Source organism: Xaviernesmea oryzae (genome assembly GCF_900109605.1).
GTDB classification, from domain to species: Bacteria; Pseudomonadota; Alphaproteobacteria; order Rhizobiales; family Rhizobiaceae; genus Xaviernesmea; species Xaviernesmea oryzae.
The window spans coordinates 57,672-108,870 of record NZ_FOAM01000020.1 but is presented as its reverse complement, the minus strand read 5'-3'; the positions used below and the strand labels follow the sequence as shown (position 1 = coordinate 108,870).

The 51,199-nt window shown below is 64.1% G+C and carries 51 protein-coding genes (1 of these 51 running past the window's edge); 12 read left to right on the top strand and 39 right to left on the bottom strand.

Going from position 1 to position 51,199, the window contains the following annotated elements; genetic code table 11:
• Positions 1–314, top strand: a 314-nt coding sequence (locus tag BMX61_RS20875) for a transposase (protein ID WP_139198976.1), incomplete at its 5' end; no start/stop codon positions are given.
• Positions 315–474: 160 nt separating this feature from the next.
• On the opposite strand, the gene BMX61_RS20870 is transcribed toward BMX61_RS20875, so the two are convergent.
• Positions 475–930: an Lrp/AsnC family transcriptional regulator gene (locus BMX61_RS20870; RefSeq protein WP_407703808.1), complete on the bottom strand. Its 456-nt coding sequence runs from the start codon at positions 928–930 to the stop codon at positions 475–477.
• Positions 931–1,064: 134 nt separating this feature from the next.
• Between BMX61_RS20870 and BMX61_RS20865 the strand changes: the two genes are divergently transcribed.
• The gene (locus BMX61_RS20865) at positions 1,065–2,168 is read left to right on the top strand and encodes a saccharopine dehydrogenase family protein (RefSeq protein WP_075628078.1); all 1,104 of its coding nucleotides are present in this window, start codon (positions 1,065–1,067) and stop codon (positions 2,166–2,168) included.
• 41 nt (positions 2,169–2,209) lie between these two features.
• Here BMX61_RS20865 and BMX61_RS20860 read toward each other — a convergent pair whose 3' ends face one another.
• From BMX61_RS20860 to BMX61_RS20815, 10 genes are all read right to left on the bottom strand, one after another.
• A complete protein-coding gene (locus tag BMX61_RS20860; RefSeq protein ID WP_092742973.1) occupies positions 2,210–3,640 on the bottom strand; it encodes a mannose-1-phosphate guanylyltransferase/mannose-6-phosphate isomerase in 1,431 nt (476 codons plus the stop codon).
• Positions 3,641–3,899: 259 nt separating this feature from the next.
• A complete protein-coding gene (locus BMX61_RS20855) occupies positions 3,900–4,304 on the bottom strand; it encodes a F0F1 ATP synthase subunit epsilon (protein WP_075628079.1) in 405 nt (134 codons plus the stop codon).
• Positions 4,305–4,438: 134 nt separating this feature from the next.
• Positions 4,439–5,911: a F0F1 ATP synthase subunit beta gene (gene atpD, locus BMX61_RS20850; protein ID WP_075628080.1), complete on the bottom strand. Its 1,473-nt coding sequence runs from the start codon at positions 5,909–5,911 to the stop codon at positions 4,439–4,441.
• Positions 5,912–5,975: 64 nt separating this feature from the next.
• Positions 5,976–6,857 carry a F0F1 ATP synthase subunit gamma gene (locus BMX61_RS20845; protein WP_075628081.1) on the bottom strand — a complete coding sequence of 294 codons (882 nt, stop codon included), beginning with the start codon at positions 6,855–6,857 and terminating at the stop codon, positions 5,976–5,978.
• Positions 6,858–6,988: 131 nt separating this feature from the next.
• A complete protein-coding gene (gene atpA, locus BMX61_RS20840; protein WP_075628082.1) occupies positions 6,989–8,521 on the bottom strand; it encodes a F0F1 ATP synthase subunit alpha in 1,533 nt (510 codons plus the stop codon).
• Entirely contained in the window at positions 8,521–9,081 is a 561-nt protein-coding gene (locus tag BMX61_RS20835) for a F0F1 ATP synthase subunit delta (RefSeq protein ID WP_075628083.1), read from the bottom strand. The genes atpA and BMX61_RS20835 overlap by 1 nt, the downstream gene beginning before the upstream one ends.
• Before the next feature lie 268 nt (positions 9,082–9,349).
• Positions 9,350–9,736, bottom strand: a complete 387-nt coding sequence (locus BMX61_RS20830) for an AGROH133_08824 family phage infection protein (protein ID WP_075628084.1) — start codon at positions 9,734–9,736, stop codon at positions 9,350–9,352.
• Between the two features lie 278 nt (positions 9,737–10,014).
• Positions 10,015–12,228, bottom strand: coding sequence for a primosomal protein N' (locus tag BMX61_RS20825; RefSeq protein WP_075628085.1), 2,214 nt, complete (start codon positions 12,226–12,228; stop codon positions 10,015–10,017).
• A gap of 168 nt (positions 12,229–12,396) precedes the next feature.
• Positions 12,397–13,527, bottom strand: a complete 1,131-nt coding sequence (locus BMX61_RS20820) for an AAA family ATPase (protein WP_075628086.1) — start codon at positions 13,525–13,527, stop codon at positions 12,397–12,399.
• A gap of 77 nt (positions 13,528–13,604) precedes the next feature.
• Complete coding sequence (locus BMX61_RS20815; RefSeq protein ID WP_075628087.1) at positions 13,605–14,510, bottom strand: GNAT family N-acetyltransferase; 906 nt, start codon at positions 14,508–14,510, stop codon at positions 13,605–13,607.
• Positions 14,511–14,742: 232 nt separating this feature from the next.
• On the opposite strand from BMX61_RS20815, the gene BMX61_RS20810 reads away from it, so the two are divergent.
• Together BMX61_RS20810 and BMX61_RS20805 are read left to right on the top strand one after the other, a co-directional pair.
• Positions 14,743–15,678, top strand: coding sequence for a tyrosine recombinase XerC (locus BMX61_RS20810; protein ID WP_075628088.1), 936 nt, complete (start codon positions 14,743–14,745; stop codon positions 15,676–15,678).
• Between the two features lie 175 nt (positions 15,679–15,853).
• Positions 15,854–16,903, top strand: coding sequence for a TraB/GumN family protein (locus tag BMX61_RS20805; RefSeq protein ID WP_075628164.1), 1,050 nt, complete (start codon positions 15,854–15,856; stop codon positions 16,901–16,903).
• Between the two features lie 20 nt (positions 16,904–16,923).
• Here the strand turns inward: BMX61_RS20805 and BMX61_RS20800 are convergent, their stop codons facing one another.
• The 19 genes from BMX61_RS20800 to sdhC all read right to left on the bottom strand — a co-directional run bounded on the left by BMX61_RS20800 (position 16,924) and on the right by sdhC (position 36,499).
• The gene (locus BMX61_RS20800; protein WP_234794774.1) at positions 16,924–17,337 is read right to left on the bottom strand and encodes a DUF2867 domain-containing protein; all 414 of its coding nucleotides are present in this window, start codon (positions 17,335–17,337) and stop codon (positions 16,924–16,926) included.
• A 169-nt stretch (positions 17,338–17,506) separates the two neighbouring features.
• The gene (locus BMX61_RS20795; protein ID WP_075628090.1) at positions 17,507–17,998 is read right to left on the bottom strand and encodes a cytochrome b; all 492 of its coding nucleotides are present in this window, start codon (positions 17,996–17,998) and stop codon (positions 17,507–17,509) included.
• 138 nt (positions 17,999–18,136) lie between these two features.
• Positions 18,137–19,540 (bottom strand): dihydrolipoyl dehydrogenase, encoded by a 1,404-nt coding sequence (lpdA, locus tag BMX61_RS20790; RefSeq protein ID WP_075628091.1) that lies wholly within the window; start codon positions 19,538–19,540, stop codon positions 18,137–18,139.
• Positions 19,541–19,566: 26 nt separating this feature from the next.
• Positions 19,567–20,322 carry an SDR family oxidoreductase gene (locus tag BMX61_RS20785; RefSeq protein ID WP_075628092.1) on the bottom strand — a complete coding sequence of 252 codons (756 nt, stop codon included), beginning with the start codon at positions 20,320–20,322 and terminating at the stop codon, positions 19,567–19,569.
• A gap of 39 nt (positions 20,323–20,361) precedes the next feature.
• Entirely contained in the window at positions 20,362–21,015 is a 654-nt protein-coding gene (locus BMX61_RS20780) for a LysE family transporter (protein WP_075628093.1), read from the bottom strand.
• 26 nt (positions 21,016–21,041) lie between these two features.
• Positions 21,042–21,455 (bottom strand): MAPEG family protein, encoded by a 414-nt coding sequence (locus BMX61_RS20775; RefSeq protein WP_075628094.1) that lies wholly within the window; start codon positions 21,453–21,455, stop codon positions 21,042–21,044.
• A gap of 222 nt (positions 21,456–21,677) precedes the next feature.
• Positions 21,678–22,928, bottom strand: a complete 1,251-nt coding sequence (gene odhB / locus BMX61_RS20770; protein WP_075628095.1) for a 2-oxoglutarate dehydrogenase complex dihydrolipoyllysine-residue succinyltransferase — start codon at positions 22,926–22,928, stop codon at positions 21,678–21,680.
• A gap of 201 nt (positions 22,929–23,129) precedes the next feature.
• Complete coding sequence (locus tag BMX61_RS20765) at positions 23,130–26,126, bottom strand: 2-oxoglutarate dehydrogenase E1 component (protein WP_075628096.1); 2,997 nt, start codon at positions 26,124–26,126, stop codon at positions 23,130–23,132.
• Between the two features lie 197 nt (positions 26,127–26,323).
• Positions 26,324–27,226, bottom strand: coding sequence for a succinate--CoA ligase subunit alpha (sucD, locus tag BMX61_RS20760; protein ID WP_075628097.1), 903 nt, complete (start codon positions 27,224–27,226; stop codon positions 26,324–26,326).
• Between the two features lie 14 nt (positions 27,227–27,240).
• Positions 27,241–27,735 (bottom strand): DUF1579 family protein, encoded by a 495-nt coding sequence (locus tag BMX61_RS20755; RefSeq protein WP_075628098.1) that lies wholly within the window; start codon positions 27,733–27,735, stop codon positions 27,241–27,243.
• 6 nt (positions 27,736–27,741) lie between these two features.
• A complete protein-coding gene (gene sucC / locus BMX61_RS20750) occupies positions 27,742–28,935 on the bottom strand; it encodes an ADP-forming succinate--CoA ligase subunit beta (RefSeq protein WP_075628099.1) in 1,194 nt (397 codons plus the stop codon).
• Positions 28,936–29,052: 117 nt separating this feature from the next.
• Positions 29,053–30,015: a malate dehydrogenase gene (mdh, locus tag BMX61_RS20745; RefSeq protein WP_075628100.1), complete on the bottom strand. Its 963-nt coding sequence runs from the start codon at positions 30,013–30,015 to the stop codon at positions 29,053–29,055.
• Positions 30,016–30,204: 189 nt separating this feature from the next.
• The gene (gene zapE / locus BMX61_RS20740) at positions 30,205–31,365 is read right to left on the bottom strand and encodes a cell division protein ZapE (protein WP_075628101.1); all 1,161 of its coding nucleotides are present in this window, start codon (positions 31,363–31,365) and stop codon (positions 30,205–30,207) included.
• Positions 31,366–31,717: 352 nt separating this feature from the next.
• A complete protein-coding gene (locus BMX61_RS20735; protein WP_075628165.1) occupies positions 31,718–32,257 on the bottom strand; it encodes a protease inhibitor Inh/omp19 family protein in 540 nt (179 codons plus the stop codon).
• Between the two features lie 426 nt (positions 32,258–32,683).
• Positions 32,684–33,463, bottom strand: coding sequence for a succinate dehydrogenase iron-sulfur subunit (locus BMX61_RS20730; protein WP_075628102.1), 780 nt, complete (start codon positions 33,461–33,463; stop codon positions 32,684–32,686).
• Entirely contained in the window at positions 33,463–33,777 is a 315-nt protein-coding gene (locus BMX61_RS20725) for a virulence factor (protein WP_075628166.1), read from the bottom strand. The genes BMX61_RS20730 and BMX61_RS20725 overlap by 1 nt, the downstream gene beginning before the upstream one ends.
• Before the next feature lie 77 nt (positions 33,778–33,854).
• The gene (gene sdhA / locus BMX61_RS20720; protein ID WP_075628103.1) at positions 33,855–35,696 is read right to left on the bottom strand and encodes a succinate dehydrogenase flavoprotein subunit; all 1,842 of its coding nucleotides are present in this window, start codon (positions 35,694–35,696) and stop codon (positions 33,855–33,857) included.
• A gap of 7 nt (positions 35,697–35,703) precedes the next feature.
• Complete coding sequence (sdhD, locus tag BMX61_RS20715; RefSeq protein WP_075628104.1) at positions 35,704–36,084, bottom strand: succinate dehydrogenase, hydrophobic membrane anchor protein; 381 nt, start codon at positions 36,082–36,084, stop codon at positions 35,704–35,706.
• A 22-nt stretch (positions 36,085–36,106) separates the two neighbouring features.
• A complete protein-coding gene (gene sdhC, locus BMX61_RS20710; protein WP_075628105.1) occupies positions 36,107–36,499 on the bottom strand; it encodes a succinate dehydrogenase, cytochrome b556 subunit in 393 nt (130 codons plus the stop codon).
• 321 nt (positions 36,500–36,820) lie between these two features.
• Between sdhC and BMX61_RS20705 the strand changes: the two genes are divergently transcribed.
• Positions 36,821–37,279, top strand: coding sequence for a hypothetical protein (locus BMX61_RS20705; RefSeq protein WP_139198975.1), 459 nt, complete (start codon positions 36,821–36,823; stop codon positions 37,277–37,279).
• Positions 37,280–37,318: 39 nt separating this feature from the next.
• Here BMX61_RS20705 and BMX61_RS20700 read toward each other — a convergent pair whose 3' ends face one another.
• From BMX61_RS20700 to tsaD, 5 genes are all read right to left on the bottom strand, one after another.
• The gene (locus BMX61_RS20700; RefSeq protein ID WP_075628107.1) at positions 37,319–37,969 is read right to left on the bottom strand and encodes a class I SAM-dependent methyltransferase; all 651 of its coding nucleotides are present in this window, start codon (positions 37,967–37,969) and stop codon (positions 37,319–37,321) included.
• 25 nt (positions 37,970–37,994) lie between these two features.
• Positions 37,995–38,432 carry an EVE domain-containing protein gene (locus tag BMX61_RS20695; RefSeq protein WP_075628108.1) on the bottom strand — a complete coding sequence of 146 codons (438 nt, stop codon included), beginning with the start codon at positions 38,430–38,432 and terminating at the stop codon, positions 37,995–37,997.
• A 1-nt stretch (position 38,433) separates the two neighbouring features.
• Positions 38,434–38,727 (bottom strand): YciI-like protein, encoded by a 294-nt coding sequence (locus BMX61_RS20690; RefSeq protein ID WP_075628109.1) that lies wholly within the window; start codon positions 38,725–38,727, stop codon positions 38,434–38,436.
• A 45-nt stretch (positions 38,728–38,772) separates the two neighbouring features.
• Complete coding sequence (locus BMX61_RS20685; protein ID WP_234794771.1) at positions 38,773–39,795, bottom strand: NAD(P)H-dependent glycerol-3-phosphate dehydrogenase; 1,023 nt, start codon at positions 39,793–39,795, stop codon at positions 38,773–38,775.
• A 67-nt stretch (positions 39,796–39,862) separates the two neighbouring features.
• The gene (gene tsaD / locus BMX61_RS20680) at positions 39,863–40,996 is read right to left on the bottom strand and encodes a tRNA (adenosine(37)-N6)-threonylcarbamoyltransferase complex transferase subunit TsaD (RefSeq protein WP_075628111.1); all 1,134 of its coding nucleotides are present in this window, start codon (positions 40,994–40,996) and stop codon (positions 39,863–39,865) included.
• Positions 40,997–41,116: 120 nt separating this feature from the next.
• On the opposite strand from tsaD, the gene hemC reads away from it, so the two are divergent.
• The 6 genes from hemC (at position 41,117) to BMX61_RS20650 (ending at position 47,831) form a co-directional block, all read left to right on the top strand.
• Positions 41,117–42,046, top strand: coding sequence for a hydroxymethylbilane synthase (gene hemC, locus BMX61_RS20675; RefSeq protein ID WP_075628112.1), 930 nt, complete (start codon positions 41,117–41,119; stop codon positions 42,044–42,046).
• Positions 42,047–42,050: 4 nt separating this feature from the next.
• The gene (locus BMX61_RS20670) at positions 42,051–42,848 is read left to right on the top strand and encodes a uroporphyrinogen-III synthase (RefSeq protein WP_075628113.1); all 798 of its coding nucleotides are present in this window, start codon (positions 42,051–42,053) and stop codon (positions 42,846–42,848) included.
• A 262-nt stretch (positions 42,849–43,110) separates the two neighbouring features.
• A complete protein-coding gene (locus BMX61_RS20665; protein ID WP_075628114.1) occupies positions 43,111–44,547 on the top strand; it encodes a COG4223 family protein in 1,437 nt (478 codons plus the stop codon).
• A gap of 12 nt (positions 44,548–44,559) precedes the next feature.
• A complete protein-coding gene (locus tag BMX61_RS20660; RefSeq protein WP_075628115.1) occupies positions 44,560–46,383 on the top strand; it encodes a heme biosynthesis protein HemY in 1,824 nt (607 codons plus the stop codon).
• Positions 46,384–46,450: 67 nt separating this feature from the next.
• Positions 46,451–46,936 carry a tellurite resistance TerB family protein gene (locus tag BMX61_RS20655; RefSeq protein WP_075628116.1) on the top strand — a complete coding sequence of 162 codons (486 nt, stop codon included), beginning with the start codon at positions 46,451–46,453 and terminating at the stop codon, positions 46,934–46,936.
• A gap of 160 nt (positions 46,937–47,096) precedes the next feature.
• Positions 47,097–47,831, top strand: coding sequence for a glutamine amidotransferase (locus BMX61_RS20650; RefSeq protein ID WP_407703807.1), 735 nt, complete (start codon positions 47,097–47,099; stop codon positions 47,829–47,831).
• Between the two features lie 55 nt (positions 47,832–47,886).
• Here BMX61_RS20650 and BMX61_RS20645 read toward each other — a convergent pair whose 3' ends face one another.
• The gene (locus tag BMX61_RS20645) at positions 47,887–49,140 is read right to left on the bottom strand and encodes an MFS transporter (protein WP_075628118.1); all 1,254 of its coding nucleotides are present in this window, start codon (positions 49,138–49,140) and stop codon (positions 47,887–47,889) included.
• A gap of 295 nt (positions 49,141–49,435) precedes the next feature.
• Here BMX61_RS20645 and BMX61_RS20640 point away from each other — a divergent pair, with 295 nt between their 5' ends.
• Positions 49,436–49,741, top strand: coding sequence for a YggT family protein (locus tag BMX61_RS20640; RefSeq protein WP_075628119.1), 306 nt, complete (start codon positions 49,436–49,438; stop codon positions 49,739–49,741).
• 199 nt (positions 49,742–49,940) lie between these two features.
• Here the strand turns inward: BMX61_RS20640 and BMX61_RS20635 are convergent, their stop codons facing one another.
• The 3 genes in view from BMX61_RS20635 to fdhF are tightly spaced (at most 36 nt apart) and all read right to left on the bottom strand, a layout consistent with a single transcriptional unit that may run on beyond the window.
• Positions 49,941–50,279 carry a formate dehydrogenase subunit delta gene (locus BMX61_RS20635; RefSeq protein ID WP_075628120.1) on the bottom strand — a complete coding sequence of 113 codons (339 nt, stop codon included), beginning with the start codon at positions 50,277–50,279 and terminating at the stop codon, positions 49,941–49,943.
• Positions 50,269–51,099 carry a formate dehydrogenase accessory sulfurtransferase FdhD gene (fdhD, locus tag BMX61_RS20630; protein ID WP_092742967.1) on the bottom strand — a complete coding sequence of 277 codons (831 nt, stop codon included), beginning with the start codon at positions 51,097–51,099 and terminating at the stop codon, positions 50,269–50,271. The genes BMX61_RS20635 and fdhD overlap by 11 nt, the downstream gene beginning before the upstream one ends.
• 36 nt (positions 51,100–51,135) lie before the next feature.
• Positions 51,136–51,199: the final stretch of a formate dehydrogenase subunit alpha gene (gene fdhF / locus BMX61_RS20625; RefSeq protein ID WP_075628122.1), read on the bottom strand. The gene runs 2,819 nt beyond the window's last position; 64 of the gene's 2,883 nt are visible here — the last part of the coding sequence; its start codon lies beyond the right edge, outside the window; the stop codon is at positions 51,136–51,138.

Sequence of the window (51,199 nt, the reverse complement as noted above, 5' to 3'; positions counted from 1 at the left end):
CCTGGATCGAGACACAGCTTGTGCCGACACTGTCGCCCGGCGATGTCGTCATTCTCGACAATGTCGGTTTCCACAAAAGTGAACGAGCAGAACAGTTGGTCAAGGCCAAGGGAGCGTGGCTGCTCTTCCTGCCGCCCTATTCGCCGGACCTGAACCCCATCGAAATGGCGTTCTCAAAGCTCAAGGCGCTCTTACGAAAGCGAGCCGCCAGAAGCTTCGACGCGCTTGCCCAAGCCCTCGGTGACATCATCAGCCTCTTCTCCGTCACCGAATGCCGAAACTTCTTCAAAGCCGCAGGATATGAGGCTGAATAAATGCGACATGCTTTAAGGGTCGGACAATGACGATTTCGGTCTGACGCGCTAAGCGAAGGCCAGACGATCCCTTTCAAACCGCCGCGCGCTCTCCATGGCGCGCGGCGGTTTGCGTTTGTCTCCGCGCGTTCGCGGGCATGGCGCGCGATAGCGACCTGGTTCAGCGCGCGATGCGCGTCGATAGAATGATAGACGACAGGGTCTTCTCCACGCCGTCCAAGGCGCCGATCGCATCGATCACCAGATCAAGCGCGCCGATGGACGGTGCGGCGAGCAAGGCGATCAGGTCGAAGCTGCCGCTCACCGAGTGCAGCATACGTACCTCCTCCATCCCCGCCAACGCCTGCGTCACCTTGGGCAGCGCCTTGGCCGCCAGCGTAATCAACACATGGGCACGCACCAGACCCCGCTCATACTCCTCGGACAGCCTGACACCATAGCCCGCAATGATCCCCGACCGCTCAAGGCGTTCGATACGGGCCTGCACGGTCGTACGCGACAGGCCGAGGCGCTTGGCAATGGTCGCCGTCGGCAAACGAGCATTTTCGCTCAGGACGGCGATGAGTTCCCGATCCTTCGTCGATATATCTGTCATTCCGTCATTTTGATCCTGCATAGTGCCGAGAATGATCCTGCAGAATGTGCAAAATCACGCTTCAGACCGACAGGATCTCGCCGCATTGTCAAGCCTGACAGCGGCTGCGGGGCCGCATTCCGCAGGATGGCTCGGGCATTGAGGGAGAGACGCTTATGAAGCAGATCGTGGTTATTGGGGCAGGCAAGATCGGCGCGACCATTGCGCATCTTCTGGCTGAAACGCGGGATTATCAGGTGACCGTGGCAGATCGTTCCGCCGATCAGCTTGCGCGCCTGGAGCGCCATCCGGCGGTGGAAACGGCGGAGGTGGATGTCGCCGATGCGGGCGCGCTGGAGCGGCTGCTTGCAGGGCGCTTCGCCGTCTTGAGCGCTGCGCCCTTTCATCTGACGGTAGCGATTGCCGAAGCGGCGGCCCGCGCCGGCGTCCATTATCTCGATCTGACGGAAGATGTGCGCTCGACCCGGCGGGTCACCGAGATCGCTGAAACGGCTCATAGCACCTTCATTCCGCAATGTGGCCTGGCCCCAGGCTTTATTTCGATCGTCGCCCAGGATCTCGCCCGCCGATTCGAGCGGCTCGATACCGTGCGCATGCGCGTCGGCGCTCTGCCGCAATATCCGTCCAATGCCCTCAACTACAATCTCACCTGGAGCACGGACGGGGTCATCAACGAATATATCGAACCCTGCGAGGCGATCGTCGAGGGCCGGCCGACGCTGGTGCCGGCGCTGGAAGAGCGCGAGGAATTCTCCCTCGACGGCGTGACCTATGAGGCCTTCAACACTTCGGGCGGGCTTGGTACTCTGTGCGACACCCTGGCGGATAAGGTGCGCACACTCAACTACCGCACGATCCGCTATCCCGGCCACGCCGCCATCATGAAGGCGCTGCTAAACGATCTCGGGCTCAAGCACCGGCGTGAGGTGCTGAAAGATATTCTCGAACATGCGCTGCCAACGACGGTGCAGGATGTCGTGATCGTCTTCGTCACCGTTTCCGGCTGGCAGGATGGGCGACTGGTGCAGGAAACCTATGCCAACAAGATCTATGCTGGACTTGTGGCCGGCCGACGGATGAGCGCCATTCAGATCACCACCGCTGGCAGCATTTGCGCCGTGCTCGACATGCTGGCCACTGGTGCGCTGCCGTCGCGCGGCTTCATCCGCCAGGAAGAGATCGCGCTTGCCGATTTCCTGGAAAACCGTTTCGGCGCCCTCTATGCAACGCCCGCGGAGGCCGCGCGGCTCGCCTCCTGACCAAGCGCACGAGCGCTATTGCATCTTTCGTCCGGCCGCGCTTAGGCGCGGCCAAATTCGTCGTGCAGGCGGACGGTATCGTCGTCCTTCAGATAGGAACCGGTCTGCACCTCGATCAGCTCCAGGGGGATCTTGCCCGGATTGGAGAGGCGATGCACCACGCCTTGGGGGACATAGACCGACTCATTCTCGTGCAGCAGCCGCGTGTCTTCGCCGATCGTCACCTCCGCCGTGCCGCGCACCACGACCCAATGTTCCGAACGGTGATGATGTTTCTGCAGAGAGATCTTGCGTCCAGGCTGAATCATCAGCCTCTTGACCTCGAAGCGATCACCGGAGATGACCGAGGCCACCGAGCCCCAGGGCTTGTAGGAGGTCGGATGGGTCTCCGTTAGCCCGCGCGTGGCAGCCGAGGCGGCAAGCGTCTTGACGATCTGGCCGACGTTCTGGCTATCGGCCATCCGGCCGATATAAACGGCATCCTCGCTGGCAATCACCGCCACATCTTCCATGCCATGGACGGCAAGGTGAATATCGCGCGACAGCACGAGGGAATTGCGCGTGGCGCTGACGGTGGCTTTCTGCCCCAGGACATTGCCGTTCTCGTCCTTCTCGCCAATCGCCCAAACCGAGTCCCAACTGCCGAGATCTGACCAGGCAAAGGCCGATGGGACGACGGCAGCATGGTCCGTCCGCTCGAAGACGGCATAATCGACCGAAATATCGGGAGCGGCCGCGAAGGCCGATTCGTCCAGCCTTTCAAAATCGAGATCGCGTCGGGCAGCGGCAAGCGCCTTCTCGCTGGCCTCCAGCACGGCGGGCTCATAGCGCCTGATCTCGTCCAGGAACAGGCCGACCGGGAGCATGAACATGCCGGAATTCCAGAGGTAGCGGCCGCTGGCCAAAAGTTCCACGGCGCGGGCCTGGTTGGGCTTTTCGACAAAGCGTGCCACCGTATGGGCGCCATCAGGCAGGGCGCTGCCGGTCTCGATATAGCCATAGCCGGTCGCCGGCTCTGTCGGCTGGATGCCGAAGGTCACCAGTTTGCCGGCCGCCGCCGTATCTCTGGCGAGCCGAATACAATCGAAATAGACAGTGCCGGCTTCGATCTCGTGGTCGGATGCCAGCACCTGCATGATGGCGTCAGCACCAAAATCCCGCGCGACCGTCAAGGCAGCGACCGCCAGCGCCGGCGCGGTGTTGCGCGCCACAGGTTCGAGCAGGATCCCCGCAAGCGGAGCACCCACGGTTTGCGCCTGCTCGGCGACAAGGAAGCGGAATTGCGAATTGGTGACGATCAGCGCCGGCGCATACCAGTCGCGATCGCTGACGCGCTGCAACGTCTTTTGAAACAGCGAATGCTCGCCCAGAAACTGCAGGAATTGCTTGGGCGCGGCCGCGCGGGACAGCGGCCAGAGGCGCGTGCCCTTGCCACCTGCCATGATGACGGGGACGATCTTCTTCGCAGACATGGTCTCTCCTGTCAGGCCGTTCTGGCGACGCCAGGAAACGTTTGCCGATCGCTTGATCTGTGTAAACGCGGTGGACGCCTACTAAGCCGATTGCAATTTAGCAAGTCCACGAATGCCGTTGCGACTCGGGCGGCGTTTTGCTGCTTCCAACAGACCAATGCCGCACCATCGAAGCTCGCCGTTGTCCGCAGATCAAGCCGTAGGCCAAAGAAAAAGGCGCCACGAAGGCGCCTTTGGCCGATGCCGGATCGGATGCGTCTCAAGCAGGATTGAGAACGCCGTTCAGATGGGTCAGCTCGCTGAGGAACTGCTCCAGACGGGTCTTGTGCTCGTCGGCATGATCGCCATTGTCGAGATGGCTACGCGCCTCCTCAATGCGGCGCTCGATCAGCGTGCGGTCGAATTCATCGACCGGAACGGCCGATTCCGCCAGAAGGGTGCAGCCAGAGGGCAGGATGTCGGCGAATCCACCGAAGACGACGTAGCGAGACACCTTGCCGGCGGACTTCACGGTGACGACGCCCGGGCGGATGGTGGTCATCGTCGGCGCGTGATTGGCCATCACGGTCATTTCGCCCTCGGTTGCGGGCAACACGACTTCGCTCGCCGTTTCGGAAACGAGGAGACGTTCAGGGGATACGAGCTCGAAGGTGAAGTCAGCCATGATCGTCCGCTTGGGTTTTGAAGCGCGCTGCGAATGAAAGCCTTCCGCGGCAGCGTGTATCGGTCTCAGGAATGCGGGAAGCCACGCACAGGATCGGGGGACGGCGCGTCATCCGCGTCGTCCCCCAGATGTCATCAGGCTTCGGCGGCCAGCTTCTTGGCCTTGGCGATCGCCTCGTCCATCGAGCCGACCATGTAGAAGGCGGCTTCCGGCAGGTGGTCGTATTCGCCATTCACGAGGCCCTTGAAGCCCTTGATGGTGTCTTCGAGCGAGACGAGCTTGCCCGGCGAACCCGTGAAGACTTCGGCGACGTGGAAGGGCTGCGACAGGAAGCGCTCGATCTTGCGGGCGCGCGCCACCGACAGCTTGTCCTCTTCCGACAGTTCGTCCATGCCGAGGATGGCGATGATGTCCTGAAGCGCCTTGTAGCGCTGCAGGGTCGATTGCACCTTACGGGCAACCTCGTAATGCTCTTCGCCGACGATCATCGGGTCGAGCATGCGCGAGGTCGAGTCGAGCGGATCGACGGCCGGGTAGATGCCCTTTTCGGCGATCGAACGCGACAGAACGGTCGTGGCATCCAGATGCGCGAAGGAGGTGGCCGGGGCCGGGTCGGTCAAGTCGTCGGCGGGAACGTAGATGGCCTGGACCGAGGTGATCGAACCCTTGGTCGTGGTGGTGATGCGTTCCTGAAGCGCGCCCATGTCGGTGGCGAGTGTCGGCTGATAGCCCACGGCCGACGGGATACGGCCGAGCAGAGCAGACACTTCCGAACCTGCCTGGGTGAAGCGGAAGATGTTGTCGACGAAGAACAGAACGTCCTGGCCCTTGTCGCGGAAGTCTTCGGCAATGGTCAGACCGGTCAGGGCCACGCGGGCGCGGGCGCCCGGGGGCTCGTTCATCTGCCCATAGACCAGCGCGCACTTGGAGCCGGCAGCCGAACCGCCATGTTCATGCGGATCGACATTGACCTTGGACTCGATCATTTCGTGATAGAGGTCGTTGCCTTCGCGGGTGCGTTCGCCCACGCCGGCGAAGACCGAGTAACCGCCATGCGCCTTGGCGACGTTGTTGATCAGTTCCATGATCAGAACGGTCTTGCCAACGCCGGCGCCGCCGAACAGGCCGATCTTGCCGCCCTTGGCATAAGGCGCCAGGAGGTCGACGACCTTAATGCCGGTGACGAGAATCTGCGATTCCGTCGACTGCTCGACATAATCAGGAGCCGGCTGGTGGATTGCGCGGCGGGCCTGCGTCGGAACAGGGCCGAGCTCATCGACGGGCTCGCCGATGACGTTGAGGATGCGGCCGAGCGTTTCATCGCCAACCGGAACCAGGATCGGGGAGCCGGTGTCAATAACCTGCTGGCCGCGAACCAGACCTTCAGTCGAGTCCATGGCAATGGTGCGCACGGCATTTTCGCCGAGGTGCTGGGCCACTTCCAGAACGAGGCGGTTGCCGTTGTTGTCGGTTTCCAGCGCGTTCAAGATCGCCGGAAGCTGGCCTTCCTCGAAGGTCACGTCGACAACGGCGCCGATGACCTGCGTCACGCGGCCGGCAGCCTTGACGGAGCCGGAGACGGAAACCGAGCCTGCAGACTCGGCCATCGCCCGCGTCTTCTTATTGTGATGGGGGGTCGCTTCGTGAGCCATGTCCTTGCCCTCTTGTTCCTTAAAGCGCTTCCGCGCCCGAAATGATTTCGATCAGTTCCTTGGTGATCTGCGCCTGACGCTGGCGGTTGTAGGACAGCGTCAGCTTATTGATCATCTCACCGGCATTGCGCGTGGCATTGTCCATCGCGCTCATTTTGGCGCCCATTTCGCCCGCGACGTTTTCGAGCAAGGCCCGGAAAATCTGCACGGAAATGTTGCGCGGAATAAGGTCGTTCAGGATTTCGCCGGCATCCGGCTCGTAATCATAGATAGCCGCTGCGGATTCGGGCGCGGCTTCGGCCGCAGGCACGGCGGCGGGGATGAGCTGGAGCGCCGTCGGCACCTGGCTGATGACCGACTTGAACTCGGAATAGAACAGCGTGCAGACGTCGAATTCGTCCTTGTTGAACAGTGCGATGATCCGCTTGCCGATCTCGTCGGCATTGGCAAAGCCGATCTTCTTGACTTCACGCAGATCAATACGGTCGACGATCAATGCGTTGAAGTCGCGACGAAGGATATCATAGCCCTTCTTGCCGACGCAGATGATCTTGACTGTCTTGCCTTCGGACTGGAGGCGACGGATATGGTCGCGGGCAAAACGGGCGATCTGGGAATTGAAACCGCCGCACAGGCCACGTTCGGCCGTGCAGACGACCAGAAGGTGTGTCTGGCTCTGGCCGGTGCCGGTCATCAGGCGCGGTACGCTGTCATCCGTGCCGACGGCCTGGGCGATGTTGGCGAGAACGACGCTCATCCGCTGCGAATAGGGACGCGCGGCTTCCGCAGCCTCCTGGGCGCGCCGAAGCTTCGCCGCGGCGACCATCTTCATCGCCTTGGTGATCTTCTGCGTCGCCTTGACGGAGGCGATCCGGTTTTTCAGATCCTTAAGTGACGGCATCCGGTGTTCGTCCTAGGCTGGCGCTTGTCTCACGATCGGGCGGCTTGCGCTTCGCCCGTTCTCGCTGGTCGTTCGAAGACGCCGCGCACCGTCTGGAAGGATTGGCGCGCGGCGAGAAGGAGTCCTGCCGATTAGGCGGCGAAAGACTTTGTGAAGGTGTCGAGTGCGCCCTTCAGCTTGCCCTTGGTGTCGTCGGAAATCTGCTTTTCCGTGCGGATGGCGTCGAGAACGCCCTTGCCCTCGGAGCGCAGGTAAGACAGCAGGCCCTGTTCGAATGCGCCGATCTTGGCGACCGGCAGCTTGTCCAGGTAGCCGTTGACACCGGCGAAGATCACCGCGACCTGCTCTTCCGTCTTCAGCGGCGAGAACTGCGGCTGCTTCAGGAGTTCGGTCAGGCGGGCGCCACGGTTGAGGAGGCGCTGCGTCGAGGCATCGAGGTCGGAGCCGAACTGCGCGAAGGCCGCCATTTCACGATACTGGGCAAGCTCACCCTTGATCGAGCCGGCAACCTGCTTCATCGCCTTGATCTGGGCCGAAGACCCGACGCGCGAGACCGAGAGACCGACGTTCACGGCCGGGCGGATGCCCTGGTAGAACAGGTCGGTTTCCAGGAAGATCTGGCCATCGGTGATCGAGATCACGTTGGTCGGAATGAAGGCCGAGACGTCGTTGCCCTGGGTTTCGATGACGGGCAGAGCCGTCAGCGAGCCGGCGCCACGGGCGTCGGAGAGCTTGGCAGCGCGCTCGAGCAAACGCGAATGCAGATAGAAGACGTCGCCCGGATAGGCTTCGCGGCCCGGCGGACGGCGCAGCAGCAGCGACATCTGACGGTAAGCGACGGCCTGCTTGGACAGGTCGTCATATGCGATTAGCGCGTGCTGGCCGTTGTCGCGGAAATATTCGCCCATCGTGCAGCCGGCAAAGGGCGCCAGATACTGCATCGGCGCCGGGTCGGACGCCGTGGCGGCGATCACGATCGAATAGGGCAGGGCTCCGCGCTCTTCGAGCACCTTGACGAACTGGGCGACGGTCGAGCGCTTCTGGCCGATGGCGACGTAAACGCAGAACAGCTTGTCGTTCTCGGGGCCGTTGTCGTGGATCGGCTTCTGGTTGAGGAAGGCGTCCAGGATGATGGCGGTCTTGCCGGTCTGACGGTCACCGATCACCAGCTCGCGCTGGCCGCGGCCGACCGGGATCAGTGCGTCGATGGCCTTGATGCCCGTGGACATCGGCTCATGAACCGACTTGCGCGGAATGATGCCGGGTGCCTTGACGTCGACGCGGGCGCGCCGTGTCGCGTTGATCGGGCCCTTGCCGTCGATCGGGTTGCCGAGCGCGTCGACCACGCGGCCGAGCAGTTCCGGACCGACCGGAACGTCGACGATCGCGCCGGTGCGCTTGACGGTATCGCCTTCCTTGATGGCGCGGTCCGAACCGAAGATGACGACGCCGACATTGTCGGCTTCGAGGTTCAGCGCCATGCCGCGGATGCCGCCCGGGAATTCGACCATCTCACCGGCCTGGACATTGTCGAGACCGTAGACGCGGGCAATGCCGTCGCCGACGGACAGGACCTGGCCAACCTCGGAAACTTCCGCTTCCTGGCCGAAATTTTTGATCTGATCTTTGAGAATTGCGGAAATTTCCGCGGCGCGGATATCCATCAGCCGACCTCTTTCAGTGCAAGCTTAAGGCTCGAGAGCTTTGTGCGAAGGGAAGTGTCAATCTGGCGGGACCCGACCTTGACGATCAAACCACCGAGAATGGACGGATCGACGGTGAGATTCACCGCCACGTCTTTGCCGGTGACGCTCTTCAGCGCCGCCTTCAATTCTTCGATCTGCGCATCGTTGAGCGCATGGGCGGAGGTGACCTGCGCGGCAACTTCGCCGCGATGGCGCGCCGCGATCTCGCGATACGACCGGACGATGCCCGGGATCGCGAAGAGCCGGCGGTTCTTGGCCACCACCTTGAGAAAATTGGCGACCAGGCCGGTTATGCCGGCCTTCTCGACGATCGCCGAGACGGCCTTGAACTGGTCGTCTGAGGTGAAGACCGGGCTGACGATCAGGCGCTTGAGATCAGCGCTTTCATCGATCAGGGCCTGGAAACGGTCGAGGTCGGAGCCAACAGCCTCCACCGAGCCGGCTTCCAGAGCCAGATCGAAAAGAGACGAGGCGTACCGTTCTGCAACACCGGAAATGAGCTCGGATGGTTCTGCCACGGGCGCGTGTTTCTCGCTGCTGAATTCAAGCTGTCTGGCTGCGGCCGGAGCCGTAAGCTGAAAACCTTGAATTTGTTGCTGTATTCCTCAGGACGTCCAAGCCTTGCCGGGCCTGCTTCCCCCATAAGTCGGGGTCCGTCTAGCATAGGATATCTGGACTCGCAACATGAAGCCGCCCGGCTTTTCCCGGTTCTAGGGCGTCTGGCCGCATTTTCGACATGGTTTGGCGCTTGCGCGGCGCTTTCGGCTGTCTGTTGCCGGTTATTGGTCAGAGGAAGCCGAAGACGTAAGCGAGCGGTGCCACAGCAAGAGCGATCTGCAGGATCAGGAGAGCCCAGTTGGCCAGTGTTCCGGCATCATCGGAGAGAATCGCCAGCAGCCGGCCAAAGGCAGCCAGTGCGTAAGCCGCACCGAGCGCGAGATAGACCATGGGCTGGGCAAGCAGCACGGCGGCAAGGCCGAGGCCGAGCGGAAATCCGCCGAGCGTCGAACGCGCCTCCGCATAGACCCCACGGCGACCTTCGCGCGGCATCAGGCCGAGAAGCCTGAGGCTGGCGGCGGGGGCGAAAAGAAAGGGCAGAGAAAGCACCATGGTCAGCAGCGCGGCGCAAAAGGCGACGAATTCGCCGGTCTCATGCGGAATGTAAACGTCCATGGGCCTGCCATTGTCATCTTGCACGGGCGCGAGCGAGCAGGTTGGTCCGCCTGGCCGCTCGGTTACGCGCTGGTTTGGCTGCGAAAGGACGCTGCCCGGCAGCGCAAGTCAAGCTGGAACAGGCGCCGATATCTGCTTTCTAGGCCTGAGCATGCAAGCCTGCAACGCTGGCGCGGGGCCGGTCTTTCGAGTCGCGTGAAAAACCGGGTGTGCGCATGCGCCGCTTTGGTAAGCTTTGTGTCCGCGATCAGACCAGGGGCGCCTGCGTCGGTCAGAGCCTACAGAAAGCTCTGCGGATCGATATCGACCTGCACCGACAGCGTGCCGCGCGGCTTAGGCCCTGCCGCGATCATGGCTCGCATGAAGGCCTGCATGTCGCTGGAGCGCTTGCCGTGAACCAGCAGACGAAAGCGATGGCGGCCGCGAATCATGGCGAGCGGCGCCTCGGCCGGTCCGAGAATGCGGATATCGCCGGGCACTGGAGCGGCTTGGCGCAACGCACGCGCATGCGTTTCGGCCTCCCCTCGGGTATCTGCCGAAACGATGATGGCAGCCAGCCGGCCGAAGGGCGGCAGCAGCGCGCGCTCCCGTTCAGTCGTCTCCCGCTCGTAGAACTGCTCGCGATCGCCCGAAACGATGGCTTGCATGACGGGGTGAGCCGGCTGGTAGGTCTGGATCAGGCCGTGGCTCTTGCGCCCGGTGCGCCCGGCGCGGCCGGTCACCTGGCTCAAGAGCTGGAAAGTGCGCTCGGCCGCACGCGGATCGCCATTGGCAAGGCCGAGATCGGCATCGACGACACCGACCAGCGTCATCAGCGGAAAATTATGGCCCTTGGCCACCAGCTGCGTGCCGACCACGATATCGGCCTCGCCCTTGGCGATCGCTTCCAGCTCGAGGCGTAAGCGTTTGACGCCCATTAGGTCGGAGGAGAGCACGATGGTCCGGGCCTCGGGAAAATGTCCGTCGATCTCTTCGGCGATGCGCTCCACGCCGGGTCCGCAAGCCGCCAGATGATCGAACGTGCCGCATTCCGGGCAGACGTCCGGCGTGCGTTCGGCATAGCCGCAGTGATGGCATTGGATCTGGCTGCGAAACCGATGCTCGACCAGCCAGCTGGAACATTGCGGGCATTGGAAGCGGTGGCCGCAGACGCGGCAGAGCGTCAAGGGCGCGTAACCACGGCGGTTCAGGAAGAGCAGCGCCTGTTCGCCGCGCCTCACGGTCTTGCCGATCGCCTCGATCAGCACCGGCGAGAGAAAGCCGCCGCGCGCCGGCGGATGACGACGCATGTCGATCAGGCCGAGATCAGGAAGCGCCGCCTCGGCAAAGCGCGTCGGTAGATGCACGGGCCGATAGCGGCCGATCTCGCCATTCACCCGGCTTTCCAGCGAGGGCGTGGCGGACACCAGCACCAGCGGAAAATCGCCAAGTCGGGCACGCACCACCGCCATGTCGCGGGCATTGTAGAAGACCCGGTCTTCCTGCTTGTAAGCGGGGTCATGCTCTTCGTCGACAATGATCAGGCCGAGATCGCTGAAGGGCAGGAAGAGCGCCGAGCGCGCGCCGGCAACCACGCGCACACCCCCTTCCGTCACCTGGCGCCAGACCTTCTCGCGCGTGCGCGGCGCAAGCTCGGAATGCCACTCCGCGGGCTTGGCACCGAAGCGTGCCTCGAACCGGTCGAGAAAAGCGGCGGTGAGCGCGATTTCCGGCAGCAGGATCAGCACCTGACGGCCCCGGCGCAGGGTTTCGGCGATCGCTTCGAAATAGACCTCGGTCTTGCCCGATCCGGTGACGCCATCGATCAGCGCCACGTCGAACCCGCCCCGTCGGGCTGCGGCGCAGACCACGTCCGCCGCGCGGGCCTGGCCGGGATCGAGACTGACAGGTGCATGGTCCGGCTCTGGCGCCGCCACGACGGGCGGCGGCGGCATGAAGGCGGTTTCGAACACACCCTGCGCCAGAAGCCCGTCGATCACGCTGGAGGAGGCGTTGGCGGCATGCGCAAGGCCCGAGCGGGTCCAGAACAGGCCGTTGCTCGCCGTTTCGATCACGCGTGCGCGCGCTGGCGTCATCCGGTCCGGCCGGGCAGCCGTAAGCCTCAAACCTTCCACCATGGGTTCGGGGTCGAGCGCGGCCGGCGCGCGCAGTGCCATGCGAGCCACCAGACCGGGCGGCGAAAGCGTGTAAGCGGCAACCCAGTCCAGGAAGGCGCGCATGTCGCGCTTCAAGGGTGGGCAGTCGAAGACATGGGTGATGCTCTTCAGCTTCTTCGGATCGACATCCGGCTTGTCCTCGCCATCCCAGACCAGGCCCATGACCTGCCGCGGCCCAAGCGGCACCTGCACGATCGAGCCGGGCTCGACATGCATGTGCTCGGGCACGAGATAGGAATAGGGCTTGGGTGCCGGCATGGGCACAAGCACGGGAACGGTGCGTGCGGCCGGCGCGGCAAACAGGCTGTCGAGGAGAGTGGGCGAATCTTTTCCCATTGCGGCCGGACCATGCATGGATGGGGAACAAATGGGAACCGGAAAACGCATGGCCAAGGCCTTCTCGCCGGAATTCGAATAGGCCCGGCTTCCGCGTGGTACTCAGCCGCCGGCATCGCAGGCGTTACCGGCATGGCTGTACGCCGGGTTTCCCTCGACCGCCTCGTCTTAAGAATGGCGGGTGTTGCGTGACGCGATCCCTGCAACGAGCCGGGTTTCGCCCTCTTCCCGCGTGACCGTCCAGCGCTGCGCGCTCGCCCGGGCGGCGATCTCCGTCGCCAGCTTTTCGGAATGGGTCACAACCCAGATCTGGCTGTCGCGCGATGCCTCTGCCACCAGCCGGGCGAGCGGGGCGAGCATGTCGGGATGCAGGCTTGCCTCCGGCTCGTTGAGCGCGATCAGGGGTGGCCGGCGGTAGGAGAGCAGCGCGCCGGCCAGCGCCAGGAAGCGGATCTGCCCATCCGACAGCTCGCGCGGCTGGAACACCCTGCGGGGAAATTCCGGCAGCACCAAGCCGAAGGAGGCCGTCTCTCCCGGCTCGGGGATCATCAGCCGGGCACCTCCGAGCGCATCGGACACGGCCGCATCGAGCTCTGCCGTATCCTCACGCGTAACCGACAGCGTCGCGAAGACGGCAGCGAGATTGGCGCCATCCTCGGCCAGAAGCGGGGCGGTAATGGCCAGGCATGGCCTGCGCAGCGGCGAATCGCGATCCGTGCGAAAGCCATGGAAGAAGCGCCAGCGCTCCAGAAGGCTCCGGACGGTGCCGATCTCCGGATAATGGCCGGCATCGCCCAGCATGGCCAGCGCGGTTTCCGATGTCATCGCCCGCTCGGGATAATCCACCATCCGACCACTCTCGTCGCGCACGAAGACGGCTGGACCCTTGCGTCGCATCATCGCGACGGGCGTGTGGCCCGTCTCCACGCTCAGCTCCTCCTCCTTGATCTGCGGCTCCAGCGCAAAGCCGACCGCAGCCTGGGGCGGACGCAGGCCAGCCTCGGCGCGATAGCGAAAGGTGACGGCACGCTCGTCGTCCAGCAGTTCGGCCGAAAGGATGATGCGCGCCGGCTCGGTCTTGCGGCGCTGGCCGGACCAGAGCGCCGAGCCCATGCCGCCCTCCGCCGCGATCTCTTCGGCCAGCCGGCCTGTGGCGGCGGCTTGCAGGAGCTGCAGCGCGCGATAGAGATTGGACTTGCCGACCCCGTTTTCGCCAACGAAGAGATTGACCTGCGAAAGATCGAGATCGATGGCGCGCAGCGAGCGATAGCCCTGAGCTTGGAGAGAGCGCAGCTTCATGAGGTCGCGATTATAGATAGCCTGACCCGAAAGGCAAAGAGGTTGGAGCGCATCCTATGCCGCCGGGATCGTTCTCTCTAAACCCTCGCAGAGAACACCGCATCGGCATCGCGAGCGAGGTCATGAACCGTATGCCTCTCCAGCGCGCGCGTCACGTCGGCCGGGTCACCATCGAGCGCGTCCGGGCTGATCATCTCGCCGATGGTGAAATGGAAGCTGTTGTTTTTCTTGTTCAACAGCTCGTGAAATACGGTCATGTCGCGCAGCTCGGTCGACCATTTGGCGAACCAGTAGAACAGGCCGGAATTGCGCGCGGAAATATGAACGGGGAGGATCGGCAGGTCGTATTTGCGCGCGAAGCTGACGGCAGACGTCTTCCAGGGCCGTTCGTTCAGCCGGCCATCGGCCCAATAGGCGATGCGCCCGGAGGGGAACAGGATGGTCGCCTTGCGTTCGGCAATGGCGTGATTGGTGATCTTCAGCGTTTCGCGCGATTTCAGCTTGCTCTTGTGCTCGTCGCGCCATTCAACGGGGATGATCATCTCGACAAAGCGCGGATTGACCCGGATGGCATCGCGATTGGCGAAGAACATCATATCGGGTCTGCGGTGCTTCAGCAGGTCGAAGACGGCGATGCCGTCGGCGATGCCGGTCGGGTGGTTGCTGACCAGCAGGAATCCGCCTTGCTCGGGAATGCGCTCGGCACGATCGACCAGAATGTCGAGCGCCAGCAACTGGCTGATGAACTCGAAGGCCTGAAAACCCGGCAAGTTGGCAACGCCTTCGGCAAAGCCGATCGCTTGGCGGTAATGCAGCAGGCTGTAGAGAAAAGGTCGCATCAGCGGCCAGAAGGGGCTGGCAATGATCCGGCCGCCGCGCTCGGCGATCAGCGTATCGACGATGTGGCCGGGCTGCCCCTGGGAGACCAGCGCAATGCGCTCGGCCAGTTGCGACAGCGTGGTCGTCCCGGGTCTGGTCAACATCCTGCCTTCCCCCTGCTTTCCGGCCGAAGGAGCCGGTGCGCCCTGACGCCGGCGTCGCCTCCGCTTTGCCCGATCCTCCCGCCAGTGCGCGGGCCCGGTTCCAGTCTTTGCAAGGGAATATGATCGACGGATGACGAATTCCAAGAGGACGTTAGGAAATCGGCAAGGAAATGCCAGACAGGCTGAGGCGAGAGCTTGCACGGCTCGACACAGGCTTTGGAAAGAGGGCGCAATGAACGAAATCCTGGTGATCGGCACGCCGGAGCTGATGGCCGCCCGCCAGTCCTGGCTGATCGCGCTGATGAGCGAGCGGCGTCTTTCCGGCGAAACCGTTGACGCCTATGAGCGCGACACGCGGCAATTCCTGACTTTCCTGACCGGCCATGTCGGCGGCCCTGCCGGGCTCGACGACCTGCGCGAGCTGCAGCCGGCCGATTTTCGCGGCTTTTTGGCCACGCGCCGGCGCGAGGGGGTCGGCGCGCGCACGCTTGGGCGTGGGCTGGCCGGCATCCGCTCCTTCCTGCGCCATCTGGAGCGGCAGGGCCTGGTGAATGCGGCCGGTGCGCGGGCCGTGCGCGCGCCGCGCCAGCCGCGCTCCCTGCCCAAGCCGCTTTCGGCCGGCGAAGCGCTGGCCGTCGTCTCGCAGGAGGGCCAGCTTGCCGAGGAGCCCTGGATCGCCGCGCGCAATGCCGCGCTGCTCACGCTTCTTTACGGATGCGGCCTGCGCATTTCCGAAGCGCTGGGACTGACCGCCGATGATTTCGCCGGCGAGCCGACCGTGCTGCGCATCACAGGCAAGGGCGGCAAGACGAGGCTGGTGCCGCTTCTTCTGGCCGCACGCGAGGCCGTGGCTGCCTATCGGCGCCTCTGCCCCTATCAGCCGTCGGCGCCCGCCCCGATTTTTCGTGGCGCCAAGGGCGGCGCGCTCAATCCGGGTATCATCCAGCGAGAAATGCAGAAGCTTCGTGGCGCGCTCGGCCTGCCCGACAGCGCCACGCCGCATGCACTGCGCCACTCCTTCGCCACGCATCTTCTGGCGGGCGGCGGCGATCTGCGCTCGATTCAGGAATTGCTCGGCCATGCCAGTCTCTCCACGACCCAGGTCTACACCGGCGTGGACGCGGCTCGCCTTCTCGATGTCTATGACCGCGCCCATCCCCGCGCCTGATCGCGGCCGCACGCCTATGATAGCACGGCGATCTGAAGAGTGACTGAGCCGGAACCGCGATCGTTGCCGATGGCAGCGGCAAGGAGTTGAGAGCATGATCGGCAATCTGCCTGGCTGGCCACGCGACAGGAAGCGGGAGGGTCGGCGCGTCGTCGCCGCTGGCCTGACGGGCGCGATGACCGCGCCCGGCGATGCGTTGCTTTTATGGCTGGCGCGCCTCTTCGCGCTTGGCCCTTTGCTAGTCCTGCTGACCCTGGTCTTCGTTCTCGCCGTCGCCGGCAGGTCCCAGGCAGCCGACTGCGGCGGTCAGGATCTGATCGATCTCTGGCGGCGGACCGCGCCGGAGCGCTTGGCGCGGATCGAGGCGGAGGCAGCGGACGTGCCCAATGCGCAGGGCACTTTCTGGCGCGTGGAAAAGCCTGGTGTCGCTCCGTCTTATCTGCTCGGCACCATGCATGTCTCCGATCCGCGCGTGCTGGCCATGCCGAAAGGGGCCGCCGAAGCTTTCACCCGTGCCGGCACGGTCATCGTCGAATCCGACGAGATCGCCGATGATCGCAAGGCGGCCGCCTCGCTGATGTCCCGGCCCGACCTGACCATGCTGACCGATGGCAAGACCATCAACGATTATCTGGACGAAGATCAACGCGAAAAGCTGAAGACCGGCCTAGCGGCACGCGGCCTGTCGCTCGATCTCGTGGCGCGCATGCGGCCCTGGATGCTGGCAAGCTTCGTGGCGCTGCCGCCCTGCGAACTGCAGCGCAAAGCGGCGGGTGACACCTTTCTCGACAAGCAACTTGCCGATCGCGCGCTGAAGGAAGGCAAACATCTAAAGGGACTGGAGACTCTGGCCGAGCAGGTGGAGGCGATGAACAGCCTGCCGGTGGAGTTTCACCTTTCCGCCCTTTTGGAAACTCTTGCCATGGGCGATCAGGTGCAGGACGTGATGCGCACCACCACCGGTCTCTATCTTGCCGGATCGATAGGGATGATCCTACCGATGATGGAGGCCGCGGGCGCCGAGGGAGGGGGAGAAAAAGGCGTCAGCGCCGATTTCGAAAAGCGGATCATCCTCGACCGAAACCGCGTGATGGCGACCCGCGCCGCGCCCGCTCTCGACCAGGGCGGCGTCTTCATGGCCGTCGGTGCGCTGCATCTGCCCGGCGAAGCGGGCGTGATCGCACTGTTGCGAGAGAAGGGCTTTCGCATCAGCCCTGCCAATTAAGCCGGCGAGAGCAGGTTCGATCAAACCCGCCCGTGCCCCGAGCCTGCCGCCCGATAAGGACGTTTGCCCTGTGGCTGCAGACGCTGAAGGCTTGCGGGCACGATCAGCCTGTGGAAGGGGCCGACAGCTGCCAGATAGACCCGGCCCAAAGCATTATGCCGCCTCACCAGCGTGGTGACGGCGAGGAGAGAGCCTGTTTCGGCCTCGTCGCGTTCGACGACGATCCGGAAATCCAGATGTCGATCGTCAAAGCCGAGCACGCAGCGTTCGGGCCCGTCTTCGAGAATGGGAAAGCCGCCGGCCCCGGCCCCTGCCTGTAAGGCAACGCCGCGAAGACCCGCCAGCCGCACAAGCGCATTGCGCAGCCGCATCAAGGGTGTGGCCCATGGTGGCGGATTGGCCAGGATGCGATGGGCAGCCTCGCCCGCGCTCAGGCTGGCATCTTCCAGATGGATCTCGTAGCGATCGAACCAATCGGCGCCAGGCAGGGGGATCAGCCACAGTTTGAGCGGTCGGGACAGGAATCATGAAAGCGGTCCGGTTTCGGTGCCTTTACTCTTCACCGATCCGACCCCTGCCGAAAGAGGGCGAAATGCCGCGCCTTCAGCCCCGCGTCATGCGCGCCAGCACATTGCTCTTCCAGAGGAACTGATGCGCGAGCGCGCCAGCGACATGTGTCGCGATCAAAGCCCAGAGCAGCACCTTCATCGGCCCGCCATGGAGAAAGCCCGCTACCTCCACACCGAAATAATAGCGGGCTATCCCTGACAAGGGCATCGCGAAGAAGAGGATGTATAACAAGCTATGCGTTGCTTTGGCGGCTAGGCGCAAGATCGGTGGCTCATCCGCAGGCGGCTCAGGCGCGCCTTGAACGAGGCGCAAAACCAGGCGACAGAGCGCGAGAACGAGGATGGCGATGCCGACATAGGCATGGATATTGGCAGCGCCAACGTCGTCAGGCGTAGCCGGCTGGCCATGTCGCATCAGCCGGGCCCAGTGCTCCATGCCGTCGGAAAAGATCAGGTTAAAGAAGATCAACAACGCCATCAGCCAGTGCAGCGCGCGCTGGGGCAAGGAATAGATGGCTGGACGCATCGGGCGAACTCCTCGTTCGTTCAAGGCAGGAGAGGCGCCATAAAGAAGCACCCCGCCTGCGGGCGCAAGCGGGGCGGATGGCATCGAAAAACTTTCATGGAGGCGTCGACAGATGGCCGACAGCCGCCCGTCCGTCGCTTACATATGGATCGGCTTGAAGAAGGTGGCGAGCGCGGCTTCCTTCACGGCTTCCGACATGGTCGGATGGGCGTGGCAGGTGCGGCCGAGATCTTCCGACGAGCCGCCGAATTCCATCACGGTCGCGATCTCGTGGATCATTTCGCCAGCACCGAAGCCGATGATATGGCCGCCGAGAAGGCGGTCGGTCTCGGCATCGGCCAGGATCTTGACGAAGCCATCGGTGGCCAGCATGGCGCGGGCGCGGCCATTGGCGGAGAAGGGGAACTTGCCGACCTTGTAGGCGATGCCCTGGGCCTTGAGCTCTTCCTCGGTCTTGCCGACTGAGGCGACCTCCGGCTGAGTGTAGACCACGCCGGGAATGACGTCGTAGTTCACATGGCCACGCTGGCCGGCGAGGATCTCGGCCAGCGCCACGCCCTCATCCTCGGCCTTATGGGCCAGCATCGGGCCCTTGACCACGTCGCCGATGGCGAAGATGCCGGGCACATTGGTCTGGAAATGATTGTCGATCTCGATGCGACCGCGATTGTCCAGCGCCACGCCGGCCTCCTCCAAGCCGAGGCCGGCCGTGTAGGGCTTGCGGCCGGTGGCGACCAGAACGATATCGGCAGTGATCGTCTGGGCTTCCCCACCCTTGACCGGCTCGAAAGTCACGTTGGCGCCACTCTCGGTACGCGTCACGCCGGTGACCTTGGCGCCGAGATTGAAGGTCAGTCCCTGCTTGGCCAGCATGCGCTGGAACTGCTTGGACACTTCGCCATCCATGCCGCCGAGGATCGAATCGAGATATTCCACCACGGTCACCTTGGCGCCAAGGCGCGCCCAGACCGAGCCCAGCTCCAGCCCGATGACGCCACCGCCGACGACGACCATATGGCCGGGCACCTGCTTCAGCGCGATGCCGCCGGTGGAGGAGACGATGACCTCCTCATCGATATCGACCTGCACGCCGGGAATGCCGGCGACATCCGATCCCGTGGCGATCACGATCGCCTTGGCCTCAAGCTCCTGGGCCGAGCCGTCCTCTGCCGTGACCGAGACCTTGCCGGCGGAGACCACGCGGCCTGTGCCCTGGAAGGTGTCGATCTTGTTCTTCTTGAAGAGATAAGCCACGCCATCGACGTTCGACTTCACGGTCGCATCCTTGTGCGCCATCATCTTGTCGAGGTTCAACCGCGCTTCGCCGATCTCGATGCCGAGCCCGTCGAGATGATGGGCGGCATGGTACATTTCCGAGGCGTGCAGCAGCGCCTTGGACGGGATGCAGCCGACATTGAGGCAGGTACCGCCATAGGTCGCGCGCTTTTCGACGACCGCGACCTGGAGGCCGAGCTGGGCCGCCTTGACGGCGCAGACATAACCGCCGGGGCCCGTGCCGATCACGATGATATCGTAAGCCATTGCTGAAACTTTCCTTGCTGGGGCGGCTATCTGCCGCCGCTGACGTTCATGATGGCGCCCGTGACATAGGAGGCTTGGGGTGAAAGCAGGTACAGTACCGCTTCGGCCACTTCCTCCGCCGTTCCGGCGCGTTGCATCGGCACGGTCGGTGCCAGATCCCGTGCACGCTCCGGCAGACCGCCAGAGGCATGGATGTCTGTATCGATGATCCCCGGGCGAATGGCGTTGACGCGGATGCCCTCGGCGGCGACTTCGCGCGCAAGGCCGATGGTAAAGGTGTCGACGGCACCCTTGGCGGCGGCATAGTCGACATATTGCCCGCCGCTGCCGAGTACTGCGGCCATGGAGGAGATATTGACGATGACGCCACCGCGTCCGCCATGGCGCGTCGACATGCGCTTGACGGCCTCGGAGGCACAGCGGATCTTGCCGATAACATTGATGGCGAACATCCGCTCCAACCGGTCACGGGACATTTCGTCCACCCGCGCCGTCCTGTCGACCACGCCGGCATTGTTGACGAGGCCGTCCAACCGGCTGAAGCGTCCGTCTACCGCTGAAAAGATCGCGGCAATGCCCTCTTCCGTGCCGGTATCGCCTTGGACCGCTAAGGCCTTGCCGCCTGCATCGGAAATGGCCGTCACAAGAGCTTCGGCTGCTGCCGCATTCGACAGGTAATTGACCAGGACCTGCCAGCCGCGTTCGGCTGCGCCGCGGGCAATGGCAGCGCCGATGCCGCGGCTGGCGCCGGTGACCAACAGAACAGGACGGTCATCTGCCATGGGATCTCTCCTCAACGCCAAGCATCGCCATTGCTGGCATCAGCTCGCCTTTTCCATGGCCAGCTTCACGCCGAGCGCGATGAAGACGGCGCCGCTGGCGCGGTCGATCCAATGGCTGATGCCGGTGAAGGCGGCGCGCATGCGCGGTGTCGTCATGAACAGGCTGACACCGACGAACCAAGTGACCAGCGCCGTGGCCATGACCAGGCCATAGACGAACTTCACCTCGATGGGCGTGTGGGCGCTGACCACGGTGGAGAAGATCGACAGGAAGAAGAAGACCGGCTTCGGGTTCAGCGCATTGGCGGCGAAACCGAGCAGAAAGGCCTTGGCGGGTGACTGGCGGCGCGGGAGCCTACCGGCATCGGGTGCCTCGCCCGAAGCCTCCAGTGGCGTTTCCGCCTTTTTCGCCTTCAGCGCTTTAACGCCGATATAGACGAGATAGGCGACGCCGCACCATTTGATGATGTTGAACAGGGTGATCGACTGGGAAATGATCAGGCCAAGACCCAGGATCGTATAGGTGACGTGAAACATCAGCGATGTGCCGATGCCGAAGCTGGTGATGATCGCCTGCCGGCGGCCATGGGCGATCGACTGGCGCATGACCATGGCAAGATCGGCGCCGGGCGAGACGATGGCGAAGGAAAAGACCGCCATCAGCGAGGCGAGTTCGAAAAGATAGGGTGTCATCGTCCTTGGTCCTTAGCGTTGTCGGATCAGAAGATCAGATGGAAGGCCATGATGACAAGGCCTGCTACGGAGCCAAGCCAAACCAAGGACCGGATGTAGGGAATGCCGAAGAGGTAGAGCGGCACGTAGACGATGCGGCAGAGAAACCAGACCAAGCCGCCATAAAAGCCCCAATCCGTCGGATCGCCCGTGAACATCTGCACCAGCGCCAGCGCGATGAAGGCCGGATAGGTCTCGCGGAAATTCAAGGAGGCGCGCTCGGCGCGGCCGGCGAACTTGCCCTTCGGCTTCTTTTCGTCGTCACGCGGGCCGGCATTCCAGGTCGATCCCAGTTCCCGCGTTGCGATCACGCTCTGAAGGCCGATATGGATAAAGAGCAGCACCACGCTCCAGGCGATCAGCGCGGGAAAGGGCGAGGCATCGAACATCATCGGATCCATGGCGCACTCTCTTTCCAGGCGCGACATGGGCCTGGCGGGACAAGGCGAAAGGCTTTGCGGACGGTCGCCCGCAAAGCCGGAAACATGGCATCGTGCCTCTCATGAAACACGGTGCCGTCGCACGTTCAGTCTGCTGCGTTCGTCCTTGATCGATCGCGATCGAAAGCACGATGCAGAGGTGCAGGTCGGGGCGCTGGCCCCGGCCTGCCTAAGGCTCGTCGATCAGAGATCGAGAACCAGGCGTTCCGGATCTTCCAGGCTTTCCTTGACGCGCACCAGGAAGGTGACGGCTTCCTTGCCGTCGACGATCCGGTGATCGTAGGAGAGTGCCAGATACATCATCGGGCGGATGACGATCTGGCCGCCGACGACCACGGGGCGCTCTTGGATCTTGTGCATGCCGAGAATGCCGGACTGCGGGGCGTTGAGGATCGGCGAGGACATCAGCGAACCATAGACACCGCCATTGGTGATGGTGAAGGTGCCGCCCTGCATTTCCGCCATGGAGAGCGAGCCATCGCGCGCAGCCTTGGCGAGACGGCCGAGTTCCTTCTCGACGCCGGCGATCGACAGCTGGTCGGCATCGCGGATGACAGGCACGACCAGGCCCTTGTCGGTGCCGACGGCCATGCCGACATGGCAGAAGTTCTTGTAGATGATGTCGGTGCCGTCGATCTCGGCGTTGACAGCCGGCAGTTCCTTCAGCGCATGCGTGACAGCCTTGGTGAAGAAGCCCATGAAGCCGAGCTTTACGCCGTGCTTCTTCTCGAACACGTCCTTGTACCGGTTGCGCAGGTCCATCACGGCTTTCATGTCCACCTCGTTATAGGTGGTCAGCATGGCGGCGGTGTTCTGGGCATCCTTCAGCCGCTTGGCGATGGTCTGGCGCAGGCGCGTCATCTTCACACGCTCTTCGCGCGGCGCATCCTCGGCGGCCGACGGGCCACGGGTGGAGGCCTTCGGCGCTTCGGCAGCGGCCGGTGCGGCCTGACCGATGGTCTTGACGGCGGCGAGAACGTCACCCTTCAGCACCTGGCCGCGCTTGCCCGAGCCATCGACATCGGAGGCGGAGATGTTGTTTTCAGCCAGAAGCTTGGCGGCAGCCGGGGCCGGCGGCATGGACGAAGCCGCCGGGGCGGAGGCTGCCGGGGCAGCTGCGGCGGCAGGAGCCGGAGCAGCCGCAGGGGCTGGAGCGGCAGCCGGAGCAGCGGCTGCGGCAGGGGCCGAGGCGGCAGCGCCAGCGGCGATCTGGCCGAGCAGCGCGCCAAGGCCGACGGTCTCGCCGGCCTGCGCCACGATTTCCGACAGCGTGCCGGAGGCCGGCGCCGGGACTTCGACGGTCACCTTGTCGGTTTCGAGTTCGAGCAGCGGCTCATCGGCCTTGATGATGTCGCCGACCTTCTTGAACCAGGTGCCGACCGTCGCTTCGCTGACGGATTCCCCAAGGGTTGGAACGCGGATTTCTGTGGCCATGATCTGAAGTCCTGATGTTGTTCGTGTCTTGCGTTTCGATTGGCGCCGGTCAGGCGCCATGTCTCAGGATGAGCAATGAGATGCCGGACAAGCCGGCCCGCCGCCCGTTACCCCTCCGCCCCGCCCCTCTGCCAAAAGGGCAGATGCGGGCGAAAGCGGCGGATCGACGGGCGGCCTGAGCCGGGCTCAAGGCGATCGGCATCAGCCGCCGAGCGCGTCTTCCAGGAAGGCGGCGAGCTGTGCCAAGTGCTTCGACATCAGGCCCGTGGCCGGAGAGGCGGCAGCCGGACGGCCGGTATAGCGCACGCGCTGATACTTGGCGTCGATATGGGCCAGCACCCATTCCAGATAGGGGTCGATGAAGGCCCAGGCACCCATGTTCTTGGGCTCTTCCTGGCACCAGACCATTTCGGCATTGCGGAAGCGCGAGAGCTCGTTGATCAGCGCCTTGGCCGGGAACGGATAGAGCTGCTCCAGGCGCAGGAGGTAGATGTCGTCGATGCCGCGCTTTTCGCGCTCTTCCAGAAGGTCGTAATAGACCTTGCCCGTGCACATGACCACGCGGCGGATCTTGTTGTCCTTCTGCAGCTTGACCGGGCCGTCCTTGATCACCTCGGCATCGTCCCACAGCAGGCGGTGGAACGAGCTGTCGCCCGCCATTTCCGACAGCGAGGAGACAGCGCGCTTGTGGCGAAGGAGCGACTTCGGCGTCATCAGGATCAGCGGCTTGCGGAAGTCGCGCTTGATCTGCCGGCGCAGCACGTGGAAATAGTTAGCCGGCGTCGTGCAGTTGGCCACCTGCATGTTGTCTTCCGCGCAGAGCTGGAGATAGCGCTCCAGGCGGGCGGAGGAATGTTCCGGTCCCTGGCCTTCATAGCCATGCGGCAGAAGGCAGACGAGGCCGGACATGCGCAGCCACTTGCGTTCGCCCGACGAGATGAACTGGTCGAACACGACCTGGGCCCCGTTGGCGAAGTCGCCGAATTGGGCTTCCCAGAGCGTCAGCGCGCCGGGGCGCGAGAGCGAATAGCCATATTCGAAGCCGAGCACGGCCTCTTCCGAGAGCATCGAATTGATGACCTCGTAGCGGCCCTGGTTTGGCGCCAGATTGGCGAGCGGGATGTAGCGCTCCTCGGTTTCCTGATCGTAAAGGACCGAATGGCGCTGGGAGAAGGTGCCGCGCTCGCAATCCTGGCCGGAGAGGCGGATCTTGGTGCCTTCGACACAGAGCGTGCCGAAGGCGAAGGCTTCCGCCATCGCCCAATCGATGCCTTCGCCGGTTTCGACCATCTGCGCGCGGTTGTCCATGAAGCGCTGGATCGTGCGGTGTACGTTGAAGCCTGCGGGAACCTCGGACAGCTTGCGGCCGATTTCCTTCAGCGTCTTCATCGGCACGCCGGTCTTGCCGCGGCGCTGCTCGTCGGCATTGTCGGCCGTGCGCAGGCCCGACCAGACGCCATCCAGCCAGTCGGCCTTGTTCGGCTTGTAGGACTGACCGGCCTCAAATTCCTGTTCGAGATGGGCGCGCCAGTCGGCCTTCATCTTTTCCAGTTCGCCTTCGGTGATCAGGCCTTCGGCGATCAGGCGTTCTGCATAGATCTGCACGACCGGCTTATGGCCGCGAATGACCTTGTACATCTTCGGCTGGGTGAAGCTCGGTTCGTCGCCTTCGTTATGGCCGTAGCGACGATAGCAGAACATGTCGACCACAACGGGCTTGTGGAACTTCATGCGGAATTCGGTGGCGATCTTGGCGGCATAGGTGACCGCTTCGGGATCGTCGCCGTTGACGTGGAAGATCGGCGCCTCGATCATCTTCGCCACGTCGGACGGATAGGGCGAGGAACGCGAGAAGGCCGGATTGGTGGTGAAACCGATCTGGTTGTTGATGATGAAATGCAGCGTGCCGCCGACGCGGTGGCCGCGCAGGCCCGACAGGCCGAGGATTTCAGCGGTCACACCCTGGCCGGCAAAGGCAGCATCGCCGTGCAGCAAGAGCGGCAGAACCTTGGCGCGCTCCTTCAGCGGGATCACGTCGCCATCCCAGGAGGTGGCGATCTGGTCCTGCTTGGCGCGGGCCTTGCCCATGACCACGGGATTGACGATTTCCAGATGCGACGGATTGGCCGTCAGCGACAGGTGCACGCGGTTGCCGTCGAACTCGCGGTCGGACGAGGCGCCCAGGTGATACTTGACGTCGCCGGAGCCTTCGACGTCGTCAGGCGCGTAGGAGCCACCCTTGAACTCGTGGAACACGGCGCGGTGCGGCTTGCCCATGACGTTGGTGAGCACGTTCAGGCGGCCGCGATGGGCCATGCCGAGAACGATTTCTTTCAGGCCTTCCTGGCCGCCGCGCTTGATGATCTGTTCCAGCGCCGGGATCAGCGATTCGCCGCCGTCGAGGCCGAAGCGCTTGGTGCCCTTGTACTTGACGTCAATGAACTGCTCGAAGCCTTCCGACTCGATCAGCTTCTGCAGGATGGCCTTCTTGCCTTCGGGCGTGAAGTCGACGCCTTTATCCGGGCCTTCGATGCGCTCCTGGATCCAGCCTTTGATTTCGGGATCGGAGATATGCATGAATTCGACGCCGAGCGTCGAGCAATAGGTACGCTCTAGGATCTCGACGATCTCGCGCATGGTGGCGTATTCCAGCCCCAGCATGTTGTCGATGAAGATCTTGCGGTCGAGGTCCTTCTCCTCGAAGCCGTAGCTCTTCGGCGACAGTTCGTTATAGTCCTCGACCGGGGCGGCAAGGCCCAGCGGGTCCAGCTTGGCGTGCAGATGGCCACGGGCACGGTAGGCACGGATCAGCATGATGGCGCGCACGGAATCGCGCGTCGACTGGTGAACGTCGACCGGATTGACCGGCTCGCCCGATGCGGCGGCCTTTTCCTCGGCCTTGGCCTTCACCTTCTTTTCGATGACCTTCTCGACCACGCCCCAGTTGCCGTCGAGTGCCGAAACCAGTTCGCCGCCTTCCGGAATCGGCCAGTGCGGCTTCTTCCAGGACGCGCCCTTGGCTGCGCGCACCACGTCGTCGGGATTGTCGGCCAGCGCCTTGAAGAAGGACTGCCATTCGGCCGAAACGGAAGCGGGGTCGGTCTCGTAGCGCGCGTAAAGCTGTTCGATATAGCCCGCATTCGCGCCGTCGAGAAACGAGGTGAGCTGGAATTGCTCGTTGGCTTCTTGCCTTGCCATGATGTGATCCGCGGACCTGTCCGTCCGCCTCCTCGCGTGTGGGGTCGTCGGCCGAACCGGCCGTCGCGGCGCTGCGCCCGTTCATCGAGGAGCGTTGCGCCTGTTCTTCCTGTGGGGATGCTGAAATGTCAGCATGCACCTACAGATGGGTCAGGGCAGGCCGGACCCCAAGGCCCGGCCTGCCGGTTTTGGGGGCTTCAGCCCTTGAGAACTTCGACCAGCGTCTTGCCGAGGCGGGCCGGGGAGGGGGAGACCTTGATGCCGGCTGCTTCCATGGCGGCGATCTTGGATTCCGCATCGCCCTTGCCACCGGAAACCACGGCACCGGCATGGCCCATGGTGCGGCCCTTCGGCGCGGTGCGCCCGGCGATGAAGCCGGCCATCGGCTTCTTGCGGCCCTTCTTGGCTTCGTCGATCAGGAACTGGGCGGCATCCTCTTCCGCCGAGCCGCCGATTTCACCGATCATGATGATCGAAGTCGTGGCGTCGTCGGCCAGGAACATCTCAAGCACATCGATGAATTCGGTGCCCTTGACCGGGTCGCCGCCGATGCCCACAGCCGTGGTCTGGCCGAGGCCTTCGTTCGAGGTCTGGAACACGGCTTCATAGGTCAGCGTGCCCGAGCGCGAGACGATGCCGACCGAGCCCTTGCGGAAGATGGAGCCCGGCATGATGCCGATCTTGCATTCTTCCGGCGTCAGGATGCCCGGGCAGTTAGGCCCCAGCAGGCGCGACTTGGACTTGTCGAGCTTGGCCTTGACCCGCACCATGTCCATGACCGGGATGCCCTCGGTGATGCAGGTGATGAACGGGATCTCGGCTTCGATCGCTTCGATGATCGCATCCGCGGCGCCCGCCGGCGGAACATAGATCACGGACGCGTTCGCGCCGGTCTTTTCCTTACCTTCGGCGACGGAAGCAAAGATCGGCAGGGTTTCGCCCTTGGACCCGGTCCAGTTGCTGCCGCCCTTGGCCGGATGGATGCCGCCGACCATCTGCGTGCCGTAATAGGCCAGCGCCTGCTCGGTGTGGAAGGTACCGGTCTTGCCGGTCAGGCCCTGAACGAGGACCTTTGTGTCTTTGTTGACGATAATCGACATGCGAGGCCTTCTTCTTAAGAATTGCTTTTCGAAACGGAGGTGCTGCGGCGATAGGATCCGCTGACAACCTCCTGCCAATCAGAGCCGCCGGCAGGAAGGAACGAAACGCTCATCCGGTAGCTGTCTTCGTTTTCGAAGTGAAACACGGTGCGCTGCGTTCCGCGCGGCGAGCTGCGTTCGAAAACGAGGTCATCGCCTTCCCACACACCGCTGGCCGGCGTCGGCGGCGCAAAGCCGAAAGTATCGAACTGATAGAGCTTGTAGCGTTGATCCGTCGCATCGAAACCGAACACGTTCCGGGATTCGAAGGCGACGGACTGGTCGCGAACCTGTCGGTACCGCTGTTCGACGAACACGCCGCCGAACAGGGGTTCCGCCGCGACATCGCTTTCAGCCGCACCGGCCGCCGTCCAGGCAGAGGCCGCAACCTGCTCGTCGCCGACCCACGCCCCCACAAGGGCGCCGAGACGAAGATGATGTTGCGAAAGCTGCGAGGAAGCGTTGGCCATGACAGTTCAGCCCTTGATCGCCGCGACGATCTTCTTGGCGGCGTCGTCGAGATCGTCGGCAGCCGTGATCGCCAGACCCGATTCGTTCAGAATCTTCTTGCCGAGTTCGACATTGGTGCCTTCCAGGCGCACGACGAGCGGAACCTTGAGGCCCACTTCCTGAACAGCGGCGACAACGCCTTCAGCGATGACGTCGCACTTCATGATGCCGCCGAAGATGTTGACGAGGATGCCCTCGACCTTCGGGTCGGCCGTGATGATCTTGAAGGCGGCCGCGACCTTCTCCTTGCCGGCACCGCCGCCGACGTCGCAGAAGTTTGCCGGTTCCTTGCCGTACAGCTTGATGATGTCCATCGTCGCCATGGCGAGACCGGCGCCATTGACCATGCAGCCGATGTTGCCGTCGAGGGCGACATAGGCGAGGTCCCACTTGGAGGCTTCGATTTCCTTGGCGTCTTCCTCGGTCTCGTCGCGCAGCGCCTTGACATCGTCATGGCGGAACAGCGCGTTGCCGTCGAAGGACATCTTGGCGTCGAGCACACGCAGATGGCCGTCCTGCATGACGATCAGCGGGTTCACTTCGAGAAGAGCCATGTCCTTCTCGTTGAAGGCCTTGTAGAGCGCCGGGAAGAGCGACTTGGCATCTTCGACGGCTGCGCCTTCGAGCGCAAGAGCCGAAGCGATCTTGGAAACGTCATCCGCCGTCACACCGGCTTCCGGGTCGATGGCGATGGTGTGGATCTTCTCAGGCGTGTCGTGGGCGACGGCCTCGATGTCCATGCCGCCTTCGGTGGAGACCACAAAGGCCACCTTGCCGACCGAACGATCGACCAGGAGCGAGCAATAGAGTTCGCGGGCAATGTCGGCGCCGTCTTCGATGTAGAGGCGGTTGACCTGCTTGCCGGCTTCGCCCGTCTGGGCCGTCACCAGCGTATTGCCGAGCATGTCCTTGGCATGGGCCACGACTTCGTCGATCGACTTCGCCAGGCGAACGCCGCCCTTGGCGTCGGGGCCGAGTTCCTTGAACTTGCCCTTGCCGCGACCGCCGGCATGGATCTGGCTCTTGACCACATAGAGCGGACCGGGAAGCTGCTTGGCAGCCGCTTCCGCTTCCTCGGCCTTGAGAATGGCCACGCCCTGCGCGACCGGTGCGCCATACCCCTTCAGGAGAGCCTTGGCCTGGTATTCATGGATGTTCATGGAAAGTGTCCTGTTTGGGCTTGACCGTTCGCCGCTCGAAACTGCCGACCGGGCCGATGAAAAGCGGCGTGAAAGGCGAAGCGGGCGGGCCTCTTAAAGCCCGCCCGCGCCGGTCCGTTACTTCAGCGCGGGCGCGATGGCGACGCAGGCTTCGCAGAGGCCGGCAACGGCGCCGACAGACTTCTGGAAGGCCTCTTCCTCGCTCTTGTTCAGGTCGATTTCGATGATGCGCTCGACGCCGCCGGCGCCGATGATGGTGGGCACGCCGACATACATGTCGTTCACGCCGTACTGGCCGGACAGATGCGCCGCGCAAGGCAGGACGCGCTTCTTGTCCTTCAGGTAGGATTCAGCCATCTCGATGGCAGAGGCGGCCGGGGCGTAATAGGCCGAGCCGGTCTTCAGCAGGCCGACGATCTCGGCGCCACCGTCACGGGTGCGCTGGATGATCTGCTCCAGGCGCTCTTCGGTAACCCACCCCATCTTGACGAGGTCGGTCAGCGGAATGCCGCCAATGGTCGAGTAGCGGGCGAGCGGCACCATGGTGTCGCCATGGCCGCCGAGGACGAAAGCGGTGACGTCTTGGACCGAAACGTTGAATTCCTGGCTGAGGAACAGGCGGAAGCGGGCCGAGTCGAGCACGCCGGCCATGCCGACGACCTTGTTCTTCGGCAGGCCGGAGAACTTCTGCAGCGCCCAGACCATGGCGTCGAGCGGATTGGTGATGCAGATCACGAAGGCGTCAGGTGCGTATTTCTTGATGCCGGCGCCAACCTGCTCCATGACCTTGAGGTTGATGCCGAGCAGGTCGTCGCGGCTCATGCCGGGCTTGCGGGCGACACCGGCGGTGACGATGCAGACATCGGCGCCTTCGATGGCGGAATAGTCGCTTGCGCCCGTCAGATTGGCGTTGAAGCCTTCGACAGGCGAGGACTGGGCGATGTCGAGACCTTTGCCCTGCGGAATCCCGTCGGCAATGTCGAACAGGACGATATCGCCCAGTTCCTTCAGCCCGGCGAGATGCGCGAGCGTGCCGCCGATCATACCGGAACCGATGAGTGCAATCTTGTTGCGGGCCATGAAGTGCTTCCTTTGCGATCCAAACGTGCAAGGTCCCCCCTTTGCGACATCCGATCGCCGAGAACCCCGAAACCTCACGGCGCAAGGAGGTAACCCGCAAACTCTAAAAGATCAATGAATAGTTTTGATGTTAGCAATTTCAAACGGTTAGATCGAAAAATTCTTACGTAAACGTAAGAATTTCAGTCGTCATTCCGTCACGATTTGGTGGTGTTGGCGATGTGCTTCGCGATATTCGCTGCTCTGCATCTCGGTGAGGCGGGAGATGGTGCGGTCGAATTCGAAGCCTTCCGTGCCGCGTCGTTCCAGCAGCAAGGCGTCCGGCGCACTTTCGGCCGTGGCGATGATCAGCCCGCCTTTGTCATAGACCGTGTCGACCAGCAAAATCAGGCGCTTGACCTCGTTGCGTCGGTCGGCGGACAGCCGTGGCACGCCTTCGACGAACAGCGTGTCATACTGCGCGAGCAAGGCCAGATAATCGGTAGCGCCGAGAGGGCGCTGGCACAGATCGGCAAAGCCGAATCGCGCGGCTCGGCCGGCGGCCAACGGCACGGTGATTTCCCGCCCCTTCATCGGTACGGTCGCGGGCGCCGGCGCATGCCCAGCCGTAAATTGCAGCCAGGCCTCCTCGAAGGCCTTGCGCGACGTTTCGTTCAAGGGCGCGTTCCAGACGCGAATGCCTTCGGTTTTTTCCATCCGATAATCCGTCTCGCTATCGAGACAGACTACATCGGCATGCTGTTTCAGGAGGCCGATGAAGGGCAGGAACAGGCCGCGATTGAGGCCGTCGCGATAGAGATCGTCGGGCGCGACATTTGACGTGGCGACCAGCACACAGCCACGTGCGAAAAGCTCGGTAAACAGCCGGGACAAGATCATCGCATCCGCAATATCGGTTACGGTGAACTCATCGAAGCAGAGCAGACGCGATTCGCCGTAAATCTCGGCGGCGACAGGCGGCATTGGATCGACTTCGCGCGTTTCCCCGGCCTTCAGCCTCTGTCGGTGGCGGAAGATCCGCTCCTGCACGTCGGCCATGAAGGCATGAAAATGCGCCCGACGCTTGCGCTCGATCGGCACGGTCTCGAAGAACAGATCCATCAGCATGGTCTTGCCGCGCCCGACGCCGCCATAGATATACAGCCCGCGAAGCGGCGGCTGGGCTTGGCGGCGGGCGGCAAAGAGCCAGCCGAGGGCATTGGTCTTGCGCTGGGCTCGGCTGGTCGTCAGCTCGGCCGCGACACGATCGAGCCGCGCTGCGATCGCCATCTGCCGCTCATCGCGCTGAAGGCGGTCCTCCGCCACGAGCGCTTCGAGACGGCGGGTGATGCTGTTTCCGGGATTGGGCAAGGCAGGCTTCCGGTTCGATGCCGCGGCGTGATCGCGGGAAGGGCGGCACGCAGGCCTCGATGCAGTCCACGAACATGCTGGCGGGTCTGCCGGGCTTTCGGTCTTTCCAAGCTTCTACCAGGCTTTTGGAAATTTTGTGTTCTCGCTCTGCGCGGGAACGAGCGGCGCGTAGTTGCCATCATGGCCTGTTGCCGGTGCGCGCCGCTACACGACGCTTTCCGCCGCGCTCCAGGCTCCTGCACCGCGCATACGCTCGTTGGCTCAAGGTAGTGTTGCCTGACCATGAGCGGCCAGTCGCCGCCCATGAGCTGATTCGCCGCCGATGATCGTGGCGGACCGCTCGCAAGCGGCTTTAGCGGCTGAGGCTGACCGATTGACCTGAGGTGGTCGAGCCGTCGAACCGCGCATCGGCGCTCTTGTAGAGGCGCGCGATCGGGTCGCCGCTCCGGCTCTTCAGGATGACCTGCTTGCCGGCAACTTCCCAGGAGCCCATCTGCGTCAGCTCGCCGGCGCAGCCGCGCGTGCCGCCGCGCGAACCGGAGCCGAGATTGGTCAGCGTCAGAAACATGTCGCAGGAACTGCCCGAGGACGTAACGCGCCAGTTGCCGACCATCGATTCCTTGGTGACATCGAGCGAGGCAGCAGGGGGCGCCGCGTCGGGGACGGGGTTTGGATTGGCAGCGGCGGTATTGACGGGCGCTGCGGGGAATTGCGACGACGCGCCCGGCGCGCCGGGCGGCGGCAGCTGCGTGGCCGAAACGCTGGGAACCGGCTGCGCCTGAAGCGGCGCGGGACCCGAGGGGGCGCCACCGTAATCGGACATGGATGTTCTCTGGCAGCCCGCCATGGCCAGCATTGCCATCAGTCCAGCCGCAAGGGGAAGGGTCCGCATCTTTGACTCCCGATTGATGTCGCGTCGCATTCGTTCAGTCCAGATAGTGGATAGCCGAAGGTTAATCGAGCCTTAACCGGGGAATGGGGCAAGGTTTGGCCGCTGCTGTTGCACCCTGGCGACGCTCAGGACAAGAAATGACGGCACGTGCGTCCATCAACGGCCGTTTCGTGACCAGATAGAGCCGTCATCCGCAACAGTGTGACGCCTGACCGTCCTTCGGTTCCGATTCGCAAGTGGCGTCTGTTTCCGTCGAGTGGCTTAGCCGCCAGCAAGTTTTCCACTTGATCGCGACGCCGTTCGTCATCGCAGAGAACGGTACGATGCTGCCGGGATGCTGGTTCGATGGTCGCGGAGCGGCATTCCAGCGGGCCCGTTTGGCACGCGGCCCTCTCGGGCCGCGTTTCGCTCTGAACGGGTTCGGCTCTAGACCCGGCGTTCCACCATCATCTTCTTGATTTCGGCAATGGCCTTGGCCGGATTGAGGCCCTTGGGACAGGTCTGTGCGCAGTTCATGATCGTGTGGCAGCGATAGAGCCGGAACGGATCTTCCAGATCATCCAGCCGCTCGCCCTTGGCCTCGTCTCTGGAGTCGATCAGCCAGCGATAGGCCTGGAGGAGGACGGCCGGACCGAGATAGCGGTCGCCATTCCACCAGTAGCTTGGGCAGGAGGTCGAGCAGCAGGCGCAGAGAATGCACTCATAGAGGCCGTCGAGCTTCAGCCGGTCCTCGTGGCTCTGCTGCCATTCCTTGGCCGGCGTCGGCGAAACGGTCTTCAGCCAAGGTTCGATGGAGCGGTGCTGGGCGTAGAAATTGGTCAGGTCCGGCACGAGGTCCTTGACCACGGGCATGTGCGGCAGTGGGTAGATTTTGATCGTGCCCTTCACCTCGTCCATGCCCTTGGTGCAGGCAAGGGTGTTGGTGCCGTCGATGTTCATCGCGCAGGAACCGCAAATGCCCTCGCGACAGCTCCGCCGCAGGGTCAGCGTCGGATCGACATTGTTCTTGATGTAGAGCAGTGCGTCGAGAACCATCGGGCCGCAATCGTCGACATCGACATAGAAGGTGTCGATCGACGGGTTGCGGCCATCGTCAGGACTCCAGCGATAGACGCGGACTTCGCGGACATTCTTCGCCCCAGCCGGCTTCGGCCAGGTCTTGCCCTCGGTCATCTGCGAGTTCTTGGGAAGTGCGAGTTCAACCATTAGCGCGCCATCCCTTTTGCCATCAGCGCCAGTTCAATTGCTGGTGTTAGATCGTTGTTGTCTTCGATTCGAAGCATTCGAATATCCGTTACCGATGGCGCGAACCACTCATATTCGAGGGTCAGGCGCTGGACTGCTATCTGACACTTGACGCTATCGATCGTCGCATCGCCGAAATAGACGCTGCCTTGTTGGCGATCGAATCCATGGCTGCGAAGAAACTTCGCAATATCGTTGTAGGCATTCTGCCAAGACGTACTGTGATAGCTCTTTTTCAGGGTGTCGGTGTCCGAGTCAAATGTAATGGCATACATTGAACGCGACATCCTCCTGTTGTGTCCTATCATATTCACGGCGATATCCTTTCACCGGTGAATTTTCGACTCGTCCGTCAGTACACGCGCGCCTTCGGTTCGATCTTCTTCGGGTCGATGCCCTCGGCGATCAGCTCCGTATGCACCGGACGATAGTCCAGCGTCACGTCGCCGGCTTCGTTGAGCCAGGCCAGCGTGTGCTTGCGCCAGTTGACGTCGTCGCGTCCGGCAAACGGACCGTCCGTATAGTCTTCGCGCGCATGCGAGCCACGGCTCTCCTTGCGCGCTTCCGCGCCGTAGACCGTCGTGATGGCATTGGCCATCAGATTGTGCAGCTCCAGCGTTTCCACAAGGTCGGAGTTCCAGATCATCGACCGGTCGACGACCTTGACATCAGGCAGTTCCTTCCAGATGGCCGAGAGGCGCTGGCAGCCGGATTCAAGCGACTCCTGGGTGCGGAAGACGGCGGCGTCTTCCTGCATAGCGCGTTGCATCTTCTCGCGCAGCACGGCGGTCGGCGTCGAGCCCTTGGCGTGGCGCAGCCCGTCGAAGCGGGTCATGATCTGGTCGCAGGCAGCCTTGTCGAGGCTGGGGATCGCCTCGTTGCGGTCGATCACCTGGCCCGCCCGAATAGCGGCGGCGCGGCCAAAGACCACGAGGTCGATCAGCGAGTTGGACCCGAGCCGGTTGGCGCCATGGACCGAGGCGCAGCCGGCTTCGCCGACAGCCATCAGGCCGGGCGCCAGGCGCTCGGGGTTCTCGGAATTGGCGTTCAGCACCTCGCCCCAGAAATTGGTGGGGATGCCGCCCATGTTGTAGTGCACCGTCGGCAGAACCGGGATCGGCTCGCGCGTCACGTCCACGCCGGCGAAGATTCGCGCCGATTCGGAGATGCCGGGTAGGCGCTCATGCAGCACCGCCGGGTCCAGATGGTCGAGATGCAGGAAGATGTGGTCCTTGTTCTTGCCGACGCCACGGCCCTCGCGGATCTCCAGCGTCATGCAGCGCGAGACGACGTCGCGCGAGGCCAGGTCCTTGGCCGAAGGCGCGTAACGCTCCATGAAGCGCTCGCCCTCGGAATTGACGAGATAGCCGCCTTCGCCGCGCGCGCCCTCGGTGATCAGACAGCCGGCGCCGTAGATGCCGGTGGGGTGGAACTGCACGAATTCCATGTCCTGCAGCGGCAGGCCGGCGCGCGCGACCATGCCGCCGCCATCGCCCGTGCAGGTGTGCGCCGAAGTCGCCGAGAAATAGGCGCGGCCATAGCCGCCGGTCGCCAGAACGACCATCTTGGCCGAGAACCGATGAATGGTGCCGTCATCCAGGCACCAGGCGATAACGCCGGTGCAGCGCCCGTCTTCCGACATGATCAGGTCGAGCGCGAAATATTCGATGAAGAACTGGGCATTGTTGCGCAGCGACTGGCCGTAGAGCGTGTGCAGAATGGCGTGGCCGGTGCGGTCGGCTGCCGCGCAGGTGCGCTGCACTGGGGGGCCTTCGCCGTAGTTCTGCATATGGCCGCCGAAGGGGCGCTGATAGATCTTGCCTTCCTCGTTGCGCGAGAAGGGCACGCCGTAATGCTCCAGCTCATAGACCGCCTTGGGCGCTTCCATGGCGAGGTACTGCATGGCGTCGACATCGCCGAGCCAGTCGGAGCCCTTGACGGTGTCATAGAGATGCCACTGCCAGCTATCCGGTGTCATGTTTTGCAGCGAAGCGGCGATGCCGCCCTGTGCCGCGACCGTATGCGAGCGGGTGGGGAAGACCTTGGTGATGCAGGCGGTGCGCAGACCCTGCTCGGCCATGCCGAGCGTGGCGCGCAGGCCCGCGCCGCCTGCACCGACGACAACGACGTCATAGGCGTGGTCGACATAGCGATAGGCCGGGCTGGCGCCGGCGGAAGACGATACGGAAGCCATGTTCGAATTATCCCGCGAAAGCGATCTTCAGCGCGGCGAAAAGACAGAGTCCGCCGATGAAGAGCGAAAAGAAGGCATTGAGCAGCAGAAGCGCGACCTTGAGGCCTTCCGAGTGGATGTAGTCCTGAATGATCTCTTCCATGCCCAACTGCATGTGGACGATGGTGGCAACGATCGTCAGAGCCGTGATCACGCAGACGAAGGGATTGGCCAAGGAAGCCACGACCACCTCGTAGGGTGCCCCTGCATGGGAGATCAGGAAGACGATGTAGAACAGGATCAGCGGCACGAGCACGACGGCCGTCGTGCGAACGCGCCAGAAATGTTCGGTGCCTGACTTGGCCGAGCCGAGGCCGCGGACCTTGGCGAGAGGAGTGCGCATATCCATGTCGATTGTCCTTGGAACGGTCTCAGCGCACGATGAAGATCGCGATCCAGACAAGGATCGTGAGCGTGATCGAACTGATGAAGCTCAGGCGTGCGAGCTTGTTGGCGAAGTGCTTTTCAAAGCCGTAGCCGAGATCCCAGGCAATGTGGCGCAGGCCGCCGAGCAGGTGATGGATCATGGCCCAGGTGTAGCCGAAGAGCACGATCTGGCCGATGATCGAGCCGTAGATCCCGTTGACCCAGTCAAAGGTCTCCTTGCCGGAGGCGGCGGCCACCAGCCAGGCGGCGACCAAGATCGTTCCGAAATAAAGCGCGCCGCCGGTGATGCGATGGATGATCGACATCGCCATGGTCGGCTCGAATTTGTAGATCTGCAGGTGCGGCGAAAGCGGCCGGCCGTTTGTGACGTTCGTCATCGGGACCTCACGGGGAAGCGCCGAGCCAGCCGCCCCCGTCCCCGGGGACGAAGACGATGCAAAGGGACGACGGTCCGGCGGGCACCAAATGTGCACAACTTGCTCAAGCGCGAGCTTTAATCGTCCCGCGCCGCATCGACAAGCCCGTTTGCGGCGCATCGTGAATTTAATCGATTAGCCGAAGAGGATATTTTCGCAAGATAAAGACCCGATAAACCGGCTTGTTAATCCTATGGTAAGGAATTTCTTTCTGCCGCGTGACATTTGGTCTGGAAGCGCCAATTTTCGATGCATGTGTTTTGCGTCTATGCGGAGGTTTTCATGGTGCGTCTTACCCGTTTCAGCCTCATCGTCGCAGTCTTCGCCGCTCTTCCCGTGACAGCAGCTCATGCCTTCGACCGGACTGAAGCCGGACCGTCCGCCATTCGTGGCGGTCCCAGCGAATGGCTTCGCGACGGACGACGTCATCATGCCATTCGGCATGGCGACGCACCACGACACAGCAGTGTGACGGTCGAGCGGAGATTGCGGCCCGGCTGGCGCGACCGGAACTGGCGCCAGCCATATTGGCGCCACGACCGCGACGGCCTTGGCGGCTCCTATGCCGGTCTGAATGTCTGGCATGAGCGCGGAAACGGCATGTTCGTGCAGGGCGGTGCGGTTTATGACGTGCTAGGGCCAGAGGTCGGGCCATTGCCACAGGCGCGGATCATTCGTGTGACGCCATACACACATGCCTGCTCCATGGAGGCCGGTGTCTGCGTCATTCGCGGACGATGAAAACCGCCGGTCATATGAGCCGGATCCCCCGCGCGTCGTTCATGAGCCGGCAAAGCGCCATACGGTGGTTCGTTTGACCTCGCTATCCTCCAGGGCGCGGGTCACCGGAACATCGTAGACCGCCAGCTTCGCCAGACGCGCACGTGGGCAGTAGGCTCGGCCGGGATCGCCGACCAGCACCGTCACACCCTGTTCCGTCAGCTGTGCGAACCACGGCACCAGCCGTTCGGCGAAGCTTTGATCGTAGAAAACATCGCCGGCCAGCAGGATATTTGCCTCCACATCGAGGCCGATCACGTCCTCGCGGCGAAAACGAACCGATACGCCGTTGAGCGCGGCATTAAGCCGCACGGCCGCTTCGGCCCAGGGATCGATATCGCAGGCGGCCACGCTGGCCGCCCCGGCACGTGCGGCCGCAATCGCCACTAAGCCGGAGCCGGTGGCGAAATCCAGGACGCGCTTGCCGGCGACGAGCGCGGGATGATCGAGCAGGTGCCGGGCAAGGCCTTGCCCGCCGGCCCAGGCAAAGGCCCAAAAGGGCGGCGGCAGGCCGATCTCTTCCAATTCTTCCTCTGTCTTCAACCAGAGATCATGCGCTTCGTCCGCCAGGTGCAGCCGAATTTCGGGCACATGCGGAGGGGGCAAGATCCCGGTATTGTCGAGGATGAAGCGTTGGGGATCGGTTTTCATGGTCCGCCTTTGGCTGGCATGCGCTTCATGGTGCGCGCGGCGGCGGCTCCAGCCCGCCCATGCGGCAGACCTCGTCCCATTCGTCCTCGGTCACCGGCTGAACGGAAAGCCGCATGGAGGTGACCAGCGCCATGTTGGCGAGTGCCGGATTGGCCTTGATTGCCTTCAGGCTCACCGGCTTGGGCATGTCACAGACGGCGCGAATATCGACGCAGTCCCAGCGTGCATCTCCCTCGGCGGTGGAATCGGGATGGGTCAGCGCGCAGACCTCGGTGATGCCGACGATCTCCAAGCCCTCGTTCGAATGGTAGAAAAAGCCTTTATCGCCCAGCTTCATCGCCCGCATGTGGTTGCGGGCGAGATAGTTGCGCACGCCGGTCCATTCGGTGCCGGCCTCGCCGGCCTCCTTCTGCATGGACCACGACCATTTGAAGGGCTCGGACTTGTAGAGCCAATAGGCCATGTCAGGCTCCCGGCTTGTTGAAGACCCAGTTGAACGGCTTGATCTCGACCGAGGCGAAAAGGCCGGCCTTGGCGTAAGGATCGCCCTCGGCGAGCACGCGTGCGGCCTCTGCATCAGCGGCTTCGACGATGACCAGGCTGCCGATCGGCGAGCCCTCCGGCGACAGGAAGGGACCAGCCATTTTAAGAGTGCCCTTGGCGTTCAGCCCGTCGAGATAGGCGACATGTTCCGGGCGCGTATCCATCCGCAATTGCAGCGCGTCCGGCTTGTCGGTGCAGAGAAAGGCAAAAAGCATCGGTCAGTCCTTTCAAGAGGGATCGAGAGTGGAAGGGGAAAGCTGTTATTCCTGGGTGATCGGTCGGCTCATCAGGGCTTCGACGGCGGCGTGGACACTGACGCGCCCGTCGATGACGGCGGCAATGGCCTTGGTGATGGGCATGTCGATGCCACGCGCTTCGGCATCCCGCGCTGCAATGGCTGCGGCCAGCGCGCCTTCCACCAGTTCGCCCGACGCTGTGTTCCGCGCCGCGCCGCCGCGGCCGAGCGCGATGCCATAGCGTAGATTGCGCGACTGGTGGCTCGTTCCCGTCAGCACGAGATCGCCGAGGCCAGACAGGCCGCGTACCGTGTCGGCCGTGCCGCCCCGCGCCGTCACCAGCCGCGACATTTCCGCAAGGCCGCGCGAAATCATCGCTGCCCTGGCCGATTCGCCGAGTCCCGCGCCCTCGATCAGGCCGCAGGCAATCGCCAGCACGTTTTTCAAGGCGCCGCCGAGCTGGACGCCGATCCGGTCTTCGGCGGCATAGAGACGGAAGCTCGGTCCACTCAACCGAATAGCGATCCGATGGGCCTGATCCATGTCGGCGGCGGCGAGCGTCATGGCCGTGGGCAGACCACGCGCGATGTCGGCAGCAAAACCAGGGCCGGAAAGGACGGCGATATCCTGGCGTCCGAGCGTCTCACCTACCACGTCTGTCAGCAGCCGGCCGCTTTCGCGTTCCAACCCCTTGGCGCAGACGACCACATCCGCGCTGCGTCCGATCGAGGGCAGCACGGCGCGGGCCACCTCGCTTTGGGCCTGGGAGGGAACGGCGAGGAGCACCGTGCCGGCATGTTCGATATCGGCGGGATCTGCCGTCATCACCAGGCCTTCAGGCAGGGAAATGCCTGGCAGCGCCTCGTCATTGCGGCCGGTTGCCTTGAAGTCCTCGACCAGGCTTTCGCGCCGGGCAAGCAACAGTACCCTGCGCGAAGCAAGACCGCCGGCCTGCAGGGCAACCGTGGCAAGCGCCGTTCCGAAGGCCCCTGCGCCGATCACGGCCACGCAATGAACGTCGAGAAGGCGGTCGCTCGGGCTCTCCATACGCATCTCCTGTTCATAGCGGGCATGGCGCGAGGCGGTTGCGCCAAGAAAGGATGGAATCGAACCACTATGCCTTTGCGCCCCGTTTGCCATAGCCGATGACGGCCTCGGCCTGGGCATCCAGCGGCCAGCGCGAGCGCGGTGACACGCTGAGCGGATCGGCGGCGAGATCGAGCGCCAGCCGCTCGGCCCCGGCCCAGGCGATCATCGCCGCATTGTCGGTGCACAGCTTGATCGGCGGGGCGACGAAGCGCACGCCGTGCTCGGCGCAGAGCGCCTGCAGCATCTGCCGGATCGCGCTGTTGGCGGCAACGCCTCCGGCCACCACCAAGGCCGCCTCCGGCAGATCAGCCGCAAGCTGCCGGTAGCGGCCAAGCCCCCTGCCGATGCGATCCTTGAGCGTGCGGGTGATCGCCTTCTGGAAGGAGGCACAGATATCGGCCACATCCTGATCGCTGACAGGCGCAATCGCCTGTGCTGCCTGGCGCACGGCCGTCTTCAGCCCGGAGAAGGAAAAGTCGAGCCGCGCCTCGCCCACCAGCGGGCGGGGAAAGCTGAAGCGGTCCGGATCGCCGTGCCGGGCGGCGGACTCGACGGCCGGGCCGCCGGGATAGGGCAGGCCGAGCAGTTTGGCGGTCTTGTCGAAGGCTTCGCCCAGCGCATCGTCGATGGTCGTGCCCCAGCGCTCGTAATCGCCCACGCCCTTGACCAGGACCAGCTGCGTATGTCCGCCGGAGACGAGCAGCATCAGATAGGGGAAGGCGAGGCGGTCGGTGAGCCGCGCCGTCAGCGCGTGGCCTTCCAGATGATTGATGGCATAGAGCGGCTTGCCGGCCGCGCGCGCAATCGCCTTGCCGGTCATCAGGCCCACCAGCAGGCCGCCGATCAGGCCGGGGCCGGCCGTGGCCGCCACCGCATCGACGACGTCAAGGCGTGTGCCTGCCTCGGCAAGCGCCGCCTTGATCAGGCCGTCCAATGCCTCGACATGGGCGCGCGCCGCGATCTCCGGCACCACGCCGCCATAGGCGCTGTGTTCGGCGATCTGGCTGAGAACCACATCGCTGAGGATGCGGCCCACGCCATCCGGTCCGCGCGCGACGACGGAGGCTGCCGTCTCGTCGCAGCTCGTCTCAATGCCGAGAACCAGGCTTTCACCCTCTCGGCGTTGATGAGGCAATGTATTCGCGGCGGCGGCAGTCATGGCGGGCGCGGTCCAGGCGGCGGCTTTCCTCAATCATGAGGCGCCGGATCGGGGGCGGAAAGGTTGCGGGTGCGGGCAAAGCCCGGTACATCGGCTTCCGGTAACAACGGATCGCATGGGATGCAAACGAAACCTTTCCGCATCGGCACGCGCGGCAGCCCGCTGGCGCTGGCCCAGGCCTTCGAGACCCGCGACCGGCTGATGGCCGCCCATGGGCTCGGCGACGAGATGTTCGAGATCGTCGTGATGTCGACCGCCGGCGACCGCATCACCGACCGGGCGCTGGCCGAGATCGGCGGCAAGGGGCTCTTCACCCAGGAGCTCGAAGACAAGCTTCTTTCCGGTGAGCTCGATTTTGCCGTGCATTCATCGAAGGATATGCCGACGCGCCTGCCGGAGGGTTTGTTCCTCTCGGCCTATCTGCCGCGCGAGGATGCCCGTGACGCCTTCATCGGCCGGGCAGGCCCGCGCCTCCTGGAACTGCCGGAGGGCTCGGTGATCGGCTCGGCCTCTCTGCGCCGCCAGGCGCTGATCCGCCGGCTGCGGCCGGACCTGCAGGTGATCGTCTATCGCGGGGCCGTGGAAACCCGTCTGCGCAAGTTGGATGAAGGCCAGGTGGATGGCACGCTGCTGGCGCTCGCCGGCCTCAAGCGCATCGGCCGCACCGATGTCGTGACAGAGATTCTCGACCCGCAGGAGTTTCCGCCGGCCCCGGCACAAGGCGCGATCTGCATCGAAAGCCGCAAGGACGATCTGCGCGTCGCTGCGCTGGTCGAGGCAATCAACGATATCCCCACCTTCGAGGCAGTGACCTGCGAACGCGCTTTCCTGTCCGCGCTCGACGGCTCCTGCCGCACGCCGATTGCCGGCTTTGCGCAAACGGATGGTCAGACGATCCGGTTTTCCGGCATGATTCTGACGCCTGACGGCACCTGGCATCATCGTGTCGAGCGCGAAGGGCCGGCCTCCGATCCGGAAGCGATCGGCCGCGCGGCGGGCGATGCCGTCAGGGCCGCCGCGGGACCGGAATTCTTTACGAGCTGGAGCTGACCAGGTGCGGGTGCTCGTCACCCGACCGGCACGGTCAGCCGCGCTGACGGCATCGCGGCTTCGCGCGAGCGGCCATCAGCCGATTCTTCTGCCGTTGACCGAGGCGTGGCATGAGCACGATGCCATCGCCGCAGCACTGCGCCTTCCCTTCGCAGCTCTGGCCCTCACCAGTGCCGAGGCCGTCGCCGCCCTGGCCAGCGTGCCGGAAGGGCCGGCGCTGGCCGCCGGGCATCCGGTCTATTGTGTTGGCGCGGCAACGGCGCGTGCAGCGGACGCGCTAGGCCTGGCTCCGCTGGTAATCGGCCCCGGCGATGGGCGAGGGCTTGCCGAAGCGGTGATCGGCGACTGGAATCGCGCTCATGATGCGCCGCGTCCACCTTCCACCCGATATCTGCCGGGAAAGACACCATCCGGCATCGCGACAGGCAATGACCCGCTTGCGCCGCCGCTGCTCTATCTCGCGGGAAAGCCTCGCGCACCGGATTTCGAGGCGGGGCTTAACCAGGCCGGCATTCCGGTCCGACCGGTGGAGGCCTATCGCATGGCGCCAAGGCCGATCGACATGAACGATCTGTCCGCTGCGCTTGTGGAAGGAGCGCCGGAGGCAGCGCTTTTTTATTCGCGCGAGGCCGTTCTTCGGCTGGCGGATGTGATGGCGCAAGGGAATCTCCGCCTGTCCTTCGGCCGCGTGCTCTGCCTCGGTGCGCGCGTCGCCCAGGCGGTGCCGGTGGAATGGGGGAGGGTGGCCGTGGCGGACAGTCCCGACGAGGACAGTCTGCTGGCCCTGCTAGATGGGACCTGAAAGACGGGAAAGGCCCTAGGAAAAGGCATGGCTGAGCGCAATCCTGCGAGGGCTCCGTCATCAAATCGCGGTAAAGGTCTTTCCCTATCGCAGGCAGGTCTCTACCTTCTGCAAGTGGACCATTATGAAGGCAGTGGACGGTCGTTTTCGCCGACCCGCTGCCGGTTTCCGAAATCCTTGCCCCCGCATGCGCGACGGGCCAGGGCGGCCAGGATCGATCCTGGGCTGCCCCTGTCCGGCGCATCCCAGACGAGAGACGACCATGGAACCCGAAAAGCCGCCGCGTCGCCAGACGTCCCCGACGACCATCGACCTGACGGCCGAAAGGGTTGCGTCAGAGCCTTCCACCGGGCCGGATGCCACGCCGGCGGCTGGCGCGGGGGCGCCAGAGCCCTCTACGCCTTTGGCGGCATCGTCCATCGATGCCGATGCGCCGGCAAGCACGTCAAACGACAAGGCCGAGACTGCGGCCGGCGTTTCCGGGTCAGCGGGGACCGGCGCCGAGGCTGTCGGCACCAAGCCATCGGACATGGCGAAAGCCGCATCGGCCTCCGCCGTCAAGCCGGGAGAAAAACCCGCAGCGGGCTCGCTGACCGGCAAGCCGGATGCGGATAAGCCGGGCGAAGACAAGCCTTCCGCCGGCCCATCGCTTTCCGGCAAGCCGGCTGCCGACCGGCCGGGAACCGACAAATCCGCCTGGAATGCATCGACGGGAAAATCCGCGTCCGCCGCGTCCACATCCTCAAGCTCGACGACGGGCGCAGGGGCGGCCTCGGGTCCTGCCGCACGCGCGTCCTCGTCGAACCCGACGCAGCCGGTACGCTCCACTGCGCCGTCCGGCTCCGGGACCAAGGGGTTGGCAGCCGGCATCCTCGGCGGGCTGATCGTTCTCATCGGCGCCGGGGCGTTGCAATATGGCGGTGTCCTGCCGTCGCTTTCGCCCGACAGCCGCGAGGCCTCGGAGCAGGTCGCCGCGCTTCAAGACCAGCTCGGCCAGATCGCCCCTCGGCTTTCCGCAGTCGAACAGGCACAGCAGCGGCTTGGCGATCCAACCGCCGAGATCGCCACCTTGAAAAGCACAGTCGAAACACTTCAGTCGCAGCTGGGAAGCCTGCGCCAGTCCAGCGAGGCCCTGACAGGGCGGCTGGAGGAAACCGAACGTAAGGTCGAAGCGCCGGCCAGCGAGGTGCAGCTCGCCCGCGCCGTGGCAATCGCCGCCTTGAAGACGGCCATCGACCGTGGCGGTCCGTTTCAATCGGAACTCGACGCGGCCAAGGCCGTCGATCCCGACGAGGCCGCGCTCGATCAGCTGAAGGCCGACGCGAGCGGCGGCCTGCCCGCGCGGCGTGATCTGGTGCAGCGCTTCCCCGCCGTGGCGGATGCCATGCTCTCGGCCACGCGCACGCCTGGCGGCACCGGAGAGGGATTTTTGTCGCGGCTGATGGGCAGCGCCGGCTCACTGGTGCGCATGCGGCCCGTGGGCGAGCCGCAGGGTAATGAGCCCGCAGCCATTGTCGCGCGGATCGAAAACCGCCTGTCGACAGGCGATCTCCAGGGCGCACAGGCCGAATGGCAAGGCCTGCCCGATGCGGCCAAGCAGGCCGGCGCGGGCTTCAAGGAGGAACTCGACCGCCGTCTGCGCGTCGAAGAGACCATTGGCCGGCTGATGGCCGGCGCCACCGCAGCCAAGCAAGGGTAAGGCAAAGCGATCATGATCAAAATTCTGTTCTATGTCCTGATCGTGCTGGGTCTGGCCGCCGGCTTTTCCTGGCTGGCCGATCGCCCTGGCGATGTGACCCTCGTCTGGGAGGGCCAGCGCCTTGAGACCAGTCTCGTCGTGGCCGCCACAGCCTTGGTCGTGCTGGTGCTGGCGATCTTCCTGGTGATCTGGCTGGTGCGCGCGCTGATCAGCTCGCCCGGCGCGGCCAGCCGTTTCTGGCGGCGACGCAAGCGTGATCGCGGATACCACGCGCTGTCGACCGGCCTGGTTGCCGCCGGCTCGGGTGACGCCGTTCTCGCGCGCCAGATGGGCGCCAAGGCCCGTAGCCTGCTCGGTGCGAGACGCGAACCCCTGGTGCATCTCCTGGAGGCGCAGACCGCCCTTCTGGACGGCCGCCATGAGGATGCCCGCCGGGCCTTCGAGGTGATGTCCGAGCAGGAGGAAACCAAGGCGCTCGGCCTGCGCGGCCTCTATCTGGAAGCAAAGCGTCTGGGTGCCGACGAGGCGGCCCGCCAATATGCGGCCCGCGCCGCCGAGGGCGCGCCGCAGCTCGGCTGGGCCGTGCTGGCGACGCTGGACGAGCGTGCCCGCGCAGGCGACTGGGACGAGGCGCTTCGTCTTCTGGAGGTCAGCCGCCGGCACCGCGCCATCGACAAGCGCGACTTCCGCCACAAGCGCGCCACGCTGCTCACGGCCCGCGCCCGCGCCCGCATCGACAGCGACCCGCGCAGCGCCCGCGACGATGCGCTGGCTGCTCTCAAGCTTGATCCCAACCTCGTGCCGGCCGCCGTCGCCGCTGCTCAGGTCTTCTACCGCCAGGACAGTCCGCGCCGGGCTGCCAGCGTGCTTGAGCGCTCCTGGCGCCAGATGCCGCATCCGGATGTGGCGGAAACCTATCTGCGCGCACGTTCCGGCGACAGTGCGCTCGACCGTCTCAAGCGCGCGCGCAAGCTGGAAGCGATCCGCCCGACAAGCGCGGTTGCGCTGATGGCGGTGGCCAGGAGCGCGCTGGAGGCCCGTGACCTGACGCTGGCGCGGGAGAAGGCGGAGGCCGCCGCGCGCCTCGAGCCAACGGAATCCGTATTCCTGCTCTTGGCCGATATCGAGCAGGTGGATACCAGCGACGACGGCCGCATTCGCCACTGGATGTCGCAGGCGCTGAAGAGCCTGCCGGATCCTGTCTGGACGGCTGACGGCCTGACCTCGGAAGATTGGCTGCCGGTGCATCCCGTAACCGGTGCGCTTGGCGTGTTCGAATGGAAGCGGCCGGTGCGCTCTTTCGCAGGTCCTGTCGAAGACGGCAAAGCGCTGGGCGAGGAAGCGATCCGCTCGCTGCCGCCGGTCGCCCCCGCCGTTCGGCCGGCCAAGACGCCCTATGCCGCGCCGACGCCGAGCGAGCTGCGCGGCACGACGGCTCCGGCCACGGCCGCGGATACCGCCGACAAACCCGCCGCGCCGATCGAGGCTGCCCGGCCGGAGCCGCGCCAGGCAGACAAGACGGTGCCCGGTGCGACGGAACCGGCTGCCGGCGCGCGGCCGGTGGAACCTGCACCGAAGCCCGTTGCCGCCATGCCCGTGCCGAGCGAATCGGTGATCGTGCCGGAGCCGGTGCCCGCTCCACAAGCGCCCAAGCCTGCGCAGGTGGCCAAACCCGCACCGGCACCAAAACCCGCTCCCATGCCGGCCCCACGACGCGAGGAGCCCATTGGCGGGCGCAATTCCGCACCGGTCGAGCCCTTTTTTGGCCGCCCGCCGGATGATCCTGGTGTTCGCGAGGAAAAGCCTCTTGAAAATGCATCCATGCGTCTGTTCTGATATCGCAACCGCGAGAGATGGTCCGCTTGGGCAGGCCCTCGCCTCGAGCGACCAGACAGGGGCATGAATGTTCGAACGCTTGCACAGCTTCATCGAAACTCTGACGGGTCCGGCAACGCCGGGCCCGCTTTTGTCGGAAGATTACCGCGTCGCCATCATCGCGCTATGCCTGCAGGTGATGGAGGCCGATGGCATTGTCAGCCAGGCCGAGCAGGAGACCATGCGCCGCAAGGTCATGGAAACCTTCGATCTCGATGCGACGACCTTCGAGGCCCTTTTGGCGGCCGGGACCGACGCCGAAAGCGTGGCGATCGATTATTTCCGCTTCACCTCCGAGATCAAACGCCATCTGAGCGAGGAGCAATGCGTCGACCTGATCGGCCTGCTCTGGGAAATCGTCTATGCCGATGGCAGCCGCAGCGAGATGGAAGATCACGTCATCTGGCGTATCGCCGACCTGCTCGGCGTTTCCGGTCGCGACCGCATCATGAAGCGGCAGGAAGTGGCTTCGCGCGCTCATGAGCCCGAAGCGGGCGCTGATGTGGATGGCTGAACGCAGCCTTTCCTGCGGCCATCACACGGGATCAGGCGCGAACGATATTCTGACGGCCTATGCGGCGCGGGTTTGCCTCTCGTCCGCCTGTGCGCCTCCTTTATAAGGGCGCTGGCCGGGAAGGTGAGAGACAATGCATGGATTGGCCCGGGAAAGCCGGTTGGACAAAAGACGCAGGCCCATCCTCACCGTGCTGCATCAGGAGCGTTCGAGCGCGGGCCGGGTCGGGCAGATCCTGGCTGCGCGTGGCTTTGCGCTGGATATTCGTCGCCCGGCTCTGGGCGATTCCTTGCCGCGCACGCTTGCCGAACATGCCGGCGCCATCGTCTTTGGCGGGCCGATGAGCGCTAATGATCAGGAGCCCTTCATCCGCGAGGAAATCGATTTCATTGGTGTGCCGCTCAGAGAGAACAAGCCGTTTCTCGGCATCTGCCTTGGCGCGCAGATGCTGGTGCGCCAGCTTGGCGGGCTGGTCGCACCTCATCCGCATGGGTTGACCGAAATCGGCTGGTATCCGCTGGAGGCGACCGAGCGTGGCCGGCAGATCCTGCCGGACTGGCCCGCCATGGTGTACCACTTCCATCAGGAAGGCTTCGATCTGCCGATAGGCGCGGAGCGGCTGGCAACGGCCAGCGCCTATCCGAACCAGGCTTTCCGCTATGGGGAGAACGCCTGGGGCATTCAGTTTCATGGCGAGCTGACACGGGCGATGATGCATCGCTGGGTGGTGCATGGCGCTGACCGCTTCAGCCTGCCCGGCGCGCAGTTCGGTGCGCAGCATCTGGAGGGCCGTTTCGATTACGATGCGCCGCTGCGCCGCTTCATGCAGGATTTCCTGCGGCTGATCTTCGAGCGCGAGATGCGCCACGGCGCAGATCGAGAGCGCGCGGTCTGATCCGGAGATCGCGTTATCGGGGCTGGCGGCATCGCCAATCCCTCTGCAACAGCGATCAGCGCGCCTTGTCCTGATGGCTCTCCGGCACATCCAGCGTCTGGATCTGGCGCAGCTTGGGAAAGCCAAGCGCCCAGAGGATCGAGACCGCAAGCGTACCGACCCCGCCGATGACCACGGCATGCACCGCCCCGAAGGCCGAGGCCATCATGCCCGCGCGAAATTCGCCGAGCTCGTTCGAGGCGCCGACAAAGACCATGTTGACGGCATTGACCCGCCCGCGCAGCTCATCGGGTGTCCACAGCATGATCAGCGTCTCGCGGACATAGACGGACACCATGTCCGAGGCGCCGATCAGAACCAGCGCGGCAATCGACAGCCACGGCGTGGTCGACAGGCCGAAGATCACGGTGCCGACGCCGAAGAGCGCTACGCCGACGAACATCAAAAGCCCGGCATGGCTGCGGATCGGGTGGGCGGCGAGAAACAGTGCCATGGAAACGGCCCCTACACCGGGCGCGGCGCGCAGCATGCCGAGCCCCCATGGCCCCAGTGCCAGGATGTCACGGGCAAAGACCGGCATCAGCGCCACGGCGCCGCCCAGCAGCACCGCGAAGAGATCGAGCGAGATCGCTCCGAGTACCACCTTCTCGCTCATGATGTAGCGAAAACCGGCGGTGATCGTCTGCCAGTTCTGCGCTTTGCCAGCCGTGCGCTGAGCCGGCTTGGGAATGACGAAGACCATGATTGCCGAGGCCAGGAAGAAAAGAACGGCAACCAGATAGGGGACGGCCGGTCCCAGCGCATAGAGCAGACCGCCGGCAACGGGACCGACGATCATTGCGGTCTGCCAGGAGGAGGAGTTCCATGCAATTGCGCTCGGCAGGTCTTCCGGCGGCACCAGGTTCGGCGCCAGCGAATTGGCGGCTGGGCCGAGAAAGGCGCGCTCGATGCCGAAGACCAGGAGAACGGCATAAACTGGCAAGGGTGTAAACAGGCCGGTCAGCGTCAAGGCGAGCAGCGCGCCGGCGCAGATCATGCTCACCACCATGCACAGCCCCATGATGACGCGCCGGTTGAAGCGATCCGCCACGCTGCCGGTCACCAGGATCAAGGCGAGAGAGGGAAGAAACTGGACGAGGCCGATCAGGCCGAGATCGAAAGGATCCTTCGTCAGATCATAGATCTGCCAGCCGACGGCGACGCTGACGATCTGCACCGCGAAATAGGCCAGGAAGCGGGCAAAGAAATAGCGCCTGTAGCCGACATGCTGGAAGGCTGCGAAGCGATTGCCTGATACGGCCTGTGACATGAATGCCTCTTCCCTGAAGCCAGTGTTCCAGAATCTCGGCCTGTCATCGCCTCGGATGCCTCGACGGCCGAATCCGCCGGGCGGCGGCCGGCTTGCTATCGATCCCTGCGCTTTCAATCGCGCTGTTGCGAATTCGTCAATCGTGAAGCGCAAAGCACGGCCTTGCCAAGGGTGCGCAGGCTTGCCCGCTTCGTCGTCAATGTCTACATGTCTGTCAACTCAATCGGCGGGCCATCCTGCAAGCGGGCCCACGCGAAATCTGGCCTCTGGCGGACGCCATCATTTGGAGAAGCGTATGATCGCTGTCATTCAGACCGTCTTGTTCCTGCTCAACATCATCTGGTTCTTCGTCATTGCCTCGGCGATCTTCTCCTGGCTCTATGCCTTCAACGTGATCAACACCAACAACCAGGCGATCAACATGATCGGCCGTTCGCTCTATCAGCTGACCGAGCCGCTCTACCGTCCCATTCGACGTATCCTGCCCGATATGGGCGGCGTCGATCTTTCGCCGCTGGTCGTGCTGGTGATCCTCTATTTCCTCGAACTGTTCATCAAGACGACGGTCGCGCCTGCGCTACTCGGCGCATCGATGTATTGACGCTCCCGCGCAGCGGCGGGCTTTACCCAGGGACTGCGCGACGGCAGACGCCTGTGTCGCCCTGCCGGCGACTGGGCCCTATTCAGGCCTCACCATAGACCTCACATGCAAACGCCGCCCTCATCAGGCGGCGTTTTTATGGTCTGTTGCCCCCGTCACGGAAGACTGCGTGGTGTGGCATAGGTTTGACGGTGCCGCGTCAGGCCGGATTTTCCGGTATGCTGGGCTCGGACAAGGACTGGCCGGCGACCACGCCTTTGCCCGGCTGGCTCGCTTCCTCGACCGGCAGGCCGGCACCGGTTTCGGCAGGCGCATGGGGACGGCGGATCTGGGGGACGGCGTTCACCACCAGCGGCAGGAAGCCTTCAGCGCCCGCATCGATCATCTCGAAGAACCGCCGTCGCATGCGCGGCTCCCAAAACTTGTTGATGTGGGTGGCCACGCCTTCCGCGCGCACCGCTTCGGGCTGCGAGAGAAAGAAGGTGGCGATCTGGTTGGCCATGCGGACCAGCTTCTCGTCGGTTCCGTCATGCGACATGGCGCGATCCTTCCATGCTGACCCGGTCCGGCCGGGTAAAGACCTCGAAATCCTCGTCGCGGGCAATGCCGATCAGCGTCATGCCTGCGGTCTCTGCCGTGCGGATGGCAAGCGCCGTCGGCGCGGAAATGGCGATCAGAACCGGGCTGCCCAAGGCCGCCGCCTTCTGCACCATCTCCACCGAAAGCCGGCTGGTGACGACAACGACACCGTCGCTGCCGCTAAGGCCGCTGCGCAAGACCGCGCCGCAGAGCTTGTCGAGCGCATTGTGGCGGCCGACATCCTCACGCATGGCCAGCAGACCCTTTTCGCCCGGCCGGTAGAAGCCGGCGCCATGCACCGCGCGGGTCTCGCGGTTCAGCTGCTGGGCGTCGCCAAGCGCCCGCATGGCCTCGGCGATCTGTTCCGGCGTCAGGCAAAGCACAGTCTCCTCGACCGAGGGGACCGCGCGTGTCGCCTGCTCGATCGATTCGATGCCGCACAGGCCACAGCCGACGGGACCGGCCATACGGCGCCGGCGCGCTGTCAGGGCTTCGGCCGTCGCATCAGCCAGTTGCATCTGCACATCGATGCCATCGCCCGCCTCCACCAGATCGACCGACAGGATATCCGCAGCCTTGGTGATGATGCCCTCGGCAAGCGAGAAGCCGACGGCGAAATCTTCGAGATCCGAAGGGGTCGCCATCATCACCGCATGGGTCGAACCGCCATAGGAAAAGGCAATGGGTACTTCCTCCGGCACTATCCGCACACCATCGCGCGCTTGGCCGGCGCGGACGGAGAGGCTGGCAAGGCGGCGGGCGGGCGGGATCATTGGCATGCTCCCGGACCTGGATAAGACAGTCTCGTCATCGACTTACTCCGCCGCTTCCAACTTGCCTCCAATACGCCGGGAGCGGCGGCTGAGTTCCTCATAATCC

Bases quoted from the DNA above. Each gene is read 5' to 3' on its own strand.
- tsaD (WP_075628111.1), bottom strand. From the start codon at position 40,996: ATGACTGCCGCCGCCGCGAATACATTGCCTCATCAACGCCGAGAGGGT.
- BMX61_RS20735 (WP_075628165.1), bottom strand. From the start codon at position 32,257: ATGCGGACCCTTCCCCTTGCGGCTGGACTGATGGCAATGCTGGCCATG.
- BMX61_RS20690 (WP_075628109.1), bottom strand. From the start codon at position 38,727: ATGCTTTTTGCCTTTCTCTGCACCGACAAGCCGGACGCGCTGCAATTG.
- hemC (WP_075628112.1), top strand. From the start codon at position 41,117: ATGCAAACGAAACCTTTCCGCATCGGCACGCGCGGCAGCCCGCTGGCG.
- BMX61_RS20725 (WP_075628166.1), bottom strand. From the start codon at position 33,777: ATGTATGCCATTACATTTGACTCGGACACCGACACCCTGAAAAAGAGC.
- BMX61_RS20660 (WP_075628115.1), top strand. From the start codon at position 44,560: ATGATCAAAATTCTGTTCTATGTCCTGATCGTGCTGGGTCTGGCCGCC.
- sucC (WP_075628099.1), bottom strand. From the start codon at position 28,935: ATGAACATCCATGAATACCAGGCCAAGGCTCTCCTGAAGGGGTATGGC.
- sdhA (WP_075628103.1), bottom strand. From the start codon at position 35,696: ATGGCTTCCGTATCGTCTTCCGCCGGCGCCAGCCCGGCCTATCGCTAT.
- BMX61_RS20865 (WP_075628078.1), top strand. From the start codon at position 1,065: ATGAAGCAGATCGTGGTTATTGGGGCAGGCAAGATCGGCGCGACCATT.
- mdh (WP_075628100.1), bottom strand. From the start codon at position 30,015: ATGGCCCGCAACAAGATTGCACTCATCGGTTCCGGTATGATCGGCGGC.
- atpD (WP_075628080.1), bottom strand. From the start codon at position 5,911: ATGGCCGAGTCTGCAGGCTCGGTTTCCGTCTCCGGCTCCGTCAAGGCT.
- BMX61_RS20870 (WP_407703808.1), bottom strand. From the start codon at position 930: ATGCAGGATCAAAATGACGGAATGACAGATATATCGACGAAGGATCGG.
- BMX61_RS20860 (WP_092742973.1), bottom strand. From the start codon at position 3,640: ATGTCTGCGAAGAAGATCGTCCCCGTCATCATGGCAGGTGGCAAGGGC.
- sdhC (WP_075628105.1), bottom strand. From the start codon at position 36,499: ATGACGAACGTCACAAACGGCCGGCCGCTTTCGCCGCACCTGCAGATC.
- BMX61_RS20795 (WP_075628090.1), bottom strand. From the start codon at position 17,998: ATGCGTCCAGCCATCTATTCCTTGCCCCAGCGCGCGCTGCACTGGCTG.
- BMX61_RS20830 (WP_075628084.1), bottom strand. From the start codon at position 9,736: ATGGACGTTTACATTCCGCATGAGACCGGCGAATTCGTCGCCTTTTGC.
- BMX61_RS20820 (WP_075628086.1), bottom strand. From the start codon at position 13,527: ATGAAGCTGCGCTCTCTCCAAGCTCAGGGCTATCGCTCGCTGCGCGCC.
- BMX61_RS20685 (WP_234794771.1), bottom strand. From the start codon at position 39,795: ATGGAGAGCCCGAGCGACCGCCTTCTCGACGTTCATTGCGTGGCCGTG.
- BMX61_RS20635 (WP_075628120.1), bottom strand. From the start codon at position 50,279: ATGTCGCATGACGGAACCGACGAGAAGCTGGTCCGCATGGCCAACCAG.
- sucD (WP_075628097.1), bottom strand. From the start codon at position 27,226: ATGTCGATTATCGTCAACAAAGACACAAAGGTCCTCGTTCAGGGCCTG.
- BMX61_RS20780 (WP_075628093.1), bottom strand. From the start codon at position 21,015: ATGACACCCTATCTTTTCGAACTCGCCTCGCTGATGGCGGTCTTTTCC.
- BMX61_RS20825 (WP_075628085.1), bottom strand. From the start codon at position 12,228: ATGGGAAAAGATTCGCCCACTCTCCTCGACAGCCTGTTTGCCGCGCCG.
- BMX61_RS20695 (WP_075628108.1), bottom strand. From the start codon at position 38,432: ATGGCCTATTGGCTCTACAAGTCCGAGCCCTTCAAATGGTCGTGGTCC.
- atpA (WP_075628082.1), bottom strand. From the start codon at position 8,521: ATGGATATCCGCGCCGCGGAAATTTCCGCAATTCTCAAAGATCAGATC.
- BMX61_RS20730 (WP_075628102.1), bottom strand. From the start codon at position 33,463: ATGGTTGAACTCGCACTTCCCAAGAACTCGCAGATGACCGAGGGCAAG.
- sdhD (WP_075628104.1), bottom strand. From the start codon at position 36,084: ATGGATATGCGCACTCCTCTCGCCAAGGTCCGCGGCCTCGGCTCGGCC.
- BMX61_RS20815 (WP_075628087.1), bottom strand. From the start codon at position 14,510: ATGTTGACCAGACCCGGGACGACCACGCTGTCGCAACTGGCCGAGCGC.
- BMX61_RS20810 (WP_075628088.1), top strand. From the start codon at position 14,743: ATGAACGAAATCCTGGTGATCGGCACGCCGGAGCTGATGGCCGCCCGC.
- BMX61_RS20805 (WP_075628164.1), top strand. From the start codon at position 15,854: ATGACCGCGCCCGGCGATGCGTTGCTTTTATGGCTGGCGCGCCTCTTC.
- BMX61_RS20705 (WP_139198975.1), top strand. From the start codon at position 36,821: ATGGTGCGTCTTACCCGTTTCAGCCTCATCGTCGCAGTCTTCGCCGCT.
- BMX61_RS20700 (WP_075628107.1), bottom strand. From the start codon at position 37,969: ATGAAAACCGATCCCCAACGCTTCATCCTCGACAATACCGGGATCTTG.
- BMX61_RS20855 (WP_075628079.1), bottom strand. From the start codon at position 4,304: ATGGCTGACTTCACCTTCGAGCTCGTATCCCCTGAACGTCTCCTCGTT.
- BMX61_RS20845 (WP_075628081.1), bottom strand. From the start codon at position 6,857: ATGCCGTCACTTAAGGATCTGAAAAACCGGATCGCCTCCGTCAAGGCG.
- BMX61_RS20755 (WP_075628098.1), bottom strand. From the start codon at position 27,735: ATGGCCAACGCTTCCTCGCAGCTTTCGCAACATCATCTTCGTCTCGGC.
- BMX61_RS20785 (WP_075628092.1), bottom strand. From the start codon at position 20,322: ATGGCAGATGACCGTCCTGTTCTGTTGGTCACCGGCGCCAGCCGCGGC.
- lpdA (WP_075628091.1), bottom strand. From the start codon at position 19,540: ATGGCTTACGATATCATCGTGATCGGCACGGGCCCCGGCGGTTATGTC.
- fdhD (WP_092742967.1), bottom strand. From the start codon at position 51,099: ATGCCAATGATCCCGCCCGCCCGCCGCCTTGCCAGCCTCTCCGTCCGC.
- BMX61_RS20665 (WP_075628114.1), top strand. From the start codon at position 43,111: ATGGAACCCGAAAAGCCGCCGCGTCGCCAGACGTCCCCGACGACCATC.
- BMX61_RS20640 (WP_075628119.1), top strand. From the start codon at position 49,436: ATGATCGCTGTCATTCAGACCGTCTTGTTCCTGCTCAACATCATCTGG.
- BMX61_RS20655 (WP_075628116.1), top strand. From the start codon at position 46,451: ATGTTCGAACGCTTGCACAGCTTCATCGAAACTCTGACGGGTCCGGCA.
- BMX61_RS20775 (WP_075628094.1), bottom strand. From the start codon at position 21,455: ATGGATCCGATGATGTTCGATGCCTCGCCCTTTCCCGCGCTGATCGCC.
- odhB (WP_075628095.1), bottom strand. From the start codon at position 22,928: ATGGCCACAGAAATCCGCGTTCCAACCCTTGGGGAATCCGTCAGCGAA.
- BMX61_RS20765 (WP_075628096.1), bottom strand. From the start codon at position 26,126: ATGGCAAGGCAAGAAGCCAACGAGCAATTCCAGCTCACCTCGTTTCTC.
- BMX61_RS20645 (WP_075628118.1), bottom strand. From the start codon at position 49,140: ATGTCACAGGCCGTATCAGGCAATCGCTTCGCAGCCTTCCAGCATGTC.